A 54,564-nucleotide genomic window follows, 5' to 3' on the forward strand; every position below is an offset into this window, starting at 1 on the left:
GATCGGATATTCGCATGATGGGGGAGTTCCTTGTTGGTGTCTGACGGCCCAACATGAGGCTTCCCAGCGCGACGCTTTCCATGCAATTGCTCGGTAATCGGTCGGGCTGGTGGGGCGTGGTTTTCCGGACTTGTTTCAGCTTCCCATGAGTAAGCAAAGCAGCGCTTGCGACCAGGACTTCTGGTCGTCCTCCCAGTCGACGAAGTTAGATCCCAGCAGGCTGATCCCAAGGCCTCCGCAATCTGCCCACAGAGAACAAGCTCAGCGGGAGCCGGTTTTCGACCTGACTGGATCGCCCTGGAAATGGGCCCACAAGTTCATCCTTGCATTAATTTGTTATTTAGCTAAATAACGGGACATGACGGTGCAGCAGCGGGCGAAGGTGTTCAAGGCTTTGGGGCATCCGGCGCGCTTGGCGATGGTGGAGCGCTTGGGGAACGGGGAATGCTGTGTGTGCATTTTGATGGAGATGCCGGAGCTGCCGAAACTCAGTGGGCCGACGATTTCGCAGCACCTTCTGGTCTTGAAAAACGCCGGCATCGTCGCCGATGAGAAACGGGGTCAACGCGTCTACTACCGCCTGCTGATGCCCTGTGTGGCGAATATTTCGCTGTGCGTGAAGGAACACTCGACTGCCTGATAATCGTGAAAACACCCGAATCCAAAGAATCGAGCGCCTGTTGTTCCGGTGGGTCATCCCAAACGTCCTCATCGAAAGGGGAGCCAGCGGAGGCGGGGCAATGCGGGAATATGGATGCGCATGCCGGGGAAGGAAAGAGGCGCGGCGGAAGGCTGTGGTGGATCGCTGCTGGCTTGGTCGCGTGGTGGCTGGTGTATCGCAATCTTGAGCCCGCTGCCGCGTGGTTTACGCACACGCTTTGCGGGTTGCCGCATGATTCCCATTTGGGAGCTGCGGTCGGATTTTTCGTTTTTGAAACGCCTAAAGTGCTGCTGCTGCTGGCGCTGATTGTGTTTGGCGTGGGCATCGTGCGCTCGTATTTCTCGCCGGAGCGCACACGGCGGATTCTATCAGGAAGGCGCGAGTCGGCGGGCAATGTGCTGGCCGCGCTGTTAGGGATCGTCACGCCATTCTGCTCGTGCTCGGCGGTGCCCTTGTTCATCGGTTTTGTGACCACGGGCATTCCACTCGGTGTGACGTTCTCGTTTCTGATCGCCGCGCCGATGGTCAACGAGGTGGCGCTGGTCTTGTTGTTCGGCCTGTTCGGCTGGAAGGTCGCGGCGATCTATCTGGGCACCGGGTTGGGCATCGCGATCCTCTGCGGCTGGATCATCGGCCGCCTGAAGATGGAGAAGCACGTCGAGGACTGGGTCTATCAGATCAAAGCCGGCGATGCCGGCGAGGATGAACTTATCGACGCGGCCGCCCGAATCCGCCTCGGCCTGGAAGCGGTGAAGGAAATCGTGGGGAAGGTCTGGATCTATGTGATTCTTGGCATCGCGGTGGGCGCGGGTATCCACGGCTACGTGCCGGAGAATTTCATGGCATCCATCATGGGCAAGGGCGCGTGGTGGTCGGTGCCGCTGGCGGTCATCATCGGTGTGCCGATGTATTCGAACGCCGCGGGCATCATCCCGATCGTGCAGGCGCTGTTAGGCAAGGGCGCGGCGTTGGGAACTGTGCTGGCGTTCATGATGTCGGTCATCGCGCTGTCGCTGCCGGAGGCCGTGATCCTGCGCAAAGTGCTCAAGCCACGCCTGATCGCCGTGTTTTTCGGTGTCGTGGCCACGGGCATCATCCTGATCGGCTGCCTGTTCAATCTCATCATGTGACACCCAACCTAACATCAACACGCCATGAAGCTCCAGATCCTCGGCACCGGATGTGCCAAATGCAATCAGCTCGCCGCCTCCGCCCAAGCCGCTGCTGACCGACTCGGTCTCGACTACGAATTCGAAAAAGTTACCGACTTCATCCGCTTCGCGGAAATGGGTGTGATGGTCACCCCTGCGCTGGTCGTGGATGGCAAACTCAAAGTGGCGGGCAGGGTCCCGTCCGATGCGGACCTTGAAAAAATGCTCAAATCCTAACACCTCGAATTGCCATGATCGCGAAACAAATCATCCGCGGCGTCCTGCTCATCGTCGTCCTTGGCAGTCTGGCCATCTGGGCAAACCGGGAGTATCAGAAGTCCCATGCCGAAGCCGTTCCGGCGGGGACGGAGAACCTGCCTGCCGTCACCGGCGATCAGGTGGTCATGACCTATTTTATTTCCGGCACGCGCTGCGAGTCCTGCCAAAAAATCGAAGCCCTGACCAAGGAAACTGCGGAGAAGGATTTCGCCGCTGAGCTCGCTAGTGGTAAACTTGTATTCCGGGTCATCGATACCGACGAGCCCGGCTACCAACATTATACGGACGACTATCAACTCACCTCGAAAACTGTGATTCTCAGCCATCGGAAGGGCGGCAGAGAATCCGAGTGGGCAGACATGAGCAAAGTCTGGGATCTTCTCGATGACGGTCCAGGCTTTCACCACTATCTCGGCACGCAAATCCGTGCCTACCTCGGCTCGTGACCTACACCGTCATCCTCGGAACCGGGCTCTGGCTCGGCATGCTGACCTCGGTGAGTCCGTGCCCGCTAGCGACGAATCTGGCGGCCACCGCCTATCTGTCGCGGCGGGTGGATTCGCGGAAACGCGCCATCGCCGGCACGCTGGCCTACACGCTCGGGCGAGTCGCGGCTTATGTGGCGATCGCCGGGTTGTTAGCAGCTGGTCTCGCTTCCGCGCCGGGGATCTCGCAGGGGCTTCAGCGCTGGATGACTCCGCTGCTCGGGCCGCTGCTCATCCTCACTGGTATGGTGTTGTTAGGATTGATCTCGCTGCCGTTCCAATCCTCGTTCACCAGCCAGGCTAGCGCGAAAAAATGGGCGTCGCGCGGGTTGGCGGGTGAGTTGGTGCTCGGGTTTTTGTTCGCTCTTTCATTCTGTCCTGTCTCGGCGGCTTTGTTTTTTGGCAGCTTGGTGCCACTCGCGCTCGGCAGCGGATGGATCGTGCTTCCCGTCACGCTCTATGGTATCGGCACTGCGGCACCGGTGGCGGGTTTCGCGTTGGTCATGATCTTCAGCACACGGGCGGCCTCGCAACTAGCAGGTGGTGTTTCGAAGGCGCAGCCATGGATTCTCAAAGCAACGGGTGTTCTTTTGCTAGCTGCTGGGCTGTATCTTACGGCAAGGGACACGCTCGGCTTGCTTGGCGACTGAAGTCGCTGCTCCTTGGGGTGCTCAATCGAGTCTTGGTGCGCTGTGTTCGCCGGTGCGGATCTCTTTTAGTCGGGCTTGGAGTTGGGCGACTTTTTCGGGGTTCTTGGCGGCAAGGTTGTGGCGTTGGCCGATGTCGTCCTTGAGGTTGTAGAGGCCGACCGATTGGCTGTCCTCGGGAACCTTGTGCTTGTTCATCCAGGCACTGGGAACCTTCCGTTCGTCACCTGATTTGCTGTCGATCAGGAGCCAATCACCCTGGCGGAAGGCATATTTTCCTTTGAAAGTGTTGTGGACCATCTCGTCCCGCGGGCCGGCATCGCTTTTGCCACGCAGGTAGGGAAGGAAATCGAAGGAATCTTCGGCTGAGCTACTAGGAAGCTCATAGCTCACCATCGAGGCGAGTGTGGCGAGGATGTCGGTCTGAGAGATCAGGGCGTTGGATACGGAGCCGGGTTTGATGACTCCGGGCCACTTGACGATGAAGGGGACACGGTGGCCACCTTCATGGATGTCGCGCTTGAGGCCGCGCAGTGGAGCGGAAGACCAGTGGTCATATTTTTCGTCACGAGCGTAGGCGTAAAACTCCGCACCGTTGTCAGCGGTAAAGATGATGAGGGTGTTGTCGGACTTGCCCGCCTTTTCAAGCGCTTCCATCAGTCGACCGCAAATATGGTCCGTCTGGTAAACGAAATCACCGTAGGGCCCCGCCTGGGATTTGCCGTCAAATTCATCGTTGGGAATGATCGGGGCGTGAGGTGAGGGGAAGGGGAAGTAGAGGAAAAAGGGCTTCTCGGAGTCTTTCTGGGATTCAATCCAGGCGACTCCCTTGTCGGCGAGGGTAGGCAGGACTTGATAGAAGTCCCAATCGGCCAGCGCCGGTCCTGGGCGTGCTTCCCAGTTGCCTTCCTTGGTGGTCGTCTTGTGCTGACCCGGCGTGAAGCTAACATCGGGAACACGCGTCACCTTGTCATTTTCGATCCAGCAGTAAGGAGGAAAGTTGATGACATTGTCACCGAAGTAGTAATCGAATCCCCGGGCGAGCGGTCCGCCGGGAATGGGCTTGGACCAGTCGAAGTCCTCGTGGCCCCAAAACCGGGATTTCTTTCGTGAATTCTCGTCAGCATTTGTTTTGGCGCCGGGAACCTTGATCGCATCCCAGTCCCAGCCGAGGTGCCACTTGCCGATGCAGGCTGTCGTATAACCCTTCTCTCTCAGCATGCCGGGCAGGGTCAGCTGGTCGGGCTTGAAAACGGTGGCGCCCATGGCATTGACAATCCCGTGGAAGTCGCGCCAGTGGTGCCTTCCTGTCAGCAGTGCGTAGCGCGAAGGAGTGCAGATGCCGGAGGACGAATGCCCGTCGGTGAAGCGCATGCCTTCGGCGGCGAGCCGATCAAGACTTGGTGTGGGGATTTTCGAGTCATGGTTATTGGCACCCAGATCTCCATAACCCATGTCATCGGCGTAGAGGATGACAATATTCGGAGGTGCTGCATGGAGCCCTGAAACGAGCAAGAGCGAAAACAGCAGGAAACGCATGACAAGATTTGATTCTCGTTATTTGAGGAGGTGAGCTCCTCTCGATGGTCGGGATGCGAAGATGTCGGGCTTGATGCCAGTGGCTGCTTCGTAGTCGGCGGCGAGTTTGGAGGCGATGGCTTCCGCTTTTCCGGACTCACAAAGGGTCACGGTGGAGCCGCCGAATCCACCTCCCGTCATGCGGGCTCCGATCACGCCGCCCTCGCGGCCGATCTTATTGGCAATTTCAACCATCAGATCGAGTTCCTTGCAGGACACTTCGAAGTCGTGGCGGAGAGATGCGTGGCTTTCGGCCATCAGCTTTCCGAGGACTTCGAAATTGCCGGCTTCAAGAGCCTTTGCTGCCGCCATGGTGCGTTCGATTTCGCCGACCACATGGCGGGAGCGTCGGTTGATCGGATCACCCAAGTCGTCCCAGGCGCTTTCGACGTCAGCCATGGTCACATCCCTCCAGGAACTCTTGCCGATGATGGCGAGACCGTCCTCGGTGTTCTTCCGGCGTTCGGCATAGCTGCCGTCCGAGAGTTCGTGGTTCACTTTGGTATTGGAGACGAGGACGGTGAGATCAGGGTTTTCAAAAGGGACCAGTTCGGGTTCTCCGGTCTTGCAGTCGATCAGCACCAGTCGGTTTGGCTGACCGAATGCGGAGGCGAACTGGTCCATGATGCCGCAGGGAACATGGGCAAAGTCGTGCTCGGCTTTCTGGCAGAGGAGTCCCTTCTCGCGGGTCTCAAGCACGGTATCGAGAAGGCCCTCAAGCAGGGTGGCCATGGCACATTCGAGAGCGGCTGATGATGAGAGCCCCGCACCGAGCGGGACGGAAGAAACGATGAAGGCGTCGAATCCAGGGATGTGGTGCCCCCGGTCCTGGAAGCCGCGAATCACTCCGCGGATGTAGTTCGCCCACTTGGGGATTCCGGGTTCCTTGAGTTTGTCCAAGTTGAGGGTGACAGGTTCATCGAAGGTGGTCCCAATTCGACCTTTGCGGGAGTCATTGCTTCTCGCGGCGATGACAACATAGCGGTCGATGGCGAATGGCAGGACAAAGCCATCGCAGTAGTCGATGTGTTCGCCGATCAGATTCACCCGTCCGGGGGCGGCGGCGGTGACCGTGGCTTCCACTTTGAAGTTTTCCCGTAGGAGGGTGGCCGCATCGTTGGCGAGATCGGCAAGAGGGGTGTTGAGTTGCAGCGACATGGGTATCTGGGAGGAGGAAAGCGGAAATCAATTCGATGGGGAAGAAGAACAGGGGAAATCGATGCTCATCGGCTGAGTCTGCTTGTCCGAAGTGCTCCCGGAGGATGTTTCTTCCCGGCCGCCGGACCCCGAAGGCACAATCGAAGGCGCAGGCGAACGAAAACGGACTTGATCGTTTCGTCCGATCAGAAAGGCTTCGCAGGTGGGCGGCGCGCTTGATGGGATACGATTCGAAGAACTCAGCGAAATGCTCGCTCGGGATGGGGTGAGTCGTTCCCACGCCCTCCCTTTGTTCCGGTGGCTGCAGCGGGGAGTGGAGAAGGACATGCTCGGTCCTCTCAAACGCTGGATCGATTCGTGGGATGGGGAGCTGCGGACGCAGGTCGAGCAAGTCGCGGAGACTCCCAGTGGCGATGGATGGACCAACAAGTTCTTGTTGCGCCTGTCCGATGGGGCGGAGGTCGAGTCGGTGTTGATGGGGTTCCCGGGACGCTTTTCTGCGTGCCTGAGCACGCAGGTCGGCTGTGCGATGGGATGTGTCTTTTGTGCGACCGGACAGATGGGATTCAGTCGTCATCTGACGGCCGGGGAGATCGTTGCCCAAGCGCGGCATGTGGCGGTTGAGGTTGAGCGCCGACATGGGGAGAAGATTCGCAATCTGGTGATGATGGGGATGGGCGAGCCGCTGCACAATTTCGACGAGACCATGCGAGCCCTCGATATTCTAACCGATACCCGCGGGATGGGATTCGGTTCGACCAAGGTGACGGTGAGTACGGTGGGTCACGTGCCTGGCATTCTCAAGCTTGCCCGCCATCCACAGAAATACTCTCTGGCGGTCAGCTTGCATGGGGCGACCGATGAGGAGCGTGGGAAGCTGATTCCCGTGAACAAGCGCTGGCCGCTCGCGGAGTTGATGGCGGCGTGCCGCGAGTATACCGAGATCAAGGGACTCGAGGTATTCATCGCGTGGACCCTGATTGGTGGCGTGAATGACGATCGAGAGCATGCTCTCCGTCTGGCAGATCTTCTGAAAGGCATGACCGTTCATGTGAACCTGATTCCACTCAATCCCACCGAAGGTTATGGGGGTGAGGCGCCCGAGTGGGAAAAGGTGGAGGCTTTCCAGCAGGTGCTGCTCGATGCGGGATTGCCAGTGACGGTGAGACAGCGTCGGGGCATCGATGTCGGGGCGGGATGTGGTCAACTTAGCACGGCGAAGAAACGTCGGGCTTCGGAGGTGTAGGTTTGGGTTTGGATCTATTCACCGGCAAGTAGTCGAGGCGGCGGGTTTCTATCGCTGTCGGTGATGAAGAGAGTCGCAATAGAGATATTTGTGGTATTGGGGTTGGCTGGGGTGATCGTCTTTGGAGCAATCTCAACTGGTGTAGTGACCTCGTCTCAGGGCACGGTCCATTCGGGAATTTTAAGTGATTTCAACACGCTCAGCGCAGCTCTCAGAATGTATGAGGTTAATGTGGGACGCTTCCCAAGAACCGAGGAGGGGCTTGCTGTATTGGTGAATGAACCTGCTACGTTGGCGGAGGGTGATCGTTGGGTGAAGCTGATGGATCGCATCCCCGTTGATCCGTGGCAGAATGAATATCGCTACATGCACCTTTCAGAGAATGAAGACGGATCACCCTTCGAGCTTTGTTCAGCCGGGCCTGACGGAGTATTCGGAAACGAGGATGATTTGAGTTCGTTGTGTGACTGAACCAAGGCGATCAAGCTAGGGAATTGCCGACCGTTAGAACTTCCATCTTCAACCGCAGATGAACACGGATGGACGCAGATCCCGGGAAATACTGAATTTTAATCCGGAATCCGAAGCCAACTTTCCAGAAAACGGCTAGATCTCAAGAAAACATCCCTTTTCAATCTGCGTTCATCGGCGTTCATCTGCGGTTTTATTTCGATTTCTCCCCTAGCTTGATCGCCTTAGTGACTGAACTGGAATCGGTGGCTTGAAATCACGCCCTCGATGCGCGATCAATGGTCTGTGGAAACCGTGCGACTCGACAAGTGGCTTTGGGCGGTGCGTCTGTTCAAGACGCGCTCGCTTGCCGCGAAGGCATGTGAGAGTGGTCGGGTGAAATCCGATGGCAGGATCCTGAAGGCCTCTTCGGTGGTTCGTGTTGGAGAGTTGATGGAGTTGCCGTTTCAGGAAGGGCCGGGAACCCGGGTCGTGAAGGTGCTTGGTTTGATCGAGCGCAGGGTCAGTGCACCGCTGGCACGGGAGACTTGCGAGGACCTGACGCCCGAGGATGTGACCGAGGCACGGCGATTGTGGGCTGAGAACCGGAGCTTCCGGAAAGAGGGTTCTCAGGGGCGTCCGACCAAGAAGGATCGGCGGGATATCGAGAGCCAAAAGTTTTGAGCTGGTGGGATTGCCTTCGCGCTTGAGAGCGCTAGTTTTCTGCCGGATGGAAGTGTGGAGCGAGAAGATCAAGCGTCGTCTGGGCGGCAGGACTTGGAGCCGGAGGGGAAAGCGGAGCGTTCCGGTTCCTGACGAGGCGCTGAGTGGCTGGTGCAAGGATGCCAGTCAAACGCTTGGCCTCGGAGCGCTGGCGGAGCGGGTCACGGTAGGCTGGAATACTCGCTTGCAGACCACGGCCGGGCGGGCGTGGTGGCCCGACGGAGTGATCGAGTTGAATCCCAAGCTCAGAGAATTCGGTGACGAAGAGCTGTGGCGGACGGTGAGGCACGAGCTGGCGCATCTGGTGGCTTACGAGCGGGCTGGCCGCAGAAAAATCTCGGCCCATGGTGTGGAATGGAGGCTGGCTTGCCGGGAGCTTGGGATTCCGGGTGAGACGGTGAAGCATGCTTTGCCATTCGGCGGTCGGCGGGTGGCGAGGAAGTTCGCCTACTCATGTGCTCATTGTGCGACCACGATCGAGAGGGTCCGCCGGATTCGCGGGTCAGCGGCTTGCTACGAGTGTTGTCGTAGATACGCGGGAGGAGGCTTCGATGAGCGCTTTCTGCTGATGGAAAGGAAACTTCAAGGGAGAGCTTGATCGGTGATGAGGAATGTTTTGACCGTCCTGCTCAGTCTGGCTCTGGCTGGCAGCTTGTGGATGCTTGCCGGGAAAGCGCCGGATCAGAGTCCAGGCGTGACTGAGATCGGGGAGCTGCCATCGCCGGATCCTCTTGCGGATGTACTTGCCGCGATGAGGGAAGAGCTTCCCGGGGTGTCGATCGGGTTTTGTCTGATGGACAAGGATGGGAAGGTGCTTTCCGAGATGAATGGCGACATGCCGATGATTCCGGCTTCGACCTTCAAGACGCTGACGACGGTGGCGGCACTGGATCTGTTAGGGCCTGAATTCCGCTTCGCGACTCGGCTTGTCTCCGAAGAACCATTGGATGGTCGGATCGCGGGGGATCTCGGGATACTCGGGGGAGGGAATCCAATGCTCTCGATGGAGGATCTTGAAGGGATCGCAGACCGTTTGAAGGAAGAGGGACTGTGGCGGATTGACGGGGGGGTGGTCGGAGATGGTTCCTTGTTTCCCGCGAGCATGGCCGGTGACTTCTGGGGCTGGGGCGATGTGGGAAATGGCTACGGCAGCCCGGTCTCGGGATTGAATCTGGAGCACAACCGATTCGTCGCCGTCTTTCGCCCGAACGGAACGGTCGGGGAGCCGGCGGAGTTTGTCGGAGCTCGACCAGAGGTTCCCGGAGTGACGTGGTTGAATCAGGTGATGACGGGCGCGGCGGGCAGTGGCGATGGGGTCATGATCTACGGTGGGCCAAGAGCGACTCGCATTTTGCTGACAGGCACCGTGCCTCAGGGAGCCGCATTTGGGGTGGGAGGAGCGGTGCCGGATCCTGCGGAGTTCGCGGCTTTTCATCTGCATCGCTTGCTTGTCGAGCGGGGGATTACGATTGCCGGGTCACCACGCGCCGGGACGGCGAAGGGAAGTCACCTATGGTTGAACCACCTGTCACCGACGGTGGCGGAGATCCTGCCGGGATTGCATGGCCGAAGCGACAATCACGAAACGGAGTGTTTGTTCCAGATGCTGGGGGTGAAGGAGGGAGGCGCTGCGGCGGAGGTGCTCAGCGAGTATTGGAACGAGCGAGGCATCGAGCGGCTTCGAGTCGTCGATGGCTCGGGCTTGTCTCGTGCGGACTTTGTCTCGGCGCAAGGTCTGGCAAGGGTCCAGTGGCTGGCGCTTCAGCAGGCAGGGGGGGAGATTTACCGGAACTCGCTGAGCGCCGCTCACGGTGGGGCGGTCCTGTGGAAGGGGGGAGCGATGTCGTCGGTGAGGTCGTGGACGGGTTATGTCGAAAGCGGGTCCGGAGAGGTACTCGGCTTTGGGTTGATTTTCAACCATTACCTCGATGGATCGGAGTTGGACGCTTGGAGGGATCGACTGCTGGAAGCGGCGATGGGGCTTTAGGACGGTTTTTGTGACTCTTTGCCCGGGAATGAGCTCGATTCGGGGCTGAAGTACGCTGGAGTCCACCGGCTGGATTTTAAGTACACCGAGAATCACTGAACTGCTGGTTTATTGGATTTTCAGGCTCCAAATTCTAAAAAATCCCACCAAAACTGGCAAAATTTTCATCTAATATGGTCGCTTATTCACCAAAATACACTTCTTAACCTATTGATAGTTAGTGAGTTAAAATATTATTTCGGGATTGTTCAATAAACCTTGCGAACTTTGGTGTACTCTGGTGTAGTTCGAGGCACGTCAGCGAATTGGCGCCCACCCGATGTCTGTTTCACCCAAAGTCTACGAAAGTGACTACGACTATAAGATGGACCCGAAGTATCGGGTTTCCGTCCCGGTCGCTTTCCGTCCGGACGAGGGGGATGCGGTTCGCCTGCAGGTTTCGAAGGAGCAGGGCGAGAAGGTGATCAAGGTGTTCACGCTGGAAGCTTTCGAGGACAAGTTCCGCCAGATTCAAGCGGCGGAGATTCCTCAGGGAAACAAGAACAAGCTGGCCGGTGCGCTGCGGATGACCTCGAAGCAGGTCACCATCAGCAATCAGGGCAAGCTGACGATTCCCAAGGACTGGGCGGACAAGATCGGCCTGAAGGCGGATGGTTCCGTCAAACTGGCAGGCCGCGACAGTTACTTCGTGGTCTGCACCGAAGACGCATTCACCCGGATCAGCGAGGCTGATCTCAACATGGACGACGGAGGACTTGGAGTTCTCTGATCCAACCAACGATTTACACCCACGAACGACAAATGCTGTTCGCCCCACCAACTCTGACATCCGGACCAAGCCGTCCGGTGGCACCCACCGCCGATGTATCGGCTCCGGTGTCAGGGTTGGGCGTAATTTCACCACGGCACGGATCTCTCGGGACAGTGCTCCGCTCCGTGGTATCAAACGCGATTGCTTGCTCCGGTTTCCATGGCTGGTTGGCGGGGCGGCAATCGGTGACTTTCCAGGCTGAGCGTAAGGAGTTTCTCGGGACAGTACTCCTTTCGCCAATTACACCGCTGGTCCGTGCCGCTTTCCATAGCTGGTTTACGGCACGGCCCGCGGGACATTTTCCAACTGAGAAGGAGGGGTCATTCGGGACAGTGGCCACTTCCGATCGACACAACACGATTGCCCGCTCCGGTTTCCATGGCTGGTTGGCGGGGCGGCAATCGGTGACTTTCCAGGCTGAGCGTAAGGAGGTTCTCGGGACAGTACTCCTTTCGCCAATCATACCGCTGGTCCGTGCCGCTTTCCATGGCTGGTTTACGGCACGGCCCGCGGGACATTTTCCAACTGAGACGAAGTGGCCATTCGGGACAGTGGCCACTTCCGATCGACACGACACGATTGCCCGCTCCGGTTTCCATGGCTGGTTGGCGGGGCGGCAATCGGTGACTTTCATGAGTGACGACGCGGATGATGCGGCGAACTCGGACTCCGGCTTTCATGTGTCGGTGCTCCCGCGCGAAACCGCCCAATGGATGAATGCCGGGCAGGGAAAGTTCATTATCGACGGCACCCTTGGTGGGGGCGGTCACAGTGAGGCTTTTCTGAAGGCGGGCGCGCGGGTGCTCGGTGTCGACCGGGATCCTGAAGCTCTGGCTCACGCCAGCCAGCGACTTTCTGTGTACGGGGATCGCTTCCATGCCTGGCAGGGAAACTTTGCCGAACTTGGCGATCACCTCGCAGGTCAGGGGGGAGAGCGGGCTGATGGCCTGCTACTTGACCTCGGGGTATCGTCCCGGCAGCTCGACGCCGCGGAACGAGGATTCTCGTTCCGCGGCGAAGGGCCCCTCGACATGCGGATGGGTCCGGCAATAAATCTCACGGCGGCCGAGGTGGTCAATGAGTGGTCCGAGGCTGAATTGCTAAAAATTCTCTGGGAGTATGGTGAAGAGCCCAAGGCGCGTCGAATTGTTCGAGCGATCCTGGCGCGGCGCAGCGAGCGACCGTTCACCACGACGACGGATCTCGCCGATTGCATCGAAAAAGCCGTTCCCAGAAGCGGTCGGACTCATCCTGGAACCCGAACTTTTCAAGCCATCCGGATCGCAGTGAACGATGAGCTTGGTTCGCTTGAGCGAGCGCTCGAATCGTCGGTCGACCTCCTCAAACCTGGAGGGCGACTGCTGGTGATTACTTTCCACAGTTTGGAGGATCGAATTGTAAAAAGATTCATGAGGGATCGGTCGAAGGTATGGCTTGACCAACCCGACTGGCCTGAGCCACGCCTGAACCCGCGACTGACATACAAGCTGCTCCAGCGCAAAGCAGTCGCCCCAAGCGATGAAGAGATCCGAGTGAACCCCAGGGCCCGCAGTGCAAAACTGCGGGTCGCCGAGCTTCTGGACCCAGAGACCATTGCATCATGAATCGCCGTCGTAACGAGGACCACACGTCCCACTATTTCGCCTTCTTCGCACTGGTGCTTGCGTTCGTCGCAGCCACCACCGGGGGGGCGATGCATGCGATCTTCCGCAACGGTCAGATCAAGACCGAGCGCAAGATTGCAGAGACGCGTCAACGCATTGAGCAGCATCGTCTCGACATGCAGATGATCGAGGTGCGCCGGGAGAAACTTGTCGACCGCTACGAGATCCGTGAGCAACTCAAGCATTGGAGTTCGGAGCTCGTTCCCGTCACCCACGGGGTGGTCGAGAAAGTCCGCCCATTGCCGGAGTCGGTAAGCGGACCTGTCGCTTCCCGTTCCTGATTCATGTCCACCCGCTCCTTTCATGTCAGATGTTTGATGCTGTGCCTGGTCTTTGTGACCGGGCTCAGCCTTCTCTCCGTCCGGCTGATTCAGATTCAACTCTGGGAACGGAAAAAATACGCGGATCGAGCGCGTGCGGCCTACGATCGCAGCGAGGTCTTGCCGGGATTGCGTGGTAAGATTGTCGACCGGCATGAGGAGGTGCTGGCCAAAAGCATCGCCTTGAGCACCGTGATGGTGGATGCCAAGCTTTTGAGCGACCCGGTGGTGGTGGTCAAGGCGCTGGCCTACGAGAGAGTTTCGGTAGAGGCGGGTTGGGACCAGCTCAGTGAGCGGGATCGTGTCCGCCGCATGAAGGCTGAGCGGAGTGTGATTCTTGAGCAGGAAACTGCGGAGACGATTGTCAGCAAGAACCTGGCCCGGGCCGTCGGGATCCTCGCGCGTCCGCTGGGTCTCCGGAGGGAAGAGCTGCGCCGACGGATCGAAAGTCCGATGTCCAAAGGCCGGATGTTCTTTCCCATTGCCAAGGATCTTCCTGAAGATGCGGCGGACCAGCTGCGTGGGTTGATCGAGGAGAACCACCTCAAGGGCTTTCAGTTTCAGAATTCGATCAAGCGTTGGTATACCTCGCCTGACCTGGCAACCCATGTGATCGGTTACACCGGCGAAGAAGAAACCGAGGGTCCGAAAGGCAAGTCGGTTTTCCGCCAGGTCGGGAAGTTCGGTGTTGAAGCGGCGATGGAGGAATATCTGCGCGGTAAGGATGGGATCTGGGATCACCTCAACATCCCGATGCCCGGTGAAGAGGGAACGATGGTGCCGCCGGTGCATGGGCTGAATGTCCGCCTGACCATCGACATGGGGCTTCAGACGATCATCGAGGAGGAACTCGAGGCGGGGCTCAAGGAGTTTGACAGCAAGCGCGGCTGCGTGGTCGTGCTTGATCCGAAGACCGGGGAGTTGCTGGCAATGGCCAACCGTCCGCATTTCAATCTGATCCGCAAGGAAGGCCTTTCGGAAGGTGCGATGAACTATGCACTGCAGGGCATCTACGAGCCGGGTAGTACTTTCAAGGTGGTGGCGGCTGCCGGAGCTTTGAATGAGCGTCTGGTGAATCCTCAGACTCAGATTTTCTGCCATAATGGCCTGTTCGTTGAAGGGAAGCTGAGGATTCCGGATCATCACCCTTACGGCATGCTTTCGGTCGAAGGCGTACTGATCAAGTCGAGTAACCCTGGAGCCTTCAAAATCGCGCGCCAGTTGGGAGTGAAACGCTTTTACGAATATGCCGGGAATTTCGGCTTCGGAGCGCCGACGGGGATCCTGCTGAGCGGTGAGTCTTCGGGAGTGGTTCGCAACACCAACAATCTGATCGACTTCAGCCGCGCGTCCTACGGCTATGCGCTGAACGTGACGCCGCTGCAGGTTGCTTCCGCCTATGGGGTGCTGGCAAACGGCGGGGAGCTGATCAAGCCACGGGTGATTCATTCGATCATCGCCGGGGACGGCACGATTCTTGAGCGCTTCAAGCCCGAGGTGGTCAGGCGCGTTCTGCGTCCGGAGGTTTCGAAGCAGATGCTTACCGCGCTCGGCAAGGTGACGGAGCCGGGAGGCACGGCGACTTTGGCGGCTGTTCCGGGATTCAAGGTTGCGGGAAAGACAGGCACGGCCGTTCGGGTTGATCGGGGGCGCTATCAGACGGGGCACTACACGGTCTCCTTTGCCGGAATGATGCCCGCCGAGGACCCGGCTTTTGTTTGCCTGGTGGTCGTCGATGACCCCTTGACCAACGAAGTGAAGCGCTATGGAGGAACGATTGCGGCGCCGATTTTTTCGAAGATCGCCACCCGCCTTGCGACTCAGATGAATCTCACGCCGACAGAGCCGATCGAACCTGAGGAGGTGCTTGTCACCAGTAGCGAATGATTTCAATACGCGACATTCTTCCCCATCTGAAGCGTCCGCTTGTCTCGGGTCCCATCGAGGCCGAGGTGAAGGCTGTGACTTCGGATTCGCGTGTCGTCGAAGAAGGTTCGGTCTTTGTGGCGATCCGTGGTGGTCAGTTGGATGGTCGGAATTTCATTCCGAAAGCCCGCGAGCAGGGTGCGGTCGCCATCGTCACGGACAGCGCTCCCGAGACCGGCGATCCGACGGATGTTGCCTGGATTCAGGTAGCGGATCCGCGGCAGGCATTGGCATCGCTGGCTGCTCTGCTGGCGGATCATCCTTCCTCGAAATTGAGGCTGGCCGGGGTGACGGGCACCAATGGCAAGACGACCACGACGTTCCTGATTCACCACTTGATGAAGCGCCATTGGCACCGGGCTGGCCTGCTGGGCACGATCATGGTCGATGATGGCGAGGAAACGGCGGTGGCGAGTCATACGACTCCCGATGCGGTGGCCCTGCAGAATCTGTTGCGGCGGATGGTGGATCATGGCTGCCGTGGTGCCGCACTCGAGGTTTCGTCCCATGGGATCGATCAGAAGCGGGTCGCCGAAACGGCATTCGATGCCTTGGTCTTCACGAACCTGAGCCAGGATCATCTCGACTATCACAAGACGATGGAAGCCTATGCGGCCGCCAAGTTTTCCTGGTTCAAGGACGCGGCGAGTGATCCGCGCGGCAAGAAGCCGGTGGCCGTGATCAACATTGATGATTCACGAGGGGCGGATCTGGCGGAGATGCTCGATCGAAAGATGCCCGTGGTTCGCTTCGGATTCGGGCTCGAGGCGGACGTGCGTGCGGTCGATTTCCGCCAGTCGCCGCGCGGCATGAAGTTCAAACTCGAAGCCAAGGGGAAGACCTTCCTCGTACGGGCACCGCTGATCGGGCGGTTCAACGTTTACAACATCCTCGCTTCACTGGCCGCAGCGCAGGCTGTGGGGATTCCATACAGGGAATCGGTCGCGGCGATCGCGGAGGCCCCTCAGGTTCCGGGTCGGATGGAGAACTGTGGGGCACGCGATGGCTTCTCGGTGTTTGTCGACTATGCCCACACTCCGGATGCTCTTGAGAACGCCTGCCAGACCTTGAAGGATCTCGAGCCAAGAAGGCTGATTACGGTATTTGGTTGTGGTGGTGACCGGGATCGGGGCAAGCGTCCGCTGATGGGTAAGGCTGCGGCAAGGGTGAGCGATGTGTGCATCATCACCTCGGACAATCCGCGGAGTGAGGATCCCGAGGCAATTATCCGGGAAATTGAATCAGGGATGGGTTCCGCCCGTCGTAAGAGCGTGATCGATCGCGCCGAAGCCATCCGAATCGCCGTCCATGCGGCGGGTGAGGGCGACATCGTGTTGATCGCTGGAAAAGGTCACGAGAATTACCAGCAGTTCGCCGACCGGACGGTGAATTTCGATGATCGGAACGAAGTTCGCCGTGCCATTGAGGAACGGCCCCAACCTGAAGAGCCAAAACGATGAAACCTATTGATGCCGATACCATTGCGGAGGCGACTGGCGGTCGATTGATCGCGGGCGCGGGAGACGTTGTGGCGAACTGCATTTCAACCGACACGCGAACCATTCCGAAGGGTGCGGTGTTTGTCGCTCTGCGTGGTGAGCGATTTGATGCGAACGACTTTGGAGCAAAAGCGCTGGAAGCTGGAGCGACGGTGACGGTGGTGGAGCGTTGGGACGGGAGCCACCCGAAGGACGGTGCCGTCATCGAGGTGGGTGATGGTTTGGTGGCGCTGCAGCGACTGGCTCGCTGGTACCGGATGCAACACGAGATGCCGGTGGTGGGAATCACCGGCTCCAATGGCAAAACCAGCACCAAGGATTTCGCCACTGCCGTGCTTGGCAGCGCCTATCAGGTGTGCAGCACGAAAGGGAACCTGAACAATCACATCGGAGTGCCGCTGACGGTGCTCTCGATTGAGGAAGGAGATACGGCGGCTGTCGTAGAAATGGGGATGAACCATGCCGGGGAGATCGCGCCACTTTGTGAGATTGCGCGTCCGACGATTGGCATCATCACGAATATCGGGACCGCCCATATCGAGAATCTCGGGAGCCGGCAAAGCATCGCGGAAGAGAAGGGAGCACTCGCAAGATCGCTTTCCGAGGATAGCGCCTTGTTCTTGCCGGCGGGTTGCGACTTTTTCGAATATTTCAAGGCAAGGACGAAGGCGCGGGTCATTTCGGTGGGCAACGGTCGCGGCCTGGTGCGTGCGGAAAATCTTCATCAGGACGATGGCAGTGCGCGTTTTACGCTCGTCATCGAACACGAGCCGGTGGCGGAGGTGGTACTTCCCGTAACCGGAAAGCACATGGTGACCAACGCCCTGCTGGCTGCCGGTTGTGGCTGGTTCCTTGGCATGGAGTCCGAGCAGATTGCCCGGGGACTTTCCTCCAGCGTGCTGACGAGCGGTCGCCTGCGGCGATACATTTGCGGCGGGGTTACGGTTTTTGACGACACCTACAACGCGAATCCTGAATCGATGGCGGCAGCGATTGATACGCTTGCGGACATCCCAGTGAAGCCCGGTGCTCATCGCTATGTGGTGCTCGGGCCGATGGGTGAGCTTGGAAGCTTCGCTCCGGAAGCCCATCTCCGTGTCGGTCGCCTGGCCGCTGAGCGCGGTCTCACGGTGATTGCGGTTGGTGAGGGTGCCGAGGGCATCGCTCGCGGTGCGGGTGGCGCGGAGTTCATTCCCGACGGGCAACGCGCGGCGGCTGTCTTGGCCGAGCGTGTGACGGCGGGAGATGCCGTGCTTTTCAAGGCCAGTCGGAGTGCCGCGATGGAGCGGGTCATGAATAAGGCATTTCCCCCGAACGACTGATGTTATATTGGATTTACGAATGGTGGCGGGCCGCCTTTGAGGCCGAGAAGGCTTCAGGCGCGGAGGGTTGGGCGCATGCCGTGAGCTTCCTCAACCTTCTCCAGTACATTACTTTTCGTGCGGCATTGGGCTGCATCATGGCCTTTTCGCTGAGCATCATGTTCGGCCCGCGGGTGATTCGCCGATTGATTTCATTGAAGGTGGGTCAGCCGATTCGAAATGCCGAGGAGGTCCACAAGTTGGCCGAACTCCATGGAGGGAAGGTCGGAACTCCTACGATGGGTGGCGTACTGATTATCGGTGCGGTTTTGATCACCACCTTGATCTGTGCCCGCCCGCTGAATCCCTTCGTCGCGGTGTGTGCCTGCACGATGGGGGCGCTCGGTCTGCTGGGATTTGTCGACGATTACAACAAGGTGAAGGAGAAGAGTTCCGATGGCGTGAGTGCCCGGACGAAGCTGTTCTGGCAGCTCGTGGTGGCGCTGGTTGCCGGCACCTTCCTTTTCCTGAAACCCGAAGTTTCGCAAGGCTATCTATTCGGTGGGGAAGCGATGCCGATTGGTTCCGTGAGCTTCCCGCTCTTCAAGGAGCCGCTCGTCAATCTCGGATGGTTGATCATTCCTTTCTACGTCGCGATCATCATTGGATGCTCGAATGCGGTGAATCTAACCGATGGGTTGGATGGTCTTGCGACCGGTTGCACGATCACGGTTTCGCTCGCTTATGGTTTGCTTGTCTATCTGGCGGGTCATCATTACATGGCCAACGAATACCTCACGATTCCCTACAATCGCTATATCGGGGAACTTACCGTCTTTCTGCTGGCTCTGGCCGGGGCGGGATTCGGATTCCTGTGGTTCAACTGTCATCCGGCCAAGGTTTTCATGGGGGATACCGGATCACTGGCGATCGGTGGTGCGATCGGGACAGCGGCGATCTGTGTGAAACAGGAGTTGCTGCTGGTGATCATCGGCGGCGTGTTCGTGATGGAAGCCATGTCGGTGATGCTGCAGGTCGGGAGCTTCAAGTTGAGGAAGAAGCGCATCTTTGCGATGGCGCCGATCCATCACCATTTCGAACTTCGTGGCTGGCATGAAAGTCAGGTGATCATCCGGTTCTGGATCATCTCCATCATGCTTGCGCTCTTCGGTCTCGCCCTTTTGAAAATCGTCTGATGAATCTCGCTGGAAAAACCGTCACCGTGCTTGGGGCCGGCCGCAGTGGCCGCGCTGCGGTGGCGCTTGCCCTTCGGGGTGGAGCGCGGGTTCGGGTTTTCGATGCGGCCCCACGGATCGAGGGGATGCCTGACGGGGTTGAGATTCATCCGTCCGCGGGCGAAGCTAGTGCTCGCGATGGACAATGCGACCTGCTGGTGGTGAGCCCAGGGATTGATACTTATGGTCCTTTGGTCGCTGCTTTTTCCGCCTGCGCCGGGGAAATGATTGGTGAGGTTGAATTCGCCTGCCGGCATTTTGAAGGGAAGATCATCGCAATCACCGGAACCAATGGGAAGACGACGACGACCGAGCTCGTCGAACGGATCCTGAAAGCGGGCGGGATCGATGGGGTGGCTTGCGGGAACTACGGGGTGCCCGTGTGCGAAGTGGTGATGCGTGATCCGGCGCCCGAGGTTCTGGCGCTTGAGGCGAGTTCTTTTCAGTTGGAAACGGTGGTGGATTTCAAACCGGATGTCGCCGTGTGGTTGAACTTCGCGCCTGATCACATGGATCGCTATCCGAGTGTGGAGAAATACAAGGCGGCCAAGTTGCGCATTTTTGAAAATCAGCGGGCCACGGAGACGGCGGTGGTGCGCAAGGGGGAAGATCTTCCGGATCTTGAGGCCAAGGTCGTAAGTTTTTCGACCGATGATGAGTCTGCTGATTGGTTTTCCGACGGGCGCTATCTCATGCATCGGGGACAGTCGCTGATCGATCTGGAGCAGGGCTCGCATCTCCGGGGAAAGCACAACGCCGAGAACGCCATGGCAGCGATCGCCGCTTGCAAAGTGCTGGGAGTTGACGACGAGACGATTCACAAGGCGCTTGACGGTTACGCGCCGCCCCGCCACCGCTGCGAACTGGTCAGGACCCTCGATGGGGTTGAATGGCTCAACGACTCCAAGGCGACCAATCTTCATGCGCTCGAAAGCGCGCTGCGTTCGCAAACGCGTCCGGTGGTGCTGATCGCCGGCGGCAAGGACAAGGGTCTCGACTATCGCCCGGTGCTGCCCTTGCTGGCCGAGAAGGCACGTGCCGCGGTGACGTTCGGACAGATTTCCGGTTCTTTGGCCGAGCTTTTTTCGCACGCTGTCCCGGTCGAACCTGTCGGGACACTCGATGAGGCCATCGATGCCGCACGCCGGCACTGTGTGCGTGGCGGGACGGTTCTCTTTTCACCCGGAACGTCATCATTCGATCAGTTTGATGGATACGAACAACGTGGCGACACGTTCTGCCGGATCGTTCAGAAACTTCGCTAACACCCAACTCTTATGAAATTCCAAAGCATGCCAGTCAAACGCCGCTCCGTCAAAAAGGGAGTGGTCCGCAAGCTATTTGCAAACGTGGCGAGAAAGAAGAAGCGTCAACGTGCTGCGACGGCCGCATCGCCCGCCGAGCTTGAGGGTGATGTTCCCAATCTCGGGGTGGCGCGGGCACTTGTCGTGATTCTCATGATTCATGTCGTCGCCATTGCCGGTATCTTTTTTCACAGTCACTGGATCGACGGTGAAAAGAGTGAGGCGACGGAAGTGGTGGAGAAAGCCGCACCCGTGGTCGTGGTTGAGCCGACACGTGAGGATGACGGCATGCCGAAGATCAAGTCCGGAGACTCGATCTACACGGTGGGCACTGGTGACACTTACGAGAACATCGCGGGCCGCTTCGGGGTGACCGAGAACGAGCTGCGACTTGCCAACGACAACATCGAGATCCGTGCCGGACGCTATCTGAGGATTCCGCCGAAGAAGATTGTGGCTGTCGAACCTCAGGCGATTGCCGAAGTCAGGGCGAGAAGCAATCAGCCGGTGCTTGAGCCGATTCAGGAAGTGGTGGCACCTGCCTTGGTCGATACCGAGGCGGCCTTGCTTGCCGATGGCCGCCCGACCGCTACGGCGGACGTCAAGCCGGCTTCAAGCGATGCTTCTGCGAGCTACACGGTGAAGCCCGGTGATACCTTTTGGTCGATTTCGAAACGCTACGGCGCTTCAGTCGAAACCCTGATGAAAGCCAACGGAATCACCGACGCCCGCCGCCTTCGCGTGGGCATGAGCTTGACGATCCCCCAGTGATTAAGGTTTCCTAACTTATGGCTCGCTACTGCAACATCGCCTTGTGCACCGCAGTCGCTGCTCTGGTAGCGCTCGGGCTGGTGATGCTCGCGAGTACCAGTGCCTGGGTCAGAGGAGTCGAGGAGCCCTACTATTTCTTCTCGCGCCAGGCTTGGATGGCGGCTTTCGGAGTGGTTGCCGCCTTCGCGCTCGCGCGGCTTGATCCGAAGTATCTGAGACAATGGTGGCCGTGGATTCTGGTTTGTAGCTGTGTGCTTCTGGTTCTTTGCTACGTGCCGGGAATTGCCCATGAATCGAACGGTGAGGCCCGCTGGATCTACTTTCCGGTGGTCAATCGATTCCAGCCTTCGGAAGTGGCGAAGGCGGTGACGATGATTGCTTTAGCGGGATGGTTCGCGCGGTGGCAGACCGAAACAAGGACCTTGATCCGTGGCTTCATGATTCCTGCGACGCTGCTGGGAATCCCTTTCGCGCTGATTCTATTCGAAACGGATATGGGAACGGCGGTCGGGCTTGGTGCTGCGGGTTTCTCCGTTCTCTTCATTGCAGGCACCCGTCTGTTATTCCTCTTGCCGACGACCGGAATTGGTGCGGTCGCTTTCGGATTTCTGGTACGATCCAACGAGAACCGCTGGTCGCGGATTGAGGCTTGGCTGAATCTGGAGGACCCGGTTCACCAACTTGATAAGGGGCTCCAGCAATGGCGTGCGTTGCTGGCCTTCGGCAACGGCGGTGTCAACGGACAGGGGCTGGGCAACGGCTTTGAAAAATTCGGCCACATGCCCTACGCTCATACCGACTTCATCTTCCCGAACATCGGGGAGGAACTGGGACTTTGGGGAACCCTCGGGACGGTGCTTTGCTACGTTGTGATTGCGGTTGCAGGTGTGGGAATCGCCGTGAGCGCGCACAACGTCTTCAACCGCTGCCTGGCGATCGGGCTGACTGCGGTGATCGTGGTGCCGGCGATGATCAACATTGCGGTGACCACGGCGGTCCTACCAAATACCGGTCTGCCACTGCCTTTCGTCAGCTATGGCGGCACCAACCTGGTCTTCACTCTGGCGTCGGTTGGCCTGCTTTGCGGTATCCAGCGCCGTTCGCGGCTGGAGCGGGTCAAGGCTGAGCCCTTGACCGCGAACAAGACCTACGAGGTGAGGTTGTGAGTGCGGGACTGGCGGAGGATGCCTGATGCGAGAGTGAAGTTGTCTTCGCGGTAGCCGAGCATCTGCTTGAGGCGCGCGTCGAGTTCGATGGGATTGCTGATCGCGCGGGCTTCGCGGAAGTCGGTCCAGTCGATCATGCCGCCGAGAAGGGGAAGCAGGCCGTTTGAAGGGACGGGGAGGTCACTGCCATGAAGGATGCGTTCACGCACCGGGCTGCTTGTTAGAGTGCGGTTGGCGGAGGTCCGGAGGCGGAAGCTGAGGCCAGCGAGGGCCGAGTTGTCGCCGTAGAGGTTCGGATACTTCTCCAACATGCCGAGGAAGAGATCGAGGTAGTCGGGGTCGAGCAGCATCATGCCGGTGCCGGCGTGGGCGGCGATGCAAGTGACGCCGATTTCCAGGGCGCGGGTGAGGACGGCAGGCGAGGCGAGGGCGTGATCGATAACGGGCATGGTGCGTTCGCTTCCGGTGTGGGCGAGAAGCGGGAGGCCGGCTTCGGCCATGCGTTCGAGAAATTTGGTGTAGCGGGGATTGTTCCAATCGATGCCTTGGACGTTCGGCAGGCACTTGAGGGCGGCGGCACCGCGATCGAGGCATTCGTTGAGTTCCTCGAAGGCACCCATTTTTGCCGGGTGGATGGAGATGGCGGGCAGGAACTCGGGGTGCTCGGCAGCGATCTTCAGGACGTAGTCGTTCGGAACGTAGAGGGAGGACTGTTCGGGAAGAGGGGTGCCGTCTTCGGTATGGGGGAGTTCGTGGGCGAGCAGCAGGGCCTGGTCAATCAGGCTGCTTTCCTGGACGTAACGGACAAGTTGCTGAACGTAAAGTTGGTCGAATTCCGGGCCGTGGAGGTCTTTGACGGTGAGGCCGATGGCTTTGGTCATCATCGGCTCGCCAAATTTGGTGAGGCCTTTTGGGCGGTACCAGCAGCCGCTGTTGCCGGTGCCGGTGCCGACGAGGTGGATGTGACAATCGATGCGCATGACGGAGCCCACTGGGGCCGGAATTGGATGTGGATGTAAAGCGTGGGATTCGAATGGCAGTTTCAGAGCTTTCTCAAATTCTGGGTGTAACGAATTTCCCGGTTCCCGTCTTGGAATAGTATGAGTGAGATGTCAGACACGGACAGGATGGGAAGCGATGACGAATCCTTGAAGGGCTTGGACCCGGCGAATCTGTTGCGGCAGGGCGCGGAAGAGGATACTTTGGTCGACCGATTGCCGGCATTTGAGCCGCCGACGCTTGAGGAACTTGGAGCGGCTTTTCCGAATTTCGAGATTCTTGAGCTGATAGGGCAGGGGGGAATGGGTGCGGTTTACAAGGTCAGGCAGCGCGATCTGGAGCGGGTGGCAGCATTGAAGATTTTACCCCCGGCGGTGGGCGAGGAGGCGGGATTTGCCGAGCGCTTTATGCGGGAGGCGAAGGCACTGGCTCGATTGAACCATTCGGGGATCGTCACTCTTTATGAATTTGGCGAGGCGCAGGGATTGTATTTTTTCCTGATGGAGTTTGTCGATGGCGTGAACCTGCGTCAGCTGCTGGCGGGTGATCGGGTCTCCACGCGTGAGGCCTTGGCGATCGTGCCGCAAATATGCGATGCCTTGCAGTATGCTCATGATCAGGGAATCGTGCACCGCGACATCAAACCGGAGAATCTTCTGTTGGATCGTCGTGGACGGGTGAAGGTGGCAGATTTCGGGATTGCGAAAGTCGTCGGGCAGGACGAAGTGGCGGCGATGGATGGAGGGGCGGCGATGGATGGAGGGGCGAGGGCCGATCTGACTTTGACGGGCAGGGTGGTAGGGACGCCGGAGTATATGGCTCCGGAACAGATGGCGACTCCGACGGAGGTGGATCATCGCGCGGATATCTATGCACTCGGAGTGGTGTTCTACCAGATGCTCACCGGCGAATTGCCTGGGAAGGAAATGCAGGCACCATCGCGACGGGTCGCTTTGGATGTGCGATTGGATGAGGTGGTGCTGCGAGCGCTGCAGAGAGATCCCAAGCGACGGTATGCTGATGTGACTCAACTGAGGACGAAGGTAGAGGAGGCAGGGGATCGTCATCATGTCGTTCCGACGGATCGGAAGCTATCAGGCTGGGATCTCGACTATCGTTCCAAGGTACGGATTTTTGGGATCCCATGGCTTCATGTGACTGCGGGGAGGGACCCCGAGACGGGGAAAGAGCGGCGTGCTCATGGGATTGTTGCAATTGGTGGAACAGCGAGAGGCTTGTTGGCGATTGGAGGTCGTGCTTACGGAGGAGTGGCCATCGGTGGAATAGCGGTCGGGGCAGTGGCCATTGGTGGCTTGGCGTTCGGGATTCTTTCTTGGGGGGGCGTTGCGGTGGCGGTTTTGTTGGCGCTTGGTGGTCTCGCGATTGGCTCTGCTGCAATCGGTGGTGGTTCTGTTGGATACTATAGCTTTGGCGGGAGCACCTCCGGTGTCCACCAGCTTGGTCCGCAAGTGCAGGACGACATCGCGAAAGACTTCTTTCTCCCTTGGGCGGACGCATTACTCGAAAACATGGGAGTCACCATGCTTGGTTTGATGCTCTTGGTGCTTCTGTGTTCGGTGGGGATTCCTGCTTTCTTGATAGAGGAGCGCAAAGGGAGCCTGAAGGCATCGACGAAGTGGGGCCTCGGTGCGGGCGCAGTGGCGCTCGTTGCCTTTCTAACACTCCTGATTGCCGCTGGCTTCCGTGGTCCAACCCAAAAAGAGGTGGCTGAAGCGCAAAAAGATGAGGGCGGAGAATCGGACGACCGATTGCCACCACAGGATGATTTAAGACTGATTGGCGATCAATTGATGGAGTCGATGGATAGACGTCGGGAGCTTCTCGTCGCTGAGATTGCAGGGCTTGAAGCGAAAGGGCTGGAGTCCACTGATCCGGAAGTTGCCAGTTTGTTGAAAGGGTTGAAGCGATTTGATGAGATCCTAGAGTCGGCTCCCAATCAGGTGGCGCTCCTGCTGTCTCCGGAGATTCAAATCGTCGATCTGGCAACTGCCGAAGTTCGTCCGGTCAAGGAACCGTTTCTGACATCAGCCGGACTGCCTGCCTGGTCGATAGGCATCTACGAGGCTCAGGACTCTGATGGTTTCAGTGGGGACGTCATCGATTCTCGGCTATTCGTTCTCACGGGTGCCGAGCAATTCCGTGTGGGAATCCAGCCGGTGGGTTTTAACCCCCCTGATGTCTCGGTCACGGTGCCGATGGTTGATGCGGAGTCCATTGGTGATGGGCTCATGTCGTCTCGAATCAATTCCGAAGGTTTTGAGGGGAGATGGCATTCCTTCGAGATGACGCTTGCCAGCGGACCTCAAGCGAAAGGCGCTCTCAGGATTGTCGAAAGCGGTGGAAGTAAGACATTAGAGTGGATTTTTGAAGAGCAGCTGACGGCTACCGAAGGTGCCAGCCAAGAAGGGGAGCCCAAGGAGACGCTGAGTCTGGTCGTTGCCAATGACGGAACGGCACGCCTGAGTGGGCGCTTGGTCGATCAGGAGAAGCTTGGAGTCAAACTCGATGAAATCATCGACCGGGTGGGAGACACCAGTGAGGTCCGGGTGTTGATCAGCGCAGGAATGAAAGTGGATTTCAGCACCATACGAGGGCTCTTGACGGTTTGTGCGGGTAAGGGTGTGGCGGTTGCAATCAGTGGAACGAAGCAGTATCCGGACGTGCTCCTTCCTGACGAGCTTTTGGACGGGAAGATGAAGATCAACTTTGATCGAGGCGGCCGAACGATGCAGAATATTATTGATGACTTTCAAAGGGAATATGGTGTGCGGGTTTGTTTTGAGAATCTGGATTTCGATTGGAAGGAAGATGGGGTGACCCTGGGTGCGCGGATCGAGATCCTGTCGGAAGCGAAAGAGAATCGAGAGTTGAGCGAAACAGAGAAGCAGTTGTTGGAGTCAGCCGTGAAGTTGCGCGATGAGAAGAAGCTTGGACTGGAGACGGTGATTGATCTGGGTGCGCGCTATGAGGGCCGGATCGAGGTGGACTCCGTGGACGAGTTTATGGAGGCGGCCACGACAAGCACCGAATACCAGTGGCGTAAAGTGGAGGAGTCAGCGACTTGGGTGGTTATGCCGCGAGGTGATTCACGACTGGACTACAAGGTTTCTTTTCCGACGCGCGGATTGAGTGTCGAGGAGGCGGTCGATAGAGTAATCGAGCAGGCTCCCGATGGTTTAATTATTGGACGGAGCGAGCTTGGCATCGGTCAGGTCGGAGTTGGGACCGATCCGAACCCCCACTGGCATGTGCCATGTGTTTCGGATGATTTTGAGAATGTTCCTGCCTGGTTGGCGCTTACAAGGATCACGAGCGAAGCGACTCCGGCATCTCAATGGGGCTTGGCAGGATACAAAGACCATCGACACCTCAGTATTGGCCGCGCTTGGGACGAAGCTCATCGTATCGTTGGTGAGGGGCAGGCATGGCTTATGCGGGCGGACAGGGGTGAGTTTGAGGAAGCCTGGAAGTCGTCATCGGATCCGCTTCAGAACGCGATAAGTCTGGAAGCCTGGATGGAGACGGTGAGTCGTGAGCGAGTGCCGCTAGGAGAGGTGAAGGGAAGGACTTTGGTGAACGCTGAGTATGTGGATTCCCTCGTGGGGATGGGAAGCGGGGCCTTTTTTGTGATGGATTTTGATTCGTTGTTTTCGAAGAAGGAGGCGGTGAGGGAAAAGCTGATTATGGTGCGGGAAAGCGACGGGGAATGGCGCGTGGCGGCCTACGAATTCCGCTGATGGCCCAGTCAGATCATCATCCCATGTTTGCGACGACCCGCTGGACTCTGGTCCAAGCTGCAGGCGGCGGCCAATCCCTTGCGGCGGATGAGGCGCTGGAGGTGTTGTGCAGTGCCTATTGGTATCCGCTCTATGCCTTCGTGCGGCGTCAGGGCTTCAGTTCGGAGGATGCTGAAGATCTCACACAGGGATTCTTCGTCATGTTGTTAGAACGACGCGACCTGAGGGGTCTGGAACAGGAAAAAGGTCGATTCCGGGCTTTCCTGCTGGCGGCGATGAAGCACTTTCTCGGGCACGAAAGGGAGAAGCGCCGTAGTTTGAAGCGCGGAGGAAAAGTCGATCACCTGTCACTCGATTGGGAAGAGGCGGAGTCCCGCTTTGAGGTTGCGGATCGCGTGCAGGTTCCGCCCGATGAAATGTTTGATCGTGAGTGGGCACTTGCTCTGCTCACGCGTGCGCTTGTTTCGCTACGAGAGGCGTGTGCTGAGGCAGGAAAATCTGAGCGGTTCGAGCAGCTGAAAGTCTATCTTGATTCCGGGAAGGGTGAGATTTCTTATCGTGAGGCGAGCGAGGCGACGGGAATGGAGGAGACGGCGGTCCGGGTGGCTGTTCATCGCTTGCGAAAGGAGTATCGGAAACATCTGCGTGAGCAGATCGCAGACACCCTAAATGACCCGGAGATGGTGGAGGATGAATTGGCAGTACTGATGAGGGCGTTTGAAGGATAGGTTTCTTAAACGCGTGAGTGACTTCATCGATTTTTCAGTTCACCAACAACCTTGCGGGCCATCCGTTCGCTGTAGCTGTTGATCTTCCAGTGGCCGGGGCTCCAGCCTTTGAGGAAGCGGTGGAAATCGGTCCAGGCGAGGGGGAATAGGGTGCGCCATTCGGATTCGATGGCGGCGGCGTCGCTGTTAGGCTGCTTTTCGGCGAGGGCCTGGCGGAGGTGATGGAAGTAGCGGTCGAGGAGTTCGGACTCCTGTTTTTCACAGGCGCTTTCATCGAGGCAGCTGCCGAGGAAGTAGGCGACGTCCTTCATCCCACACCCGCCGCCGACGTATTGGAAGTCGACGGCGGCGACTTTTCTTCCGTCGGGGGAAAAACAGAAGTTGGCGAGTTTGGCGTCGCCGTGGACGATGGTCTGATAGGTCGCCTGATTGAGTTTGGCGTCGATGTCAGCGGCAGCTTGTTTCAAAGGAAGGTCATCGAGGGCGTCGAGTTCATCGCCGCGGGTATCGAGATGCCAGTAGGTGCCGGTTTTCCAGAGGCCATCGGGTGCTGCACCCAGAAAGGTGGCGTGGAAGTTCGCCAGCCAGGCGAGGCAGGAATCGATCTGCTGACGGTCCAAGCCGTGAAGTCGGGCGGGGTAGCCAGCTTCGTCGAGATCCTCAAGGACAAGCAGGATTTCATCGCCGTCTCGATCGCAGGCAAGAAGCCGGGGAATGCGGCAAGTGTCACCGCACTGCCTGCTCCAGTCGCGATACCAGGTGGTCTCGACCTGATAGGATTTGAGTTTCCTTTGGTGGGAATGGTCGGTGTTCCAGCCCCGTGGGTGGGTGCCGCCCTTTGGTAGCCGGACGTGCTTGGCGATCGCGCTGATCCGCGAGCCGCCAGAGAGGCGGATACGGAGGATTTTCCCGTAGCCGCTCCACAACTCCTGGATGATCTCGACGACTTCGAGGCCCGATGAGCCGCAGGCGGTCAGAATCGCGGACTCGAATCGTTGGCCGAGAGGGTAAGTCATGGAATGGAGGAGATGATGTCGGCACGAGTTGGTAGGGGATCGACTGTGGCCAGGCAAATGCTTTGGGAAGGGCGATGGAAATTCCAGGACTTTGGCAGGCAGCTGATCGGGTCTTGGGCGAGATTGCCTTGCTCAATCGGGTTTTTGGTGGAGGATTCTGCCGCGTCGTGGGTGATCCTGCGGATCCGCCACTCACCCGCTTAGAACCTTCATTGATGTGCTCTCGATTGATTTCATGCCCCGCTTTTTCCGCGAGGTTCTGGCTGTCGGCATCCTTGATCGTTGCGTCCTTGTTCCTTGCTGGGATATGCCGTGGAGACGAGGTGATTCGCATCATGGCAGCGAATACCACGAGTGGAAATAACCAGTCCTACGATCCAGGGGAAGGCCGACGGATTTTTCAGGGACTCGATCCCGACATCGTTCTCATTCAGGAGTTCAATTTCGGAGACGACAGTCCGTCGAGTATCCGCCAATTTGTAGATAGCGCATTCGGTAGTGAGTTCGACTACTATCGTGAGGGGGGAAACGAGCAGATTCCGAATGGCGTGATCAGCCGGTTTCCGATCATCCAGTCAGGCGAGTGGGCGGACTCCCAGGTGAGCAATCGCGACTTTGCCTGGGCAAGGATCGATATTCCGGGTGATCGCGATCTATGGGCGGTTAGTGTGCATTTTCTAACAACGAGTTCATCGAATCGCAATGCCCAGGCCAACTCCTTGGTCGCATACATTCAGAGCCAGGTGCCGGCCGGCGACTATCTGGTGGTCGGCGGTGACTTCAATACGGACAGTTTTTCGGAGGCGGCCCTCACGACGCTTTCGGCCGAAGTGGATACGAGTGGACGCCCCGATGATCAGAGGGGATCGACCGGCACCAATGCGAGCCGTTCGAAGCCCTACGATCAGGTGCTCCCTGGACCGGATTTGAACCTGCTGGAAGTTCCCGTCACGATCAGTGGTCACGGTTTCAGCTACAGCGAGGGCTTGGTATTCGACAGCCGGGTGTTCACGCCGCTGTCGGCAGTGAGTCCGGTGCTATCGGGCGATAGTGGCGCTTCCGGGATGCAGCACATGGCAGTGATCCGTGACTTCCGGGTGCTGACGACGGGCGGGCAAGCGGAGCCGTCTGACTATCCGACGGAGTTTGCCGGGACATCGACGACCAGCTCGATCAGTCTGAGCTGGACGGACGTGACGAGTCTTCCCGTGCCGTTGGGGTATTTGGTCAAAGCGAGTCTCAATCCGGTAATCATGCCTCCCGTGGATGGGATCGTTGCGAGCAATGACAGCGATTTATCCGACGGTCTGGCGCAGGTCACTGTGCCGGGTGGGGCGGAGGCCGCCTTCTTCTCGGGGCTTCCGGATGATACGACTTACTATTTCAAGATCTATCCTTTCATCGATCAGGAATCGCCTGACTACAAGACCGACGCCAGTACTCCCTCGGTTTCCGTTTCGACACTCCCTCAGATCGGCAGTGTTCCATCACCTCCGATTCTTGGTTCGGTGTTTTATCCGTATTCGGAAGGTTTTACGCTCACGTGGAACGAATCCGTTGGAGCAACAGGATACCGGATCGATGTTTCGACCCGTCCGGATTTCGCGGGCAGCGGGGGAGCCGAGATACTGAACGAGAACTTTGATGCGAGCAATTCCGTGCCGGCGGGCTGGGTGAACAACGGTACTGCGGATGACTCCGTGTCGACCCACTATGCCAGTGCCGACAACTGTCGGGCGCTGGGGCCGAATGATACTCTGGTGACTCCTCCAGTGGACTTTCCAGGTGAGCTGAGATTCTACGTCGACGCTAGTAACAACGGGAATGGTCAGACTGGTCGTGTGTCCTATGCAATCAATGGTGGGGGATGGATCACGCTTGGTGAGTTCGTTGTCAGCACGGCCGGCAATACCGAAGTTTTCGACCTCACAAGCTCGCCTGATCTCAGTGCACAGGCAGGGGTTCGGTTTCGCTTCGAGTCGTCGTTTTCCACGTGGTATCTTGATGATGTCGTTGTGGATGGCGCGGGATCATCGAGTCTGGTGAGCGGTTATGATGATCTTGCTGTTGGAAACGTGAGTCACTGTGCGATCAGCGGACTGGAGCCCGACACGGACTACTATTTCAGGGTTCGCGCCGAGAATGCCAATGGGACCAGCGGAAATTCGGCGACCGGTAGCGAGAGAACCCGCTTGGCCGGGACGCCCTATTCGGTGTGGGCGGAAGACTTTGGGATTGCTCCGGCGGATTTGACCACGGACTTCGACAAGGACACGGTTTCGGACTACGAGGAATTCGTTTTTGGGACGGACCCGACCTTCGCGGGTTCAGGGGTGGAGCAGATCTCGGTCGAGCCTTCGCTGGAGCCTTTCAGCCTGGTCTATCGACGTTCGATCGCGCCGGGGCTGACCTGGGAGTATCTTGCAGGTGACAGTCTGCCGCTCAGCGAGACTCCGCTTTCGCCCGGGATTGGTTATCGGGAGTATGAAGTCGTTTCGATCGTCCGATTCGGCGACTACGAAGAAGTGACCCTCAGGGTGGATACGGGTTTGGACTCGCGATTCTTTTTCAGCGTGAGGGCGACGCCCTGAGTCTTCTACCTGCTTTGCATCATCATCCAGGCGTAGAGGGCGGGATCGTTGTAAGCCTGAGTCCAGGAATCATGGCCGACGCCAGGGTAATACGTGGTTCGTAGTCGTTTGGCTCCGGCATCCCGTAACGCTTTCTCCATTTCACGCGTCTTGGCGGCGGGGACGACCTTGTCGTCTTCGCCATGAATGGCCCAGATGGGGAGGTCTTTGATGGTGGGGGCCGTCTCGGGATCGCCGCCACCGCAAATGGGAACGGCGCTGGCGAAGAGCTCGGGGGCGTGGGCGATGATGTCCCAGGTCCCGAAGCCTCCCATGCTGAGGCCGGTCAGGTGGATGCGGTCGGGGTCGATGTTCTGTTCTTTGGCGATCTTTTTGGTGAGGGCGATGACGGTGCTGGAGTTCCACCATTGCTTGGCCGGGCACTGGGGGGCGAGGACGACGAAGGGAAGGCCTTCCCCTTCAAGCGCCTGTTTGGGCGGGCCATGGAGTTTGACGAGTTCGAGGTCGTCGCCGCGTTCGCCAGAGCCATGCAGGAAAACGACCATCGGGAGCTTGGTGTCGGGGGAGGAGTCGGCCGGACGGACGAGGAGGTAGGAAAGGGCGTCGCCGTCGGGAGCTTCGAATCGGTCTTGGATTTCCTCGGGGGCGGCGTGGGTGATCATGGTCGAAACGAGGGTGAGAATGAGGAATTTCATGGGTTGTTGTGGGTAGGATGGCTCCGGGAAGGAGAGGATTCAAGAACGGGAATCCCGGGGGATTTCAGGGTCGGAGAGGTGGAAATTGACCTTTCCGTGTTATCAGGATATATGAAGCACAATGTCCGAGGGGAAAGACGAATGGTATGTGTCCCGCAGCGGTCAGCGCTTCGGACCGGTGACTTTTGCCGAAATGGTGGAGTCCGCCCGGGCTGGGAGGTTGGAGCCACGGACTGATATGGTGATCGGAGGGGGGCTGACGGAGTGGAAGCCAGCAGGGGAGGTGGAAGGACTTTTTGAGAAGAAGGAGGCAGGCAAGGCGGGTGAAAATGGCGGGAGTCAGGCGTCGTCGAACAACTCGATGGCGGCCAGTGGCAGCTACGATGACAGAAAGGGTCAGCAGCAGGCATTGAAACTGCCGGGTGCTCCGAGGTTGGGCTACTTTCTCGGCGTCACGGTTCTGCCGGTTTTGCTTTTCATTGGCCTGATGAAGATCATGCCGCAGGTTAACGAATTCGTCGGCAAGGAGGCCGCGCCCTGGGCAACGCTGCTGTTGTTTCTTGCCCCTCTGATCGTCGTCGTCGCGATCATTGTGAAGCGCTTTCAGAATCTGGCGATGACCGGATGGTGGTTCTTCGGATTATTCGTGCCGATCCTGAGTTGGTGGGTTGGCTACCGCTTGTTCGCCTGTCCTGCGGGATATGCTTACACCAAGAAACTCGATGTGATCGGCAAGGTGCTGGCAGTGATTTACTGGCTGAGCCTGGTGGGTTCGATCGCGGGCGGTGCCATGTTGGCAAGGAACATGGAGGAGTTGAATGACCCGGCGATGATGAAGAAGACGATTGAGAACTACGAGCGCACCCTGAAGCGCTACATTCCAAAGTCAATTGATCTGCCGAAGAAGTCGGATGACAAATCCAACTGATCGGCTTTCCCCATTTAAGCTGCTGCGATTCGTCGAAGCAGCTACTATGGTTCCGGTAGTTCTTTAATGAAGCTTCGGATCGGCGCGATGATGTCGATCAGGCCGAGATCGTTGTGGCCGGTGTCGGGAATGCCGACGAAGCGCTTGGTCGTCGCCGGACTTGCCTGATGGAGGGTGCGCCCGTGGGTGGCTGGGATAAGGGTGTCCTGTTCTCCGTGAATGATCAGCAGCGGGGTGTCGATCTTGCGGAGGCGTTTGAGATTGGGGAATCGGTTTCCGGGCAGGATGTACTGGGCGGGAGACCGGACGGCGAAGGTGGAGGTGAAGGGTGAGATCAGGATCAGGGCACGCGGGTGATGATGTTGAGCCAGCCAAACCGAGGGACCACTGCCGATCGAGCGGCCGATGACGATGATGTCCTTCTCCGGGATGGATTCGTTGAGGGTGAGGAAATTCCAGGCGGCGGCGATGGCGAGTTCGGTCGATGATTCGCTTGGCGATCCGGTCGAGTGACCGTAGCCGGGATAGTCGTAGGCGAGGACGCCCCAGCCATCGCGGCGCCACTGCTGGTAGAGATCGATGGAAGTGCCGATGTCCTCCGCATTGCCATGGGAGTAGAGAACGGTGGGTTTTCCCGATGCCGGAGGGAAGTAGAAGGCCTTGAGTCTTTCGCCGGCCTCGTCCTCGATCGTGACGAGATTCGGGGCGGTAGGAGCGTAGGCGGGACGCTGCGGCATGAAGATCATCCGATCTGCCATGGTGCATGAGAAGATGCAGAGGCCCGCGTAGGCGATCAGCAGGAATCGAAACAGCCGGAACCCGAAGGACTTTGGACGCTTCTCCATGGGACTACTGGCCGGGTTGATTCGCTGTGGCAGCCAGCGCCTTGATCAGGTCCTCGAGGCTCTGGGGTGCGTCGCTTTCAAAGCTCTTGGCGTAGGCTTCGAACGGCGCTTTGGCAAACTGGCCGGGTTCGGCGGCGGCGAGGCGGGCGGTGGCGAGAGCGTCTTCATTCCTGCCAAGGATCCACTGCACGCGGGCGAGTGAGGCTTTGACGCTGGGATCGTCGGCCGTGTTGGCGGCGAGGATTTCGGCAACGGTTGCGTAGAGCTCTGCCGGAGGGCGTTCGTCAGCCGTGTCGTACTTGCGTGAAATGAGGGCGGCGCACATCAGTGCCATCTGGGGGTCGTCGATCGCCTTGAGGCTGGCATTCGCGGTCGACCAGTTTTTGCGGACCAGTTCGATGTCGACCAGCATCCGGGGAAGATGGATGAAATCGGGGTCGTTGCTGGCAATGGCGGCGACAGCCTGCTGCATGGCATCGGCATCACCGTCACGCTGGGCGGCGGAGTAGGTCTTGAGTTGATCGGTGATCACGACATTGGCGATTTTCGCGCGTTCGACCTCGTCGAGCATTGCCTGCATCTGATCACCCCCGGCGAGAAAGCCTTCGATCATCACGCCGGTTAGTTCTGCCGGGTGGCCACCGAAGAGGTAGCGACCGTCTCTGACGATGAAGGTGAAGGGCAACTTGGTGACTTTTGCCGCTTCGACCCACTCGGTCTGGAAGGTGTCGCCCGAGGGGACGAATGCGACCGAGTGAGTGATGTCCTTGCCTTGCTTTTGGAGGAATTCGGCAACGGCTCCGCGATCGTTTTCACCGACGTTGACGGCGATGATTTCGAGGTTTCGGTCGCCGTAGAGTTTTTGCAGGTCCTGAAGGATCGGCAGGGTCATGACTGAGGGCTCGGATCCGGTGGCCCAGCAGTTGATGAGGTAGGTTTTTCCCGCCTCCCAGGTTTTGGGTGGGGATCCTTTGAGGAAATCGGCCGAGGCAAGGGCGTCCGGTGTCACCGGGTTTCCCGGAGTGAGGCTGAGGGCAGGAACCGAGAGCAGGATGGTGGCGAGGGTGATAAGGAAGGGTTTCATGTCGAGATGAAGGATCATGAGGTGATGGGTTCAGGAGTCTGATCGCCGAGGAAGGACTTCCGGCAGAGATCAGCGTATTTTCCCTCGCGGGCAAGCAGTTCTTCGTGGGTGCCCTGCTCGATCACGCGTCCGTGCTCGAGCACGTAGATCAGGTCGGCGTTCTGGATCGTGGAGAGGCGGTGGGCGATGACGAAGGCGGTGCGGTTCTTCATCAGGGCGTCGAGTGCCTCTTGGATCAGCCGCTCGGTTTCGGAGTCGACCGAAGCGGTGGCCTCGTCGAGGAGCAGGATCGGGGCATTTTTGAGCAGGGCTCGGCCGATCGAGAGCCGTTGTTTCTCGCCGCCGGAGAGCTTCACCCCGCGCTCGCCGACGTTGGTATCGAGTTGTTCGGTTAGATTGCGAACGAAGGTTGAGGCGTTGGCGGCCTCGAGAGCGGCCCAAATTTCTTCTTCGGTCGCGTCGCGTTTGGCGAGCAGCAGGTTTTCCCGCACCGTGCCGTTGAAGAGGAAGGGCTCCTGAGTGACGTAACCAAGGTGTTCGCGCAGAGAAGTCTTGGCCAGCGTGGCGATGTCGATGCCATCGATGGAGATGGTGCCGCTGTCATGCTCATAGAAGCGATTGAGCAGCGAGAGCACGGTGGATTTTCCGGCACCGGTGGAACCGACGAGCGCGACGGTCATGCCGGGTTCGGCATTGAGGCTGACCTTGTGGAGGGTCGGTTGCTTGCCGTAGGCGAAGGAGACTTCATCGAAGCGGACATGCGCCCGGATGGAATGGGGGAGTTGGTCGCCACTGGCGGCATTCGCTTCGTCGTCGGAGTCGAGGATTTCAAAAACGCGGTCACCGGCGGCCCGCGATGAGAAGATCATCTGGTTGAGTTGGCGGAGTTTCGAGACGGGTTCGTAGAAGAGTCCCAGCAGCAGGAAGAATTTCACCAGCTCGCCTCCTTCCATCCGCCCTTCGATCACTGCCTGGGCACCGAAGCCGAGGACCAGGACGTAGCCGAGCATGCCGGCGAAGGACATCGTGGGATTGTAGATCGCCCACCACTTCATGAGGTAAAGGGTGGCGCCGCGCACCTTGTCGGAGAGCTTGTTGAAGTTGGCGTGCTCTTCGGACTCGGCGGCGTAGGATTTGATCTGCCGAATCCCCGCGATGTTGTCGTGGAGGAGGGAATTGAGTGCCGAAGTTGCGTTGCGTTCGGCCTTGTGGCGATGGCGGGCGTCCTTTGAGTAAAGCCAGGCACCGGTCAGGAGGATCGGAATCGGCAGCGTCGCCCACAGTCCGACCTGCCAATCGGTGAGATACATGACCAGCCCGACGGCGATCAACTGGATGGCAGCGACCAGCCCGAGTTCGATTCCATCGATCAAAACGCGCTCCATCGAGGTCACATCCTCGACGACTCGTGTCATAACATCGCCGGTCCGGCGGGAGTCGAACCAGCTCAGGGGAAGGCGTTGGATTTTCCGATAGAGGTCCGAGCGGATGTCGAAAATGACGTTTTGCTCGAAGTGATTGTTGACGAAAATGCGGGCGCAATTGAGGCCGTCCTTCAGGAAAAAGCTGCCAAGCGCGGCCATCACCCATAGCGGTAACTCCTTGTGGCGTGAGGGATCAGGAACGATTTCGTCGATCACGAGGGCGGTGATCGACGGGAAAAAGATCACGGAAACCGCCATCAAGGTGGCGCAGAAAAACTGGGCCGCGGCGAGGCCGGGGTAGCGGCGAAGGTAGGAGAATACTCTGAGGACGGAATTCATTTGAGCGGGGAAGCGATGGGACAGCGCCAATACTTTGTAAAGTGAAGGGTCATCATGATAAAATTAAGGATTGCCGGGGGTTGCCGCGCGTCCCTAGGTTTCCCCCCAAGCAAGACCCAAATCTTTCACTGAAAAACTCCATGGCCAATATCTTTGCCATCCTCACAGCAGTCCTACTGGCGGCATCCGCCTTCCTCGCCCTCAAAAACAAAGAGGCCTACAGCAACGAAATTGCCGAGCGTAAGACCGCGGAGAGCCGTCTGGCGACGACTCAGGGCAAGCTCGCCGATCTTCAGAAAAAGCGGGACACGACGATTGCTGACAAGAAGGAGACGATGGAAGCCACCGTTTCCCTGCGCGAACAGGAAGATCAACAGACGAGCGCCAATGCGGCGGTGAAGAGCGAGATCGCAGAGAAGAGAGCTCAGAGCGAGAAGCAGGCTGCAGAGATCGCCGAGATCAGAGAGAAGACCGCCGATGCGGGTGAGATCAAGGAACTGGCTGGTAAGATCAAGCGGCTGCAGGAGGAGATCACGAGTCTTGAGGATGAAAAGAGTTCGAAGGAGAGCGAGCGCACCAATCTGCTGGCTCTGCGTAGCTCGACCCAGAGCACGGTCACTGCTTTCAACGACGAGACCCGCAAGATCTCGAGCAAGAAGTCCTACGGCAATGCGCGGATCAGTTCGATCTACGGACCATGGGGCTTCGTGACGCTCTCTGCTGGCGCGACCGGTGGTATCGTATCGGGTTCCACCCTCAATGTGGTGCGCGGTGGTGAGCCTGTCGCCCAGCTTCGCGTTCGTTCGGTTGAGACCAATCGTGCTTCTGCTGACATCGTCCCCGATTCATTGGGCGAAGACGTGACGCTGATGGTTGGTGACCAGGTGGTTCCAGCAACCAGCTCGGAGCCCGAGCCTGCGGAAGCCAATGCACAGAACTGATTTTTGACCCCCGGCCAAACCCCATTCCAAAGACTTAATGAAAGCCCTTCTCTACGTTATCGCGCTCCTCGCCATCGGTGGTGCCGCCTTTTTCTCGAATGCCAACAAGGCAAAGCTGGCGGAGCAGCAGCAAGTCCGTCTCGATACGATCAGTACGAACAAGAAGGTTTCGGCAACCGTCGATCTGACTCAGAAAGAGCTCAACACCGAGACCGACAACCTGAAGACGGCGCGCAGCGAAAAGGCTGAAGTCGAGCAGAACATCGACAAGCTGAGATCGGACGAAATCACCTTGAAGCGTGAACTCGCCGATATCGAAGGCACTCTTGAAGAGCAGGCGCAGGATCTGGCGGATGCCAAGAAGGCCGTTGATGAGCTCGAAGCTCTCGACATCCCCGGCGGCATTGACGGCATCGCGGACAACATCAAGGACCTCGAAGATCAGAAGAAAATCCTCATTCAGGACATTGGTGAGCTCGAAACCACCATCGAAGGGGCTGAGAATGCGGTCGCCAAGAACCGTGCGGAGATTTCCCGCCTCGCACGCCGCAAGGCCGAGCGCACCGCCCGTTTCCGCCGCAATGCGATGGAGTCGGTGATCACCGCAGTCGATCAGGACTGGGGCTTCGTTGTGATCGGAGCAGGAAGCAACACCGGTTTCACCCCTCAAACCCGTCTGATCGTGAAGCGCTCTGGCCGTGCGATCGCCGAGATCAGGCCTTCAAGCATTGAAGCAACCCAGACGATCGGTGAAATCGACTGGGATACGCTGGCTCCAGGCGTCCGTCTCCAACCGGGTGATCGGGTGATCCTGGCCAAGACGGCGACCAACTGATTTCGTCCCGTTCCCTTTCAAAACCTCCGCGGGCTTGCAAGCTGCGGAGGTTTTTTTATGTTTCCGGCATGCGCACGCTCATTCTTGCTGCTTCTGCCATCGGCTTCCTTGCGATTTGTTCCTGCACCTCGGAAGATCCGGATCTGAATCCCAAACCGATAACGCCACCAAGCACCTCGAGCACCTTGCCGTGGAATCAGCCCCAGGCCGGACAGGGAGCGGGAGCGCTCGGCATGATGCCGCAGCAGCCACGCCGCTGATCGACTTCAACGGTGGTAAGGCTCTCCTCTGCGGAAGGTGGCCACCCGATAAAGTTGCTCAAGAAGGACGACCAGCGCCAGTTCGTGCTGGAGGGTGAGCTTGGAGAGGCACCAGATTTCATCCGCACTGTCCCGGAGAGCTTCGGTGTGACCGTCCGAGGCTCCGATGAGGAAAGAAACGGTTTTGAGGTCACCCCGGAGCTCAAGAGCTTCGAAGCGCGCGGCCCAAGCGTGGGTGTCCAGATTGTCGCCTCGCTCGTCGAGGGCGATCCGGTAGGAGCCTTCCGAACGCTCGAGAAGGGCGCTGGAAACGCTTTCGGAGTCGCCCGCCTTGAGGTGGATGAGTTCGTATCGGCCGTAGCGGGTGAGCCGCTTGAGGTATTCGGCCACGCCACTTTTCGCGTAGGCGAGAGAGGGTTTTCCGGCGACAAAGATACGGATCTGCACGTGGGCAATCCGAAACCAGTTCGCTCCGATTGGCGAATGGATTCGGCTTGCACGGGGGCAAACGGAGGTAATACTTAAGAAGTATGAAGTATTTCACTCCTGGTATTCTGTTTGTGACCGCCTGCACCTCGGTCGATCCGCATTCGGAGGCTGCTCATGGTCGCAAGGTCATGGCGCTGCAGGAGAAGTTCGATCGCTTTGACTACAATGCAGACGGGAAAATCACGCGTCAGGAAGCTCAGCAGGGTATCGATGAGACAGGTGTGACGGGTGTCACAGAAGCCGAAATCGACGCCATGATGAAGTACTACGACGTCAACGGCGACGGAGCGATCTCGCGCTGGGAAAGCCAGCGCGCGATCGATATGCCCGTGCCTGACCAGTATTGACCGGAGGTGGCACGCCCTCGTGCCACAAGGGTGCGGCGGCTGCCGGCCTGAGGAGGTCCGATCCACCGCGGCAGACTTCTTGCGTGGAAAGGCGCGCGAACTTTGAGGGACGGGCGCGTCGCTCCTCCTAGCGGATCCGCTCGAGCAGCCACGGCAGCAGGGCTTCGACCGGCAGGCGTTCCTGTTCCATCGAATCACGGTGGCGGATCGTGACGGTGCCCTTGGTGTCGTCGCCGTTCTCACCGAGGGTATCGAAGTCGACTGTCACGCAGAAAGGCGTTCCGACTTCATCCTGACGACGATAGCGGCGACCAACCGCACCACCGTCGTCGTAGAAGACGGTCATCCAAGGCTGCAGGGACTTCTGAATTTCCTTACAGATGCGGACCTGTTCTTCGTTCTTCTTGAGGAGGGGGAAGATGCCGACCTTGATCGGCGCCATTCTGGGGACGAAGCGCATCACCGTGCGCGTTTCGCTCTTGCCCTTCTCATTGGTGATTTCTTCCTCATCGAAGGCTTCGCAAATCACGGCAAGCACGGTGCGGTCGCAGCCGGCGGAGGGTTCGACCACATGGGGAATGAAGCGCTCCTTGGTCTCTTCGTCGAAATACTCGAGGTTCTTGCCGGAAGCGCCTTGATGTTTGCCGATGTCGTAGTCGGTCCGGTAAGCGACGCCTTCGAGTTCCTGAATGCCGAAAGGAAATTCGTATTCGATGTCGTAGGTCTTTTTCGAATAGTGGGCGCGTTCGCCATCGGGCACATCGAGGATGTGGAGCTTTTCGCGCGGCACACCGATTTCGCCATAGAAGTCGAGACGGGTCTGCAACCACTCCTCGGTGAGGCGCATGCCGTCCTCGGGTCGACAGAAGAACTCAATCTCCATTTGTTCGAACTCGCGACTACGGAAGGTGTAGTTGCGAGGGTTGATCTCGTTGCGGAACGACTTGCCGATCTGGGCGATGCCGAAGGGCAGCTTGATGCGGTTCGAATCGAGCACGTTCTTATACTGAACGAAGATCGACTGCGCGGTCTCTGGACGAAGGTAGGCGACCGCCTTTGGATCGTTGTCGGAAGCAAGCGCCCCAAGCTTGGTCGACAGCATCAGGTCGAAGGCACGCGGTTCGGTGAGCTCGCAGTTCTTGTGATCGCCGGGTTTGCAGGAAGGCTTCTGACCACACTCGAGGTTTTCGAGATTGTCGGCGCGGAAGCGGCCCTTGCAGGTCTTGCAGTCGACCATCGGGTCACTGAAGCCACCGACGTGGCCACTGGCCTTGAGGACGTCCTGGTGGGTGAGAATGGATCCGTCCATGCCGAGGACGTCGTCACGCTCCTGCACGGTTTTGCGCCACCAGTAGTCCTTGAGATTGCGCTTCAGCTCCGCTCCGAGTGGGCCGTAGTCCCAGCATCCGTTGAGGCCGCCGTAGAGTTCGGCGGATTGAAAGATGAAGCCGCGGCGTTTGCAGAGAGAGACGATTTTCTCCATGCGGACGGGGTCGGTGGTATCCTTGTTGGCCATGATTCTGCTGAAAACTTGTGGGCCGGGAGGAAATCAGCCGGACCCATCCGGGGCAAGGCGGGATTGTGCTTTGTCCCCGAAGTTCCTAGATCTCGGGCATGACGCGTTGTCCCTGGCTGCCCCCCGATCTCGAGCTTTACCGAAAATACCACGACACGGAATGGGGCGTTCCATCGCGCGACCGCCGCTATCTGTTCGAAATGATCTGTCTTGAGGGCGCGCAGGCCGGCTTGTCGTGGTGGACGGTTTTACAAAAACGGGAGCACTACCGGAAGGTGTTCCACAACTTCGAGGTGGAGCGGGTCGCGAGAATGACCGACCGCAAACTCGAGAAACTGGTTGCTGATCCGGGCATCATCCGCCATCGCGGAAAAATCTTCGGGGTGCGGCAGAATGCCAGGTCATGGCTGGCGCTGGAGCAGCGGGAAGGCGATGCCGTGGAGTGGCTCTGGAGCTTCGTTGGTGGCGCACCGATCGTGAACCGCAGGAAGAAGATGGAGGACTATCCGGTCAAGACCATCGAGTCCGAGGCACTGAGCAAGGCGCTCAAGAAAGAAGGATTCAACTTCTTCGGTCCGACGATTGCCTATGCCTTCATGCAGGCGGTGGGAATGGTGGATGATCACTCAGTGGATTGTTTCAAGTCCCACAGGTAGCTCATTGAATCGGAGCCATCAATCGCGCGGCGCGGCAGGCGAGGCGGAACCAGAACCGTCGATCCGTGAATTCCGAGACCTTCACTTGGCGGCTGTGCTCGAAGTCGATCACCAGCATGTGACCGACCTCGTCGATGAATGCGGGATCGGTGGAGAGGGCGGTGATTTCGAAGTTCAAACGAAACGAACGGTTGTCGAGATTCGCCGTGCCGACAAAGGCATAGCGATCGTCGACCAGCATGACTTTCTGGTGAAGAAAACCGCGTTGGTATCTCATCAACTTGATGCCATAGGGAACCGTGTCCTCATAGAAGGAGAATGAAGAAAGCCAAACCAAGCGATGATCCGGTTTTTCCGGTAGCAGGATCCGGACGTCGACGCCACGGATCGCCGCAGTTTGAAGGGCAGTGAGCACCCCATCGTCTGGAACGAAGTAAGGTGAGGTGATCCATAGTTTTTCCTGAGCCGTGTTCGCCGCTTCGGCGACGATCAATTGCCATGAGTCTCCCGGGTCGGCGGGTCCGGTGGGGATGATGGCGGCGTTCTGATTGGCGGCGGTCGGATCCGCATCCCACTCAAGCTCGAGAATTTCACTCGCTGCCCAGTTCCAATCCTCGAGGAAGACCAGTTGAACAGCGAGGACGGCGGGACCGCTGACCCGCATGTGGGTGTCCCGCCAGGCACCGAAGCGCTCGTCCTGGCCGAGGTACTCGTCGCCCACATTGAGTCCTCCAAGAAAGGCGGTCTCGCCATCGATGACCACGATCTTCCGGTGGTTCCTGAAATTCAATTGGAGCCGGGACCACCAGTGGCGGTTCATGCCGAATGAGTGGCACTCGATCCCGACGGCCTTCATCTCATTCAGATAACTCCGCGAGAGTTTGTGGGAGCCCACTTCGTCGAAGAGGAAGAAAACCCTGACTCCTGCCTTCGCTCTTTCGATCAGAGCCTGCTTGAAGCGCCTCCCGACCCGGTCGTTCTTGACGATGAAGAAATTGACGAGGAGGTAATTTTCGGCACTGGCGATGTGCTTGAAAAGCACGTCGAAGGTTTCCTCGCCATCGATCAGAAGTTCAAGTTCGTTGCCTTGGGTGAAGGGAAGTCCACCAAGGTACTCCGCAGCCTTGCCAAAGGCATCGGACGGTTTGATTGCAAAGGATCGAAGCTCATCATGCATGTCACGCGAGAGCATGCGCAGGCGCTCGTCGTCGGCCCGGCGCGCTCTCACGTAACCCGAGAAGCGTCGTCGTCCGGTGAGCCAATAGAGAGGAATCGCGACCCATGGGGCAGCGATGAGGGAGACGATCCAGGCAATCGTGCCCTGAGCCGTTCGCACATGCATCAGCGCGTGGACGACATGCAGGATGCCAATCACGTAGAGCAGGACAACGCCTGCCGCGGCAATGCCTGGCCATGCTTCCGATAGGTTCACGGGCCAAAGGTAGCAGAAGCTGGAGGCGGTGAAAGCAGCGAGTCCATTTGGGCGATTAGCGAAAAATTCGAGAATTGTTCAATTGCTGGATTGACTTGTCAGCGTCGTTAATATATCTCGCCGCCCACAACTTTCGCAAGCCATGTATTCCTCATCCTGCAGCAAACACCAATCCGTTCACCTCATGGGTGGGACGCGCTTGGCGCTGTGCTGGATTCCATGCGATTTTGTTTCCGTCTTTGGGCGGAGCCATGATCTCGGCATGAATCCGGAACCACGAGGAAACAGGGTAGGGTCATTCGATTGACCTGAAAGTCGCTTAAAAGAAGCATTCATGACGCCCTGCTTTCCATCCGGAAGCAGGGTTTTTTGCGTTTCGATCACTCGCTCTCTTCAAACTCAACCACACGACTTCTTCAATCCATTCAGGCCGCAACAGGCCACTCAACTGACAAAACAAGCATCCTACTTCTGATCCTCCTCCGCTTGGAGGGCGGACGGCTCTCGTGGAGGTCTTCATTGAATGTTTAACCGGAATTATCGGAAAACATATCTTTAAAGCGACGGGAGAGTTACGCCTTCGAAGTGGGGTTTCCACCCCATGGTGACCTTGGTGTAGCGGCAGCACCCCGCGTTGTGAGCGCGGCAGCACCGGTTCGAATCCGGTAGGTCACCCCAATTTCCTCGATACTCATGACCGTTCCCATTCTCCATCGTTCTTCCGTTCTTGTTCTGAACCGCCACTGGTTGGCAATCGACGCCATCACTCCGATGGTGGCCTTTGGTCAATTGGTCACGGGCAGTGCGAGGGCGCTGCGGATTTCAGGCGACTCCATTCAGCCTTTCGATTGGGAGGACTGGCGGGGTCTCGAGATTCCGGAAGGAGCGACGACGATCGGAACTCCCGGCGGGAAGGTCCGGGTGCCGACGGTGCTGGTGCTGACGCGCTACGCCAAGGTGCCTTTGATCCGTCCGGTCTTCGGATTCCGTGGCTTGTGGGAACGCGACCAGGGGCGCTGCCAGTATACCGGCAGGGTTCTGAAGCCGGCCGAGGCGAACATCGACCACGTCCTGCCCCGTTCGCGGGGTGGCATGGACAGCTGGGAGAACTGCGTGCTGGCCGACCGGAAAGTGAATACCCGCAAGGGATCACTGACGCCGGAAGAAGCGGGTCTACAGCTTTTGACGGTGCCGCGAGTGCCGAAGGCTGTTCCGGCGACCTTCCGCATCCGCAATGCGTGGGAAGTGGAGGACTGGAAGCACTTCCTTTGACGAATCCGGGAGAGGAGGTGAGAGCCTCCTCTCCCTCATCCCATTTTAAAATCAATGAACAGAATTCTAACAACAAAGCGACTGATCCTGCGCCCGATGCGGATGGAGGATGCCGAGGCGATCACGCATTGGGTAAGCGATCGTCGGGTGGCGGAAATGACCACCCTGATTCCACATCCCTACGCACTTGCCGACGCTGTTGAATGGCTGAAGCGTTTGGTCACCCATGATGAGCACCACATTCATCAGGTTTTCGCGATCACCCTGAGTGAAAGCGGGGAGTTGATCGGGTGCATTGGTCTTCATCGGAACGAAACGGCTCCCTGGGCGGAGTTCGGCTACTGGCTGGGCGTTCCATTCTGGGGAAACGGTTATGCGACCGAAGCCCTGAGTGAGATCCTTCGCTTCGGCTTTGAAGACATCGGACTCAGGCGGATCGAGGCCTGCCACTTTGCTCATAATCCCGCTTCGGGAAGGGTGATGCAGAAGGCAGGCCTTCACTACGAAGGTAAACAACGCCTCCGCTGCCAACGCGGGGGGCAGCTCTTTGACCGGATCAACTACGGATTGATCGACGAGGATTGGAGAGCGTTTAGCACATGTTAGAAAGGCAGTGATATTGAACAGAAGGAAAGGAAGGAAACGAAGGTTTGAAAGTGTGGGTTCTTGTTGGGGATCTGGATTGAGGCTTCGTCGGTTTGTTACCTGTCTGTTCAAGTATACTTTGGAATTAAAGAGCGGGGATTTAGAAGGTCTGAAATGGAAGATCCAGAGTTTGGGGCAGAGCCTCGGCTTTGTTCTCTTCGTTTCCTTCTGTTCAAATTGATTACTGTTAAAGGATTGAGATTAAAGAATATGAAACTATTGACGTCAGAAGATCTGATCGCGGCCGGGTATGAACCCGGGCCGCTGTTCAAGGATCTTTTTGCGAAGATCACCGAGTACGAGGCTCGTGGAATTTCGGACAAGAAATATGCGATGAAGCTGCTCAAGCGCGAGATCACGCCGCCACCTCCCAAGATGGTGATGCGTGAGAAGGCGCTTGGGTTCACCGAGGCGATCCTACCGGAAGGCAAGGAAGAGAAGGCCAACGTGGCGCTGGTCCGCAAGAAGATGGGCGAGCTGATGAAGACTCCGGTGATCGCACGTGGTGCGATCATGCCGGATGCGTGTCCGGCGGGCGCAGGTCAGGCGGTCATTCCCGTGGGTGGGGCGATTGCGGTTGAGAATGCCATTATTCCCTCGGCCCACTCGGCGGATATCTGCTGCTCGATGTTTGCGACCTTCTACGAAGATCGTAGTAGCGTCGCGAAGGAGCTGGATGCGCTGACTTCTTCGACCCGTTTCGGACCGGGGCACCGTCATCTCGATGACCTGGTTTACGATCCGGTGCTCGATGAGGAAGTGTGGAACAATCGATTCCTTTGCGGGATGCGTGATCGTGCCCATGCGCATCTGGCAGACCAGGGAGATGGAAACCACTTCGCCTACCTTGGCGAGATGGAGGTCACTGCCGAAATGCTCGCGGTCCTGCGTTTGACGCGTCATGCCGATTTGGCGGCTGTGCTTTCGCCGAAAAGGTACCGTGTCCTCGTGACCCATCACGGGTCGCGTAGCCTCGGAGCTCACGTTTACAAGCGTGGACAGGCGGTGGCTTTGAAGCATGTGGCTCGGAAAGGGCAGCACATTCCTTCAGCGGCGGCGTGGATCGATGCCAAGGCGCCGGAAGGAAAGGACTACTGGGACGCACTGCAATATGTCGCTCGGTGGACGAAGGCGAATCACCGGGCGATCCATCGTCGCTTCATCGAGCGGATCGGAGGAACTGCCGTGGCTGATTTCGGCAACGAGCACAACTTCGTCTGGCAGCGTGGCGACCTGTTTTTCCACGGCAAGGGGGCGACTCCGGCGTGGAAGGATTCCGATGGACGCCCGCAGCTTGGATTGATTCCTCTCAACATGGCAGAACCAATCCTGATGGTGCTGGGTGCCGATCAGGAGGAGTTCCTTTCCTTCGCGCCGCACGGGGCGGGTCGAAACATGTCGCGGACGGCGCTGAAGCGTCAGTTTCCCGGCGAAGAAGCGCGTCGTCACGCGATCGAGAAAGGCACCGATGGGATCGACGTCCGTTGGTTCTGTGGTCAACCGGATCTCAGTGAGACGCCGGTGGCTTACAAGAACGCGGATGCGGTGAAGGCGCAGATCGCGCACTTCGGCTTGGCCGAGGTGGTGGCTGAGATTCGTCCGCTCGGATGCATCATGGCCGGCGACGTGCCGAAACCATGGCTGCGCGAAAAGGAGCTGACGCCGAAACAGAAACGCCAGATCGAGCATCGGAAGGACCGGAGGAAGACGAGGCAGCAGCTGAGTGATGAGTGGTAATGGGCTTCGGAGTCCCTTGGTGATTCGCTGGGGCTCCGGGGCCGGCTAAAGCCAGCGCTCCAGCGCTGGGGTCTCGAATTGCCGGAGTGATGGGTCGAACTTGCGATTGGAGCGCTGGCTTTAGCCGGCAAGTTCCGGGCCGTAATTATTGTGAGTGGGAATAGCTCACGATAGCTTTTCGGTCATGACTCTCGATGTCTCCACGCCAGCTTTGCTTTTCCCAGCGATCAGCTTGCTCTTTCTCTCGTATACGAATCGCTTTCTCCATCTGGCGTCGCTGATCCGTCAGTTGTATCGCGCTTGGGTCGACAATAAGGACGAGCGGGTGCTCGCGCAGATCGCGAATCTGCGAAAGCGACTGATCCTCATTCGGTGGATGCAGTTTCTCGGGGCGGTGAGCTTGTTTCTCTGTGTTGGTTCGATGGTGTCGATCATGGCAGCGTGGCAAGAAGGGGCTCAGGTCGGGTTTTGGGCGGCCTTGGTGCTGATGGGTGGGTCGCTGGCGTGCCTGATGGTCGAGGTTTGGATCTCGGGCGGAGCGCTGAGGATCATGCTGAGGGAGCTGGAGGAGAGAAAGTGATTGGGCATTGAGTCCGGGCCTGGGTTTTCGTTGAGTCGGCGCGTGGATCTGTTTTCCTCCAACAAGCCCGCCGATTCGAAGGCGCTGAGCGTGACGCAGCTCGTCCGGCGGATGAAGAATCTGCTTGAGATCGAACTGGGTGAGCAGTGGGTCGAAGGAGAGGTTTCCAATCTGCGCAAGCAGGCGAGCGGGCACTGGTATTTCTCACTGAAGGATGAGCGAGCTCAGATTTCCTGCGCGATGTTTGGCGCGCGACACAAGAAGGGATCGGCGGATCTGGAGGACGGGGCGAAGGTGCGGGTGTTTGCGGAGCCGAGTGTCTACGAGGCGCGCGGGCAGTTGCAGATCATCGTTTCAAAAGTCGAGCGGGCAGGTGTCGGCGACCTGCAGGCGAAGTTCGAGGCGCTGAAGAAGAAACTTGAGGCGGAGGGTTTGTTTGCGGCGGCGAGGAAAAAGCAGATACCGGTTTTTCCGAAGGTGGTGGGCATCATCACTTCGGGAACGGGTGCGGCGATTCAGGATATCCTCAACGTGTTGGAGCGACGGGCTCCGTGGGTGCAGCCGGTATTGCTGCCGGTGCGGGTTCAAGGAAAGGGTGCGGAGCGCGAGATCGCGGCGGCGATTCGACAGATGGGGGCGGCACAAGGGGAGACTCCGAAGTGCGACGTCTTGATCGTGGGGCGGGGAGGTGGATCATTGGAAGATCTGTGGAACTTCAACGAGGAGATCGTCGCGCGGGCGATATTTGATTGCCCGATCCCGTTGATTTCGGCGGTCGGGCACGAGATCGATTTCACGATTGCCGATTTTGTTTCGGATCTGCGGGCACCAACTCCGAGCGCGGCGGCGGAGCTGGCGGTGCCGGATGGCGAGGAGTTGAAGATGCGGCTCGGCGTGCTGAAGCGGCGCTTGTCGCGTCGAGTGGGCGAAAGGATCGAGCGGCTGGGATTGCTGCTGGAGAATGCGAAGCGCGGGGTGCTTTCGCGAGGCGGTGAGCGGCTGCTGCGTGAGCCGGCGATGCGGGTGGATCAACTGAGAGGGCGTCTGGCGTCAGCGGTGCAAGCGGATTGGCGCGACCGGGTGGCCGAGTTGCGTTCTCTCAAGCGTTCGTTGGAGGCGCAGCGGCCTGAGAGGCAGATTGAGCAGCGGCTGGAAAAGATTCAGCAGATGAAGGTTCGGCTCGGGCGGAGCGTTACTCAGGAGATTCACGATCGGCGGGAGACGCTCAAGCGCTTGAAGTCGATGCTTCGGGCGCTCGGGCCTGAGTCGGCATTTGAGCGCGGCTTTTCGATCGCGACGACGGCGGAGGGGAAGGTGATCCGTTCGAAGGAGGACGTGGCGCTAGGGGATAAGCTGGTCACGAAGCTGAAGGATGGTGAGTTGGTCAGCGAGCGGGTGGAGTGAGATCGAGCTGCTTGATGCGGGGCGGCCAAGGGTCGAATTCGGAGGATCCTTGTCCTTTACGGCCTTTTCCTTGACCCCCTCGGGTCGGGAGAACAGCTTCGCGCGTAATTTTTCAGCGATATGAACATCCACGAGTACCAGGCCAAAGAGCTATTCGATCAGTACGGGGTTCCAAGCCCTCAAGGAAAGGTGGCGTCCTCGCCCGAAGAGGCGGCTGCTGCTGCCAGGGAATTCTCCGGTTCCAAGCTGGTGATCAAGGCTCAGGTCCACGCGGGTGGTCGCGGCAAGGGGCATTTCAAAAACGGTTTTCAGGGCGGTGTTCACCTCATCGAATCGCCTGAGCAAGCCGCCGAGTTTGCCGGTAAGATGCTCAACGAAACCCTTGTCACCGTTCAGACCGGTGAGGCGGGCCGCCTGGTCCGCAAGGTGATGATCGCGGAGGCGGTCGACATCGAACACGAGTATTACCTCGCGATCCTTCTCGATCGCGCAACATCGAAGCCGGTGATCGTGGCTTCCACCGAAGGCGGGATGAGCATTGAGGATGTGGCGCACGATACGCCGGAGAAGATCATGCGTCAGTTCGTGCATCCCTTGCTCGGTCTTCAAGCTTACGAAATCCGCAAGATTGCGGCGGGGCTTGGGTTGTCCGGCGACATCGCGAAGCAATTCGCGAAGCTGCTCAAGAATCTCTACTCGCTGTTCATCAAGTGCGATTGCTCGATGCTTGAGATCAACCCGCTGGTCACCACACCGGATGGCCGGGTGCTCGCGCTGGATGCCAAGTTCGGCTTCGACGACAACGCGCTTTACCGCCACCCGGATATCGTCGCGATGCGCGACACGGAAGAGGAGGATCCCCGCGAGGTGGCGGCTTCCGAGTTTGACCTGAACTACATCGGTCTGGATGGAAGCATTGCCTGTCTCGTCAACGGTGCCGGTCTGGCGATGGCGACGATGGACATCATCAAGCACTACGGTGGTGAGCCGGCGAACTTCCTCGATGTGGGGGGTGGTGCTTCCAAAGAGCAGGTGGCTGCCGCTTTCAAGATCATCCTCGGGGACCCGAACGTGAAAGGCATCCTGATCAATATTTTCGGCGGGATCATGGACTGCAACGTGATCGCCGAGGGCGTGATCGCTGCCGCCAAGGAAACCGGACTGCCGCTGCCACTGGTGGTGCGCTTGGAAGGAAACAATGTCGAAGCTGGCAAGGCGACGCTCGCTGCGAGCGGCCTGAACATTGTCGCCGCGACGACCATGGCCGATGGAGCCGAAAAGATCGTCGCCGCTGTTTCCGCCTGAAATTGAATTTTAATACTTAAGACGATGGCCATTCTCATTGATGAAAACACCAAGGTCCTGATTCAGGGCATCACCGGCAGCTTTGGCGCACGCCACGCATCGCTTTCGCTCGCCTACGGCACGAAGCTGGTGGCGGGAGTCACTCCCGGCAAAGGCGGACAGAAGTTTGAAGACCAAGTGCCGATCTTCGACACTGTTTCTCAAGCCGTGAATGAAACCGGCGCGACCGCTTCGGCGATTTTCGTGCCGCCTCCATTTGCCGCCGATGCGATTCTTGAAGCCGCCGATGCCGGGGTGGATCTGATCGTTGCGATTACCGAAGGCATTCCCGTGATGGACATGATGCGTGTAAAGTCGGCACTGCAGGGTTCCAAGAGCCGCCTGATCGGACCGAACTGTCCGGGTGTCGTGACTCCAGGTCGCGGTGAAAAGAGTCACGGCGGCTGCCGGATCGGCATTGCGCCGGGATACATCCACAAGCGCGGCAATGTCGGCGTGGTTTCACGCTCCGGCACCTTGACTTACGAGGCCGTGTTTCAGCTCACCGAGCTCGGCTACGGTCAGAGTACCTGCGTCGGAATCGGTGGTGATCCGATCAACGGCACCAGCCACATCGATGTCCTGAAAATGTTCAACGACGATCCGGAGACCGAAGCGATCATCATGATCGGTGAGATCGGTGGAGATGCGGAAGCCGAAGCGGCACGTTGGGCGAAGGACCACTGCAAGAAGCCGATCGCTGGATTCATTGCCGGTGCGACGGCACCTCCGGGCCGTCGCATGGGTCACGCCGGGGCGATCGTGGGTGGCGAAGATGACACCGCCGAAGCCAAGAAGCGGATACTCGCCGAGTGCGGGATCGCGGTGGCCGAGACGCCAAGTGACATGGCCAAGACCCTCCTTGAGCGCTGGGGTAAGTAGCTTGTTTGCGATTTTGATTTTTCAACGGCGCAGCTCGAAAGGGCTGCGCCGTTTTCATGGGAGGTGCGACGCCCCGTCGCACGAGGGTGGGTGGCTTGGACGGGTGCGCTTGGTTGTGAGTATTTTGGTGAGGTGAGCCGTCACGATAGTGGCACGGGGGCCTGCCACTTCCAAAAGTTTGAATCAGAACGCTGGTCGGGAAGTAGGGAATTGAGAACAGGTAATGGCTCGTCGGAATCATGACCGGGACGGTCATGCCACTTGGGCACCGTGGTTCTTGCAAGGCGGGTTCGAAAAGTTAGGATTTTGGCAGACAAGCAAGCGCGGCAAGAACGCTGATGCTGTAGTTACAACCGAAATACATTTTTGACTTTAGATATGGAAACGGCGCAAGCGAGTTCGACAGGGCTGACGGAAGAGGAAATCAAGGGGGCGTCCGAGTGGGTTTATCCGCTACGGGCTGAGATCGGGCGGTATCTGATTGGCCAACAGGATCTGGTAGATCGGTTGATCGCAGTGTTGTTGGTGAAGGGGCACGTGCTGCTGGAGGGAGTCCCGGGGCTTGCGAAAACCCTGGCTCTCAAGACCTTGGCAGAGCTCGTGAGCGCCAAATTCAACCGCATCCAGTTCACGCCGGACATGCTGCCGGCCGACATCGTGGGAACCCAGGTCTTCGATCCACGGGCGGCGAAGTTCGAGGTGAAACATGGGCCGGTTTTCGCCAACTTCATTCTCGCGGATGAGATCAACCGGGCGCCGGCGAAGGTGCAGAGTGCCTTGCTTGAAGCGATGCAGGAGAAGCAGGTGACGATCGGCGAGGAGAGCTTCAAGTTGGCCGATCCGTTTTTCGTGCTGGCCACTCAAAATCCACTCGAACAGGAGGGCACCTATCCGCTTCCCGAAGCCCAGCTTGATCGATTCATCATGAAGGTGCTGGTCGACTACCCGAGCATGGATGAGGAAATGGCGGTGATTGATGTGGCGGCAAACACGCAGAACGTGCCGCCGCCGAAGCCGGTGGTAACTCTTGATGTCATCGGTCGGGCGCAGGAGATGGTCAATCGCGTGTATCTCGATGAGAAGGTGAAGCGCTATATTGTGAGTCTGGTTCACGCGACGCGTCGGCCGGAGGACTTCGGGCTCAAAATTGGACCTTATCTTCGCGTGGGGGCATCGCCCCGGGCATCGATCGCGATGACGCTTCTCGGCAAGGCGCGGGCTTTTCTCGAAGGCCGGACCTATGTCACGCCACACGATGTGAAATCCATCGCGCCGGACGTGCTGCGGCACCGGGTTGCGGTGTCCTATGAGGCCGAGGCCGAGGGCTTGGATGCGGAGCATTTCATCAAGCAGATCCTTGATGAGATGCCGGTGCCTTGAAGACGCAAGACTGAGAGACGGAAGACAGAAGACGGGAATCCAGAGCTGATGGCGAAGAGCGGCAGACAGATCAGGGAGGACGAAGAGAACGAAGCACGTGTGGCCGATATCATGGGTCGTGTGCGGCGGATGGATATTCGTACGAAGCGTCTCGTAGATGATCACCTCGCGGGGAGTTATGCGAGTGTCTTCAAGGGGCGGGGAATGGATTTTGACCGGGTGCGGAATTACGTGCCGGGAGACGATGTGCGGACGATCGATTGGAATGTGACCGCACGAACGGGCGAGCCGTTCATCAAGACTTTTACCGAAGAGCGGGAACTGACGATGATCCTGATGATCGACGTCAGTGCTTCGTCGGACTTCGGATCAAGCGAAGCGAGCAAGCGCGAGTTGCAGACCGAGATCGGTGGCGTGCTGGCGGCCTCGGCAATTCGGAATCGCGACAAGGTCGGGCTGGTGCTTTTTTCGGATGATGTGGAGCTCTACATTCCTCCAGTGAAAGGCCGTTCGAATATCCTGCGGGTGATTCGCGAGGCGCTCTTTTTTCAACCGACGGGTCGGGGAACGAACATCAATGGGGCGCTGGATTTCGTGAACCGCGTGATGCAACGGCGGGCGGTGGTGTTTCTGATTTCGGACTTCCGTTTGCATGGCGAGGAGAAGGAACTGCAGCACAAGCTGAGTGTGACGGGTCGGCATCACGATGTGATCGCGGTGGCAGTGAATGATCCGCTCGAGTCAGAATTGCCGGACGTCGGCGTGTTGCGCATCGAGGATGCGGAGACCGGAGAGATGGTTCAGGTCGACACGGGGAGTGCGAAGGTCCGGGAGTCGTATCGGGAACAGGCCGTCGACCGACGTGAGCGGATTACCACAGCGGTACGGCGAAGCGGGGTCGATTTTCTGGAGTTCTCCGCAGGTCGCGACTGGATTCCGGCCTTGATGGGATTTTTCAATAGAAGGAGGGCCCGCAAATGAGATCGCTTCTCGTGTTGGGGATGGGTCTGGCGTCGCCCTTGTTGGCTCAGCAGGCTGAGGATGACATCCGTGGACCGAAGCCATTGATTGAGATTCCGGAACCGGAGCCGGTGGTGCCTTGGCTCAGCTATTCGCTGTGGGCCTTGTTGGCCTTGTTGGTGGTGGCGGCAATTATTTGGGCGATCAAACGCCGATCGAAGCCGGAAACGACGGCGGAGGAGCTGGCGAAGCGGGAATTGGATAGGTTGGGGAGGAAAGGAACCGATCTTGAAGCTGGAGACTTTGCCTTGGCGGCGAGTCAGGTTGTTAGAAGCTTCATTGAGCGCAAGTTCGGACTGGCTGCACCGAGAAGGACGACCGAAGAGTTCCTACAGGAGCTGGCGGCTGAAGACAATCGGGTGCTGAGTTCGAGAATGGATCCTTTGCGTGGTTTTCTGAGATCGTGCGATATGGCGAAGTTCGCTGGTGCGGATCTTGGTGTGGGTGAGCGAGGCGAGTTGTTGGCGAAGGCCCGCGCCTTTGTCGAAGCTCCTGAGCCGATGAAAGAAAAGGGGGTAGCGGCCTGATGGACGAGAGTTTCCAGTTTGCGAATCCGGCTTGGTTGTGGCTGTTGCTTGCCTTGCCGATCATGGCGTTTTTCCGGGGTCGGGCCGGGCGGGCGGTGGCTCTGAGGCTGCCCTCGGTTTCCGATGCGCGTGGCGTTGGTTCGCAGCCCAAGTCACGGATCGGAGGACTGTTGATGGGGCTTTTATACCTGGGCCTGGTGCTGACGATCGTGGCGTTGGCTCGTCCTCAGTTGGGGAAGGGCAGGACGGAGGTCGAGACGAGCGGGATCGACATCATGCTGGCGGTTGATGTTTCGGGATCGATGCAGGCGATGGATTTTGAGATTGATGGCGAACGCTTGAATCGTCTCGAGGTGGTCAAGGAAGTGGTCGAGGAATTTGTCAGTGATCGTCCGGGTGATCGGATCGGGATGGTGGGCTTTGCCGGGCGACCCTACATGGTCAGTCCTCTGACTTTGGATCATGACTGGCTGAAGAACCGCCTGAAGGAAGTGCAGATCGGCCGGGTGGAAGATGGCACCGCGATTG

51 protein-coding genes and 1 tRNA gene are annotated in these 54,564 nt (G+C 58.4%); 41 read left to right on the forward strand and 11 right to left on the reverse strand.

Annotation, left to right across the window (positions count from 1 at the left end):
- The first annotated feature begins 358 nt into the window (after window positions 1-358).
- From WBG04_RS14550 to WBG04_RS14570, 5 genes are all read left to right on the forward strand, one after another.
- Window positions 359-640 (forward strand): ArsR/SmtB family transcription factor, encoded by a 282-nt coding sequence (locus WBG04_RS14550; RefSeq protein WP_424315176.1) that lies wholly within the window; start codon window positions 359-361, stop codon window positions 638-640.
- A gap of 110 nt (window positions 641-750) precedes the next feature.
- On the forward strand, window positions 751-1,791 hold the full coding sequence (locus WBG04_RS14555) for a permease (RefSeq protein ID WP_424315177.1): 1,041 nt from the start codon (window positions 751-753) through the stop codon (window positions 1,789-1,791).
- 24 nt (window positions 1,792-1,815) lie between these two features.
- Window positions 1,816-2,049 (forward strand): thioredoxin family protein, encoded by a 234-nt coding sequence (locus tag WBG04_RS14560; RefSeq protein WP_424315178.1) that lies wholly within the window; start codon window positions 1,816-1,818, stop codon window positions 2,047-2,049.
- Between the two features lie 14 nt (window positions 2,050-2,063).
- A complete protein-coding gene (locus WBG04_RS14565) occupies window positions 2,064-2,537 on the forward strand; it encodes a nitrophenyl compound nitroreductase subunit ArsF family protein (protein ID WP_424315179.1) in 474 nt (157 codons plus the stop codon).
- Window positions 2,534-3,226 carry an aromatic aminobenezylarsenical efflux permease ArsG family transporter gene (locus WBG04_RS14570; RefSeq protein ID WP_424315180.1) on the forward strand — a complete coding sequence of 231 codons (693 nt, stop codon included), beginning with the start codon at window positions 2,534-2,536 and terminating at the stop codon, window positions 3,224-3,226. The genes WBG04_RS14565 and WBG04_RS14570 overlap by 4 nt, the downstream gene beginning before the upstream one ends.
- Window positions 3,227-3,247: 21 nt before the next feature.
- Here WBG04_RS14570 and WBG04_RS14575 read toward each other — a convergent pair whose 3' ends face one another.
- Together WBG04_RS14575 and galK are read right to left on the reverse strand one after the other, a co-directional pair.
- Entirely contained in the window at window positions 3,248-4,762 is a 1,515-nt protein-coding gene (locus tag WBG04_RS14575) for a sulfatase family protein (protein ID WP_424315181.1), read from the reverse strand.
- Between the two features lie 18 nt (window positions 4,763-4,780).
- Window positions 4,781-5,959, reverse strand: coding sequence for a galactokinase (galK, locus tag WBG04_RS14580; RefSeq protein WP_424315182.1), 1,179 nt, complete (start codon window positions 5,957-5,959; stop codon window positions 4,781-4,783).
- A 202-nt stretch (window positions 5,960-6,161) separates the two neighbouring features.
- On the opposite strand from galK, the gene rlmN reads away from it, so the two are divergent.
- From rlmN to WBG04_RS14655, 15 genes are all read left to right on the forward strand, one after another.
- A complete protein-coding gene (gene rlmN, locus WBG04_RS14585; RefSeq protein ID WP_424315183.1) occupies window positions 6,162-7,205 on the forward strand; it encodes a 23S rRNA (adenine(2503)-C(2))-methyltransferase RlmN in 1,044 nt (347 codons plus the stop codon).
- A 63-nt stretch (window positions 7,206-7,268) separates the two neighbouring features.
- Window positions 7,269-7,676 carry a type II secretion system protein GspG gene (locus WBG04_RS14590; RefSeq protein ID WP_424315184.1) on the forward strand — a complete coding sequence of 136 codons (408 nt, stop codon included), beginning with the start codon at window positions 7,269-7,271 and terminating at the stop codon, window positions 7,674-7,676.
- Window positions 7,677-7,943: 267 nt separating this feature from the next.
- Window positions 7,944-8,339 (forward strand): RNA-binding S4 domain-containing protein, encoded by a 396-nt coding sequence (locus WBG04_RS14595; RefSeq protein ID WP_424315185.1) that lies wholly within the window; start codon window positions 7,944-7,946, stop codon window positions 8,337-8,339.
- Window positions 8,340-8,385: 46 nt separating this feature from the next.
- On the forward strand, window positions 8,386-8,976 hold the full coding sequence (locus WBG04_RS14600) for a SprT-like domain-containing protein (RefSeq protein ID WP_424315186.1): 591 nt from the start codon (window positions 8,386-8,388) through the stop codon (window positions 8,974-8,976).
- Window positions 8,977-8,982: 6 nt separating this feature from the next.
- Window positions 8,983-10,365: a D-alanyl-D-alanine carboxypeptidase/D-alanyl-D-alanine endopeptidase gene (gene dacB / locus WBG04_RS14605; RefSeq protein WP_424315187.1), complete on the forward strand. Its 1,383-nt coding sequence runs from the start codon at window positions 8,983-8,985 to the stop codon at window positions 10,363-10,365.
- Window positions 10,366-10,684: 319 nt separating this feature from the next.
- Complete coding sequence (locus WBG04_RS14610; protein WP_424315188.1) at window positions 10,685-11,134, forward strand: hypothetical protein; 450 nt, start codon at window positions 10,685-10,687, stop codon at window positions 11,132-11,134.
- A gap of 674 nt (window positions 11,135-11,808) precedes the next feature.
- On the forward strand, window positions 11,809-12,780 hold the full coding sequence (gene rsmH, locus WBG04_RS14615) for a 16S rRNA (cytosine(1402)-N(4))-methyltransferase RsmH (RefSeq protein ID WP_424315189.1): 972 nt from the start codon (window positions 11,809-11,811) through the stop codon (window positions 12,778-12,780).
- Window positions 12,777-13,121: a hypothetical protein gene (locus WBG04_RS14620; protein ID WP_424315190.1), complete on the forward strand. Its 345-nt coding sequence runs from the start codon at window positions 12,777-12,779 to the stop codon at window positions 13,119-13,121. Before rsmH ends, WBG04_RS14620 begins: the two co-directional genes overlap by 4 nt.
- Window positions 13,122-13,124: 3 nt before the next feature.
- Window positions 13,125-15,047, forward strand: a complete 1,923-nt coding sequence (locus tag WBG04_RS14625; protein ID WP_424315191.1) for a peptidoglycan D,D-transpeptidase FtsI family protein — start codon at window positions 13,125-13,127, stop codon at window positions 15,045-15,047.
- Window positions 15,044-16,546: a UDP-N-acetylmuramoyl-L-alanyl-D-glutamate--2,6-diaminopimelate ligase gene (locus WBG04_RS14630; protein ID WP_424315192.1), complete on the forward strand. Its 1,503-nt coding sequence runs from the start codon at window positions 15,044-15,046 to the stop codon at window positions 16,544-16,546. Before WBG04_RS14625 ends, WBG04_RS14630 begins: the two co-directional genes overlap by 4 nt.
- Window positions 16,543-17,907, forward strand: a complete 1,365-nt coding sequence (locus WBG04_RS14635; protein ID WP_424315193.1) for a UDP-N-acetylmuramoyl-tripeptide--D-alanyl-D-alanine ligase — start codon at window positions 16,543-16,545, stop codon at window positions 17,905-17,907. The genes WBG04_RS14630 and WBG04_RS14635 overlap by 4 nt, the downstream gene beginning before the upstream one ends.
- Entirely contained in the window at window positions 17,907-19,082 is a 1,176-nt protein-coding gene (mraY, locus tag WBG04_RS14640; protein WP_424315194.1) for a phospho-N-acetylmuramoyl-pentapeptide-transferase, read from the forward strand. Before WBG04_RS14635 ends, mraY begins: the two co-directional genes overlap by 1 nt.
- A complete protein-coding gene (gene murD / locus WBG04_RS14645; RefSeq protein ID WP_424315195.1) occupies window positions 19,082-20,386 on the forward strand; it encodes a UDP-N-acetylmuramoyl-L-alanine--D-glutamate ligase in 1,305 nt (434 codons plus the stop codon). Before mraY ends, murD begins: the two co-directional genes overlap by 1 nt.
- Before the next feature lie 12 nt (window positions 20,387-20,398).
- Window positions 20,399-21,196: a LysM peptidoglycan-binding domain-containing protein gene (locus WBG04_RS14650; RefSeq protein ID WP_424315196.1), complete on the forward strand. Its 798-nt coding sequence runs from the start codon at window positions 20,399-20,401 to the stop codon at window positions 21,194-21,196.
- Between the two features lie 17 nt (window positions 21,197-21,213).
- Window positions 21,214-22,362, forward strand: coding sequence for an FtsW/RodA/SpoVE family cell cycle protein (locus tag WBG04_RS14655; protein WP_424315197.1), 1,149 nt, complete (start codon window positions 21,214-21,216; stop codon window positions 22,360-22,362).
- On the opposite strand, the gene WBG04_RS14660 is transcribed toward WBG04_RS14655, so the two are convergent.
- Window positions 22,344-23,342, reverse strand: a complete 999-nt coding sequence (locus WBG04_RS14660; protein ID WP_424315198.1) for an amidohydrolase family protein — start codon at window positions 23,340-23,342, stop codon at window positions 22,344-22,346. The genes WBG04_RS14655 and WBG04_RS14660 overlap by 19 nt on opposite strands.
- 129 nt (window positions 23,343-23,471) lie before the next feature.
- Between WBG04_RS14660 and WBG04_RS14665 the strand changes: the two genes are divergently transcribed.
- Window positions 23,472-27,119: a protein kinase domain-containing protein gene (locus tag WBG04_RS14665; protein ID WP_424315199.1), complete on the forward strand. Its 3,648-nt coding sequence runs from the start codon at window positions 23,472-23,474 to the stop codon at window positions 27,117-27,119.
- 23 nt (window positions 27,120-27,142) lie between these two features.
- Window positions 27,143-27,847, forward strand: coding sequence for an RNA polymerase sigma factor (locus tag WBG04_RS14670; RefSeq protein WP_424315200.1), 705 nt, complete (start codon window positions 27,143-27,145; stop codon window positions 27,845-27,847).
- A gap of 23 nt (window positions 27,848-27,870) precedes the next feature.
- Here WBG04_RS14670 and WBG04_RS14675 read toward each other — a convergent pair whose 3' ends face one another.
- Window positions 27,871-28,863, reverse strand: coding sequence for a phosphotransferase (locus WBG04_RS14675; protein ID WP_424315201.1), 993 nt, complete (start codon window positions 28,861-28,863; stop codon window positions 27,871-27,873).
- A 335-nt stretch (window positions 28,864-29,198) separates the two neighbouring features.
- Here WBG04_RS14675 and WBG04_RS14680 point away from each other — a divergent pair, with 335 nt between their 5' ends.
- On the forward strand, window positions 29,199-31,454 hold the full coding sequence (locus WBG04_RS14680; RefSeq protein ID WP_424315202.1) for an endonuclease/exonuclease/phosphatase family protein: 2,256 nt from the start codon (window positions 29,199-29,201) through the stop codon (window positions 31,452-31,454).
- 5 nt (window positions 31,455-31,459) lie between these two features.
- Here WBG04_RS14680 and WBG04_RS14685 read toward each other — a convergent pair whose 3' ends face one another.
- Entirely contained in the window at window positions 31,460-32,149 is a 690-nt protein-coding gene (locus WBG04_RS14685; RefSeq protein ID WP_424315203.1) for a prolyl oligopeptidase family serine peptidase, read from the reverse strand.
- Window positions 32,150-32,270: 121 nt separating this feature from the next.
- Here WBG04_RS14685 and WBG04_RS14690 point away from each other — a divergent pair, with 121 nt between their 5' ends.
- Complete coding sequence (locus WBG04_RS14690; RefSeq protein WP_424315204.1) at window positions 32,271-33,077, forward strand: GYF domain-containing protein; 807 nt, start codon at window positions 32,271-32,273, stop codon at window positions 33,075-33,077.
- 44 nt (window positions 33,078-33,121) lie between these two features.
- On the opposite strand, the gene WBG04_RS14695 is transcribed toward WBG04_RS14690, so the two are convergent.
- From WBG04_RS14695 to WBG04_RS14705, 3 genes are read right to left on the reverse strand one after another with little or no spacing between them, the layout of a single operon-like run.
- Entirely contained in the window at window positions 33,122-33,922 is an 801-nt protein-coding gene (locus WBG04_RS14695) for an alpha/beta hydrolase (RefSeq protein WP_424315205.1), read from the reverse strand.
- 4 nt (window positions 33,923-33,926) lie between these two features.
- Window positions 33,927-35,024, reverse strand: coding sequence for a TlpA disulfide reductase family protein (locus WBG04_RS14700; RefSeq protein ID WP_424315206.1), 1,098 nt, complete (start codon window positions 35,022-35,024; stop codon window positions 33,927-33,929).
- Window positions 35,021-36,769, reverse strand: a complete 1,749-nt coding sequence (locus tag WBG04_RS14705) for an ABC transporter ATP-binding protein (RefSeq protein ID WP_424315207.1) — start codon at window positions 36,767-36,769, stop codon at window positions 35,021-35,023. The genes WBG04_RS14700 and WBG04_RS14705 overlap by 4 nt, the downstream gene beginning before the upstream one ends.
- Before the next feature lie 140 nt (window positions 36,770-36,909).
- On the opposite strand from WBG04_RS14705, the gene WBG04_RS14710 reads away from it, so the two are divergent.
- The 3 genes from WBG04_RS14710 to WBG04_RS14720 all read left to right on the forward strand — a co-directional run bounded on the left by WBG04_RS14710 (window position 36,910) and on the right by WBG04_RS14720 (window position 38,805).
- Complete coding sequence (locus tag WBG04_RS14710; RefSeq protein WP_424315208.1) at window positions 36,910-37,710, forward strand: hypothetical protein; 801 nt, start codon at window positions 36,910-36,912, stop codon at window positions 37,708-37,710.
- Window positions 37,711-37,747: 37 nt separating this feature from the next.
- Window positions 37,748-38,545 carry a hypothetical protein gene (locus WBG04_RS14715; protein WP_424315209.1) on the forward strand — a complete coding sequence of 266 codons (798 nt, stop codon included), beginning with the start codon at window positions 37,748-37,750 and terminating at the stop codon, window positions 38,543-38,545.
- Window positions 38,546-38,613: 68 nt separating this feature from the next.
- Entirely contained in the window at window positions 38,614-38,805 is a 192-nt protein-coding gene (locus WBG04_RS14720; RefSeq protein ID WP_424315210.1) for a hypothetical protein, read from the forward strand.
- A gap of 6 nt (window positions 38,806-38,811) precedes the next feature.
- On the opposite strand, the gene WBG04_RS14725 is transcribed toward WBG04_RS14720, so the two are convergent.
- A complete protein-coding gene (locus WBG04_RS14725) occupies window positions 38,812-39,252 on the reverse strand; it encodes a 23S rRNA (pseudouridine(1915)-N(3))-methyltransferase RlmH (RefSeq protein WP_424315211.1) in 441 nt (146 codons plus the stop codon).
- 83 nt (window positions 39,253-39,335) lie between these two features.
- Here WBG04_RS14725 and WBG04_RS14730 point away from each other — a divergent pair, with 83 nt between their 5' ends.
- On the forward strand, window positions 39,336-39,641 hold the full coding sequence (locus tag WBG04_RS14730; protein ID WP_424315212.1) for an EF-hand domain-containing protein: 306 nt from the start codon (window positions 39,336-39,338) through the stop codon (window positions 39,639-39,641).
- 127 nt (window positions 39,642-39,768) lie between these two features.
- On the opposite strand, the gene WBG04_RS14735 is transcribed toward WBG04_RS14730, so the two are convergent.
- A complete protein-coding gene (locus WBG04_RS14735; RefSeq protein WP_424315213.1) occupies window positions 39,769-41,157 on the reverse strand; it encodes a glycine--tRNA ligase in 1,389 nt (462 codons plus the stop codon).
- 98 nt (window positions 41,158-41,255) lie between these two features.
- Between WBG04_RS14735 and WBG04_RS14740 the strand changes: the two genes are divergently transcribed.
- Window positions 41,256-41,813 (forward strand): DNA-3-methyladenine glycosylase I, encoded by a 558-nt coding sequence (locus WBG04_RS14740; protein WP_424315214.1) that lies wholly within the window; start codon window positions 41,256-41,258, stop codon window positions 41,811-41,813.
- 1 nt (window position 41,814) lies between these two features.
- On the opposite strand, the gene cls is transcribed toward WBG04_RS14740, so the two are convergent.
- Window positions 41,815-43,245 (reverse strand): cardiolipin synthase, encoded by a 1,431-nt coding sequence (gene cls / locus WBG04_RS14745; RefSeq protein WP_424315215.1) that lies wholly within the window; start codon window positions 43,243-43,245, stop codon window positions 41,815-41,817.
- Window positions 43,246-43,849: 604 nt separating this feature from the next.
- Here cls and WBG04_RS14750 point away from each other — a divergent pair.
- From WBG04_RS14750 to WBG04_RS14805, 12 genes are all read left to right on the forward strand, one after another.
- A tRNA-His gene (locus WBG04_RS14750) sits at window positions 43,850-43,923 on the forward strand.
- Between the two features lie 15 nt (window positions 43,924-43,938).
- Entirely contained in the window at window positions 43,939-44,517 is a 579-nt protein-coding gene (locus WBG04_RS14755; RefSeq protein ID WP_424315216.1) for an HNH endonuclease, read from the forward strand.
- A gap of 54 nt (window positions 44,518-44,571) precedes the next feature.
- Entirely contained in the window at window positions 44,572-45,123 is a 552-nt protein-coding gene (locus WBG04_RS14760; RefSeq protein WP_424315217.1) for a GNAT family N-acetyltransferase, read from the forward strand.
- 249 nt (window positions 45,124-45,372) lie between these two features.
- Complete coding sequence (locus WBG04_RS14765) at window positions 45,373-46,899, forward strand: RtcB family protein (protein ID WP_424315218.1); 1,527 nt, start codon at window positions 45,373-45,375, stop codon at window positions 46,897-46,899.
- A gap of 184 nt (window positions 46,900-47,083) precedes the next feature.
- On the forward strand, window positions 47,084-47,479 hold the full coding sequence (locus WBG04_RS14770; protein ID WP_424315219.1) for a DUF2721 domain-containing protein: 396 nt from the start codon (window positions 47,084-47,086) through the stop codon (window positions 47,477-47,479).
- Window positions 47,480-47,521: 42 nt separating this feature from the next.
- Complete coding sequence (xseA, locus tag WBG04_RS14775; RefSeq protein WP_424315220.1) at window positions 47,522-48,883, forward strand: exodeoxyribonuclease VII large subunit; 1,362 nt, start codon at window positions 47,522-47,524, stop codon at window positions 48,881-48,883.
- 120 nt (window positions 48,884-49,003) lie between these two features.
- The gene (gene sucC, locus WBG04_RS14780; RefSeq protein ID WP_424315221.1) at window positions 49,004-50,188 is read left to right on the forward strand and encodes an ADP-forming succinate--CoA ligase subunit beta; all 1,185 of its coding nucleotides are present in this window, start codon (window positions 49,004-49,006) and stop codon (window positions 50,186-50,188) included.
- 24 nt (window positions 50,189-50,212) lie between these two features.
- Entirely contained in the window at window positions 50,213-51,109 is an 897-nt protein-coding gene (gene sucD / locus WBG04_RS14785) for a succinate--CoA ligase subunit alpha (RefSeq protein WP_424315222.1), read from the forward strand.
- Window positions 51,110-51,487: 378 nt separating this feature from the next.
- Window positions 51,488-52,489, forward strand: coding sequence for an AAA family ATPase (locus WBG04_RS14790; protein ID WP_424315223.1), 1,002 nt, complete (start codon window positions 51,488-51,490; stop codon window positions 52,487-52,489).
- A gap of 48 nt (window positions 52,490-52,537) precedes the next feature.
- Window positions 52,538-53,470: a DUF58 domain-containing protein gene (locus WBG04_RS14795; RefSeq protein ID WP_424315224.1), complete on the forward strand. Its 933-nt coding sequence runs from the start codon at window positions 52,538-52,540 to the stop codon at window positions 53,468-53,470.
- On the forward strand, window positions 53,467-54,036 hold the full coding sequence (locus WBG04_RS14800; RefSeq protein WP_424315225.1) for a DUF4381 family protein: 570 nt from the start codon (window positions 53,467-53,469) through the stop codon (window positions 54,034-54,036). The genes WBG04_RS14795 and WBG04_RS14800 overlap by 4 nt, the downstream gene beginning before the upstream one ends.
- Window positions 54,036-54,564, forward strand: a 529-nt coding sequence (locus tag WBG04_RS14805; RefSeq protein WP_424315226.1) for a VWA domain-containing protein, incomplete at its 3' end; no start/stop codon positions are given. The genes WBG04_RS14800 and WBG04_RS14805, both read left to right, overlap by 1 nt.

The sequence above is a fragment of the Haloferula sp. genome (assembly GCF_049672945.1).
Taxonomy (GTDB): Bacteria; Verrucomicrobiota; Verrucomicrobiia; order Verrucomicrobiales; family Akkermansiaceae; genus Haloferula.

Coding starts and splice junctions, on each gene's coding strand:
- WBG04_RS14550 (WP_424315176.1), top strand. CDS start 359: ATGACGGTGCAGCAGCGGGCGAAGGTGTTCAAGGCTTTGGGGCATCCG.
- WBG04_RS14555 (WP_424315177.1), top strand. CDS start 751: ATGGATGCGCATGCCGGGGAAGGAAAGAGGCGCGGCGGAAGGCTGTGG.
- WBG04_RS14560 (WP_424315178.1), top strand. CDS start 1,816: ATGAAGCTCCAGATCCTCGGCACCGGATGTGCCAAATGCAATCAGCTC.
- WBG04_RS14565 (WP_424315179.1), top strand. CDS start 2,064: ATGATCGCGAAACAAATCATCCGCGGCGTCCTGCTCATCGTCGTCCTT.
- WBG04_RS14575 (WP_424315181.1), bottom strand. CDS start 4,762: ATGCGTTTCCTGCTGTTTTCGCTCTTGCTCGTTTCAGGGCTCCATGCA.
- galK (WP_424315182.1), bottom strand. CDS start 5,959: ATGTCGCTGCAACTCAACACCCCTCTTGCCGATCTCGCCAACGATGCG.
- WBG04_RS14590 (WP_424315184.1), top strand. CDS start 7,269: ATGAAGAGAGTCGCAATAGAGATATTTGTGGTATTGGGGTTGGCTGGG.
- WBG04_RS14595 (WP_424315185.1), top strand. CDS start 7,944: ATGCGCGATCAATGGTCTGTGGAAACCGTGCGACTCGACAAGTGGCTT.
- WBG04_RS14600 (WP_424315186.1), top strand. CDS start 8,386: ATGGAAGTGTGGAGCGAGAAGATCAAGCGTCGTCTGGGCGGCAGGACT.
- dacB (WP_424315187.1), top strand. CDS start 8,983: ATGAGGAATGTTTTGACCGTCCTGCTCAGTCTGGCTCTGGCTGGCAGC.
- WBG04_RS14610 (WP_424315188.1), top strand. CDS start 10,685: ATGTCTGTTTCACCCAAAGTCTACGAAAGTGACTACGACTATAAGATG.
- rsmH (WP_424315189.1), top strand. CDS start 11,809: ATGAGTGACGACGCGGATGATGCGGCGAACTCGGACTCCGGCTTTCAT.
- WBG04_RS14620 (WP_424315190.1), top strand. CDS start 12,777: ATGAATCGCCGTCGTAACGAGGACCACACGTCCCACTATTTCGCCTTC.
- WBG04_RS14625 (WP_424315191.1), top strand. CDS start 13,125: ATGTCCACCCGCTCCTTTCATGTCAGATGTTTGATGCTGTGCCTGGTC.
- WBG04_RS14630 (WP_424315192.1), top strand. CDS start 15,044: ATGATTTCAATACGCGACATTCTTCCCCATCTGAAGCGTCCGCTTGTC.
- WBG04_RS14635 (WP_424315193.1), top strand. CDS start 16,543: ATGAAACCTATTGATGCCGATACCATTGCGGAGGCGACTGGCGGTCGA.
- mraY (WP_424315194.1), top strand. CDS start 17,907: ATGTTATATTGGATTTACGAATGGTGGCGGGCCGCCTTTGAGGCCGAG.
- murD (WP_424315195.1), top strand. CDS start 19,082: ATGAATCTCGCTGGAAAAACCGTCACCGTGCTTGGGGCCGGCCGCAGT.
- WBG04_RS14650 (WP_424315196.1), top strand. CDS start 20,399: ATGAAATTCCAAAGCATGCCAGTCAAACGCCGCTCCGTCAAAAAGGGA.
- WBG04_RS14655 (WP_424315197.1), top strand. CDS start 21,214: ATGGCTCGCTACTGCAACATCGCCTTGTGCACCGCAGTCGCTGCTCTG.
- WBG04_RS14660 (WP_424315198.1), bottom strand. CDS start 23,342: ATGCGCATCGATTGTCACATCCACCTCGTCGGCACCGGCACCGGCAAC.
- WBG04_RS14665 (WP_424315199.1), top strand. CDS start 23,472: ATGTCAGACACGGACAGGATGGGAAGCGATGACGAATCCTTGAAGGGC.
- WBG04_RS14670 (WP_424315200.1), top strand. CDS start 27,143: ATGTTTGCGACGACCCGCTGGACTCTGGTCCAAGCTGCAGGCGGCGGC.
- WBG04_RS14675 (WP_424315201.1), bottom strand. CDS start 28,863: ATGACTTACCCTCTCGGCCAACGATTCGAGTCCGCGATTCTGACCGCC.
- WBG04_RS14680 (WP_424315202.1), top strand. CDS start 29,199: ATGGCAGCGAATACCACGAGTGGAAATAACCAGTCCTACGATCCAGGG.
- WBG04_RS14685 (WP_424315203.1), bottom strand. CDS start 32,149: ATGAAATTCCTCATTCTCACCCTCGTTTCGACCATGATCACCCACGCC.
- WBG04_RS14690 (WP_424315204.1), top strand. CDS start 32,271: ATGTCCGAGGGGAAAGACGAATGGTATGTGTCCCGCAGCGGTCAGCGC.
- WBG04_RS14695 (WP_424315205.1), bottom strand. CDS start 33,922: ATGGAGAAGCGTCCAAAGTCCTTCGGGTTCCGGCTGTTTCGATTCCTG.
- WBG04_RS14700 (WP_424315206.1), bottom strand. CDS start 35,024: ATGATCCTTCATCTCGACATGAAACCCTTCCTTATCACCCTCGCCACC.
- WBG04_RS14705 (WP_424315207.1), bottom strand. CDS start 36,769: ATGAATTCCGTCCTCAGAGTATTCTCCTACCTTCGCCGCTACCCCGGC.
- WBG04_RS14710 (WP_424315208.1), top strand. CDS start 36,910: ATGGCCAATATCTTTGCCATCCTCACAGCAGTCCTACTGGCGGCATCC.
- WBG04_RS14715 (WP_424315209.1), top strand. CDS start 37,748: ATGAAAGCCCTTCTCTACGTTATCGCGCTCCTCGCCATCGGTGGTGCC.
- WBG04_RS14720 (WP_424315210.1), top strand. CDS start 38,614: ATGCGCACGCTCATTCTTGCTGCTTCTGCCATCGGCTTCCTTGCGATT.
- WBG04_RS14730 (WP_424315212.1), top strand. CDS start 39,336: ATGAAGTATTTCACTCCTGGTATTCTGTTTGTGACCGCCTGCACCTCG.
- WBG04_RS14735 (WP_424315213.1), bottom strand. CDS start 41,157: ATGGCCAACAAGGATACCACCGACCCCGTCCGCATGGAGAAAATCGTC.
- WBG04_RS14740 (WP_424315214.1), top strand. CDS start 41,256: ATGACGCGTTGTCCCTGGCTGCCCCCCGATCTCGAGCTTTACCGAAAA.
- WBG04_RS14755 (WP_424315216.1), top strand. CDS start 43,939: ATGACCGTTCCCATTCTCCATCGTTCTTCCGTTCTTGTTCTGAACCGC.
- WBG04_RS14760 (WP_424315217.1), top strand. CDS start 44,572: ATGAACAGAATTCTAACAACAAAGCGACTGATCCTGCGCCCGATGCGG.
- WBG04_RS14765 (WP_424315218.1), top strand. CDS start 45,373: ATGAAACTATTGACGTCAGAAGATCTGATCGCGGCCGGGTATGAACCC.
- WBG04_RS14770 (WP_424315219.1), top strand. CDS start 47,084: ATGACTCTCGATGTCTCCACGCCAGCTTTGCTTTTCCCAGCGATCAGC.
- sucC (WP_424315221.1), top strand. CDS start 49,004: ATGAACATCCACGAGTACCAGGCCAAAGAGCTATTCGATCAGTACGGG.
- sucD (WP_424315222.1), top strand. CDS start 50,213: ATGGCCATTCTCATTGATGAAAACACCAAGGTCCTGATTCAGGGCATC.
- WBG04_RS14790 (WP_424315223.1), top strand. CDS start 51,488: ATGGAAACGGCGCAAGCGAGTTCGACAGGGCTGACGGAAGAGGAAATC.
- WBG04_RS14795 (WP_424315224.1), top strand. CDS start 52,538: ATGGCGAAGAGCGGCAGACAGATCAGGGAGGACGAAGAGAACGAAGCA.
- WBG04_RS14800 (WP_424315225.1), top strand. CDS start 53,467: ATGAGATCGCTTCTCGTGTTGGGGATGGGTCTGGCGTCGCCCTTGTTG.